This is a genomic window from Saccharothrix luteola (genome assembly GCF_020859565.1).
GTDB lineage: Bacteria > Actinomycetota > Actinomycetes > Mycobacteriales > Pseudonocardiaceae > Actinosynnema > Actinosynnema luteola.
The window spans coordinates 174,504-230,621 of the sequence record NZ_JAJHUO010000008.1 but is presented as its reverse complement, the minus strand read 5'-3'; the positions used below and the strand labels follow the sequence as shown (position 1 = coordinate 230,621).

The window sequence follows — 56,118 nt, the reverse complement described above, 5'->3', positions numbered from 1 at the left end:
CGGCCAGGGATTCGGCCAGCGGCAGGCGTAGAAGACGGCGCCGACGGTGTAGAGCAGGCCGCCCACCAGGAGCAGGACCAGGGCCGCCACGCCGACGTGGTGCAGCAGGTCCGGCAGGACGAAGATTGCCACCCAGCCCAGCGCGATGTAGATCGGCACCCCGAGCCACCTCGGGGCGTGCGGCCAGGCCAGTTTCAGCGTCACGCCGCCCAGGGCGCCGAGCCAGACCACGAGCAGCACGACGTTGCCGGTATTCGGCGGCATCGCCAGCAGCGCGAACGGGGTGTAGGTGCCGGCGATGAAGACGAAGATCATCGAGTGGTCGAGGCGCTTCATCCACGTCCGCGCCCGCACGCTGACCCAGTTCACGCGGTGGTACAGGGCGCTCACGCCGAACAGGCCGAGCACGGTCGCCCCGTACACGGACGTCGCCAGCGCCGCCTTCGCCGACACGGTGGCCGCGGCCAGGGCGATCAGCGTCGCGCCGGTCGCCACGGACACCACGAACGACCAGAGGTGCAGCCATCCCCGCAGACGAGGCCGCAGCGCGGCCTGCGGGCTAGGAGTCGACGTGGTCACGCCCTGAGGTTACGGGAGCGTAGGTGACCCGGTCAGCACACGACGGCGTGACCGCGCCCACCCGGCGTACGCTCTTCCAGCGTGGGTCTTCGCGAACAGGTCAAGAGCGTCCTGCTCAAGGGTTACGAGTTCCGCCTCAACCGATGGCTCGACGGCAAGCAGCGACCACGTCACGTCGGCGTCGTGCTCGACGGCAACCGCCGGTGGGCCAGGGAGGCGGGCTTCGACGACGTCGCGCACGGCCACCGGGCCGGCGCGCGCAAGATCCTCGAACTGCTGAGCTGGTGCCGCGAGGCCGAGGTCGAGGTGGTCACGCTGTGGATGCTGTCCACGGACAACCTCAACCGGCCGGCCGAGGAGCTGGACCCGTTGCTCGGCATCATCGCCGACATCGTCGACGAACTCGCCGAGCCCGGTAACCCCTGGCGCATCCGGCACGTCGGCGCGCTGGACATGCTGCCGACCGAGACCGCAGCCCGGCTGTCCGCGGCGGCACTGCGCACCAAGGGCCGCACCGGCCTGGAGGTCAACGTCGCGGTCGGCTACGGCGGCCGGCAGGAGATCGCCGACGCGGTCCGCAAGCTGCTGCAGAAGCACGCCGAGTCCGGCGGCACGATCGAGGAGCTCGCCGAGGTCCTGGACGTCGACCACATCGCCGAACACCTCTACACGTCCGGTCAGCCCGACCCCGACCTGCTCATCCGCACCTCGGGCGAGCAGCGGCTGTCCGGCTTCATGCTGTGGCAGTCGGCACACTCGGAGTTCTGGTTCACCGAGGCCTACTGGCCCGAGTTCCGCCGCACCGACTTCCTGCGCGCCCTGCGCGACTACGCCATCCGGCACCGCCGCTTCGGCTCCTAGGGCGGGCGACGCCTGGTCGCCGCCCGCGCACCCGAAGGGGAACGCCCGAGGGCGGCACCCCCCGACTGGGAAGTGCCGCCCTCGGGATCACCGGTGTGGGGCTCAGTCGTCGTACGAGTCGTTGTGCCCGGGGGCGTCCGACTCGTTGTGGTCGTTGTCCGTCGCGATGCAGACGCTCTCGTCGTTGTTCGAGAGGATCGGGATCGCCAGGACGTTGACCTCGACCTCGCAGATGTTGACCTGGCTCAGCAGGTCGGAGTCGTTGCCGAAGTTGATGAGACCGAACTGGTCGGCGTAGGTGCCGCCTTCCTCGTCGTCCTCGAAGTACTGCTGGTTGTGGTACTCGCCGATGGCGGTGTACTCGCCGTCGTCGTAGCCCCCTCCGTGCGGCGTCGCGAACGCGGGGGAGCCCAGCAGCATCAGACCGGCCGCAGCGGCGGCGACGGCACCTGCCTTCTTGAACATATAAACACACTCCTCTAGTGGGGAATTGATGTGACGCCCATAACCTTGCTCGCGCGATCCGAGCATTCGGGGAGTCTGCGGCTCAGGCGGTTTGCCCTCGCTCAGGTAATTTACTGGCTGGAGTTGTGGATTGCACCCGGATGAACACCATCGTGTGAATGATGTGTAATCGGTATGGCTCTCGGTTCGAAATCCGGACATCGCGACCACGTACTCGCGTCGTCATATCAACGGTATTGCGCGCCATCCGCTTATTCGGCCGCACGTCGTCGGTCGTCGCACGGTGACCTCGGCGGGCCCGTCGGCTCCGCAGCAGGTAGAGGGCTTCAGCTGCCGTCGTCGTCGGAGACGGCGCACAGGCTCTCGTCGTTGTTCGACAGGATCGGAACGCCGATGACGGCGTTGACCTCGATCTCGCAGACGTTCAGGCCGCTCGCGACGTCGGAGTCGTTGCCGAAGTTGAGCAGGCCGAACTGGTCGACCACGTGCCCGCTGCCGTCGTCGTCGTTCACGAGGGTGAAACCGTGCTCGGATTCGTGGCCGTGCCCCTCCTCGTGGGGTTCGCCGCCCACGGCGAACGCCGGGGCGCCGACCAGCATCAGTCCGGCCACGATCGCGGTGAGCGTACCTGCCTTCTTCAGCACTTCACACTCCTCTTTGCGGGTTTCCCCGGTCGATCCAGCGCTGTCCGGAAGCCGGACCGCTGCCTGATCGGCAAAACTACCGAACATCCGCCCCCGTGTGGATCTCGATAACACGATTGTGTGATCCGCCGAACGTGGGTGTCCCCCATTGTGGTGTCTTTTCGGGTCAGAATTCGTCGGCGCGGTTCGGCTGTGGTAAACCGGGCGGTCATCTCGTATGGTCTTCAGTCCGTGGACGGCGACCGGATCGTGCGTGAGTACCTGCTGCTCGGGCTGAGGCTCGACCGGCTGTCGCCGGGGTTGGTCGACTCGTTCACCGGTGACCGCGCGCTGCGCCGGGCGGTCGACGTCGAGCCGAGGCCGCACCCCGTGGCGTTGACCGAGCAGGCCGCGCTGCTGCGCCGCGAGCTGCCCGGCGCCGACCTGGAGCCGACGCGCAAGCGCTTCCTGGACGCCCACCTCGTGGCGGCCGAGACGATCGCGCGCAAGCTCGCCGGCGTGCGCGTCGGCTTCGTGGACGAGGTGCGGGCGTACTTCCAGGTCGACATCAGCCCGGGTCACCCGGACACCTACCGCCGCGCGCACGCCGCGCTGGACGAGCTGCTGCCCGGCCCCGGCTCGCTGGCCCAACGGCTCGCCGACCACCGCGCGCTCGACGAGGTGCCGCCGCGTCGCCTCAAGAACACCGTCCACGCGCTGTCCAGCGCGCTACGCGACCGCGTGCGGCAACGGTTCGAGCTGCCCGCGAACGAGGTGGTGGAGTACGAGGTCGTCACCGACAAGCCGTGGAGCGGCTTCAACTACTACCTGGGCGGCTTCCGGTCGCGCGTGGCGATCAACGCCGACCTCGGCCACCGGATGTCGAACCTGCCGCACCTGGTCGCCCACGAGTCCTACCCCGGCCACCACACCGAGCACTGCCGCAAGGAGGTGGGCCTGGTCGGCAAGCGCGGGCACGCCGAGCAGGCGTTGTTCCTGATCAACACGCCGCAGTGCCTGATGGCCGAGGGCATGGCCGAACTCGGCCTGCACGCCGTGGTCGGCGCCGGCTGGGGCCGCTGGGCCGAGGAGATCATGGCCGACCTGGGCCTGCGGATGGACGGCGAGCTGGCCGAACGCGTGGAGAACGCCCTCTCCGGGCTGCTCACCGTGCGTCAGGACGCCGCCCTGATGCTGCACGACCGGCGTGCCCATCCGGATGACGTGGTGGACTTCCTGTGCCGGTGGCTGCTGGTTCCCGAACGCCGTGCCCGCCACATGCTGCGATTCCTCGGTGACCCTCTGTGGCGGGCGTACACGACGACGTACGTCGAGGGGGTGCGACTGGTCCGCGCGTGGCTCGACCTGCGCGCCCGCACGGACACCTTGAGCGACCGGTATCTGAGACTTCTTGACGAACCACTGGTGCCGGCGGCGTTGGCGGAGGAAGTCGCGGCCGGGGTGCCCTGGTTGTCCCGCGACCCTGGGTGACGGACCGCGCCACGTCCGGCCGCACGTGCCCTGAGCTGCGTGGACGACGCCGGATTGCGCCGATGTGACGGCCCGGGGTCGTCCACGCGCACCCGCTGAGACCGTCTCCCGCCAGTTTGCGGCGGGGTGACGAATTGACGAATCACCTGTGTGGCTGCCTGCATAAGGGGGACCTGCGGAGGTAACTTCCGGTTGGCGGGACGCGTCCACTGCGGACCGCGCAGGGAGGCCCTGATCGTGGCTGTCGTCGTATCGCCGGTTCCGCCGGCGGTGATGAGCGCGAGGGGGCCGGCACCCGGCCCTCGTGACCGGCGCGCCTCCAGCTAGCGGAGGCGGTCCGGTCGATCGGGGTGGTGCCTGGCCCAGCGAGGAGCGGACGCGGGTGCCGCGTTCGTGAGGGAGTTGCCGTGAACGCACGACGACCCGCGAGCCGTTCCTCAGGCTCATCGCGCAGCACTTCCCGGCGCCGTGGCGCGCCGACGACCAACACGTACGTGGTGGACACGTCCGTGCTGCTCTCCGACCCCCTGGCCACCACGCGGTTCGCCGAGCACGAGGTCGTGCTGCCGCTCGTGGTGATCAGCGAGCTGGAGGGCAAGCGGCACCACCCGGAGCTCGGTTGGTTCGCCAGGGAGGCGTTGCGCCTGCTCGACGACCTGCGACTGCGGCACGGCCGGCTGGACCACCCGGTCCCGATCGGCGAGAGCGGCGGCACGCTGCGCGTGGAGCTCAACCACTCCGACCCGGAGGTGCTGCCCGCGGGTTTCCGCACGGACTCCAACGACGCCCGCATACTGGCCTGCGCGCTCAACCTCGCGGCCGAGGGCAACACCGTCACGCTGGTCACCAAGGACATGCCGCTGCGGGTCAAGGCGGGCGCGGTCGGCCTGGCCGCCGAGGAGTACCGGGCGCACGACGTCACGCTGTCCGGTTACTCCGGGATGTCCGACGTGGACGTCGACCAGACCGTGGTGGACGCGCTCTACCGCGACACCGTGATCGACCCGGCGCTGTTCGACCTGGCGCACGTGGCCGAGCTGCCGTGCCACAGCGGGTTGCGGCTGCTGGCGGGCACGTCGAGCGCGTTGGGTCGGGTCACGCCGGACAAGCAGCTGCGGCTGGTGCGCGGCGACCGCGAGGCGTTCGGGCTGCACGGTCGGTCGGCCGAGCAGCGCGTGGCGCTGGACCTGCTGCTGGACACCGAGGTCGGCATCGTCTCGCTGGGCGGACGGGCCGGCACCGGCAAGTCGGCGCTCGCGCTGTGCGCGGGCCTGGAAGCGGTCATGGAACGCCGGCAACACCGCAAGGTCGTGGTCTTCCGCCCGCTCTACGCGGTGGGCGGCCAGGAACTGGGCTACCTGCCCGGTTCCGAGAGCGAGAAGATGCAGCCGTGGGCGCAGGCGGTGTTCGACACCCTCGGCGCGCTGGTCAGCCAGGACGTCGTGGAGGAGATCATGGACCGCGGCATGCTGGAGGTCATGCCGCTGACCCACATCCGCGGCCGGTCCCTGCACGACTCGTTCGTGATCGTGGACGAGGCGCAGTCGCTGGAGCGCAACGTGCTGCTGACCGTGCTGTCGCGGTTGGGCGCCAACTCGCGGGTGGTGCTCACGCACGACGTGGCGCAGCGTGACAACCTGCGCGTAGGGCGGCACGACGGCGTGGCGGCGGTCATCGAGAAGCTGAAGGGCCACCCGCTGTTCGCGCACGTCACGTTGACGAGGTCGGAGCGCTCGCCGATCGCCGCGCTGGTCACCGAGATGCTGGAGGACTACGCCTCCTGACGGCTCGACGACGAGGCCGCCCCGGTCGCCGTGACCGGGGCGGCCTTCAGCTTGTGGTCGACGACCTTCGCGAGCCAGGCCAGCACCGCGGCGGCGAGCAGCACGAACAGGGCGTTGCGCAGGGCGGCGCCGAAGCCGAGCTCGGTGGCGTCGAGGAACGGGTACGGGTACCAGTCCGTGATCGCGCCGTGGGCGAACGTGTAGGCGATCCACACGACGGGCCAGATCAGCAGCGCCTTGGCGACGGTGGTGCGGTCGAAGCGCGGTCGGGGGCCGAACAGCAGCCAGCCGAGCACCGCCAGCACCGGGGACAGCTGGTGGAAGCCGAGGTTCACCCACCAGGCGATGCCGACGGGGTTCGTCAGCGGCGCGAGCACGAGGGCGAACACGATGCCGGTGATCGCGATGCCGAGCAGCGCGTCCAGGCGGGCCACCCGCCAGCCGCGGCCGTCCCGGGTGGGGTTCGACGCCAGCGTGATGGCGACGACGAGCACGAACAGGTTGCTCTGGATGGTGAAGTAGCTGAACAGGCGGACGAGGCGGACACCGAGCGTCACGTGGGTCGTGGTCTCGTCGGCGTTGACGTCCGTCCCACCGGTGAACAGCAACACCAGTTGGGTGATCAGGGACGCGGCGATCACGGCCGCGAGCACGCCGTGCCACACCCGTGAGCCGGTGTGCCAGGCGGTGGGGCGCGGTGCGGTGCTCATCGCCCGATCATCGGGTCGGGGCCGCGGTCCCGCTGGGCGAGCCGGCCGTGCTTCCCACCAGGGCCGTGCGGGGCCCTGGTGGTCAGCGTGGTCCGCGGTGGTCGTCCACGGTGGTAGTGGCCGACCCGTTCGGGTGAGGCGGGATCACCAGCCCGAGGGAAGCGGGCGGCCTTCGGCGAAACCGGCCGCGCTCTGCACGCCCACCGTCGCCTTGGCGTGGAACTCCTCCAGGGTCTGGGCGCCGGCGTAGGTGCAGGAGCTGCGGACGCCCGCCGTGATGGCGTCGAGCAGGTCCTCCACGCCGGGGCTGGTCGGGTCCAGGCGCATGCGCGAGGTGGAGATGCCCTCCTCGAACAGCCCCTTCTTGGCGCGGTCGAACGCGTTGTCGGTGCGGGTGCGGGCGGACACGGCGCGCTTGGACGCCATGCCGAACGACTCCTTGTAGAGGCGACCCTGCTCGTCGCGCTGGAGGTCGCCGGGCGACTCGTAGGTGCCGGCGAACCAGGAGCCGATCATGGCGCTGGACGCGCCGGCGGCGAGGGCGAGGGCGACGTCGCGCGGGTGGCGGACGCCGCCGTCGGCCCAGACGTGCTTGCCGAGCCTGCGTGCTTCGGCGGCGCACTCGGCGACGGCGGAGAACTGCGGGCGGCCGACGCCGGTCATCATGCGGGTGGTGCACATCGCGCCCGGGCCGACGCCGACCTTGACGATGTCCGCGCCCGCTTCGACCAGGTCGCGGACGCCTTCGGCGGTGACGACGTTGCCGGCGACGACCGGGACGGTGGGACGTGCCTCGCGGACGGCCTTGAGGGCGGCGAGCATCTTCTCCTGGTGGCCGTGGGCGGTGTCCACGACGAGGGTGTCGACGCCCGCCTGGAGGAGGTGCTCGGCCTTGGCGGTGACGTCGCCGTTCACGCCGATGGCGGCGGCGACGCGGAGCTTGTCGGCGTCGTCGAGGGCGGGTTGGTAGACGTCGGCGCGCAGGGCGCCCAGGCTGGTCATCACGCCGCGGAGGCGTCCGTCGGCGTCGACGCCGAGCGCGACCCGCTGGGTGCCGCCGTGGAGCCGGTCGAAAACTTCACGCGGACGGGTGTCCAACGGAAGGGTGACGATGCGGTCGTCGGCCACGTCGTGCAACCGGGTGAACCGGTCCACGCCCGCGCACGCGGCCTCGTCCACGACCCCGATGGGCCGGCCGTCGTCGTCGATCACGACGACCGCGCCGTGCGCCCGTTTGTGGAGGAGGTTGACCGCGTCGGCGACCGAGTCGCCGGGGTGCAACGTCAACGGGGTGTCCCACACGGTGTGCCGCGCCTTCACCCACTGCACGATCTCCGCGACCGCTTCCGGCGCGACGTCCTGCGGGAGGACCACCAGCCCGCCGCGTCGCGCCACGGTCTCCGCCATCCGGCGTCCCGCCACCGCGGTCATGTTCGCGACCACGATCGGGATCGTCGCCCCCGTTCCGTCGGAGGTCGACAAGTCGACGCCGAACCTCGAGTCGACGGCCGATCGGCCGGGCACGAGGAAGACGTCGTCATAGGTCAGGTCGTAGCTGGGCCGATGCCCTTCGATGAACCGCACGAGAACTTAACGGTACTCGCGTCGGGGGGAGTTCGCCCTGGTTGTCCGCACCATCGAGGGGATCGATACGGGGTCTGCGGTTGTAGCTTCCTCCAAGCCCGCAGTCCTGCGGCCGTCCGCCTCCTCCCGGCGGGTGTTCGGCCACCTGCCGGCGGGGACGGGACGGCTCCGCGGCCACTCGAACGGCGGCGATGCTCCCGACAGTGGGTCGCCAGCGCGTCACTGGGCCGGGACCAGCGCGAGCGTCCCGTCGCGTCGACCACCTCCACCCGCTATGGATCGCCCTCCCGTCAGGGCCGCACTCTCCCGTCAAGGGCCACCTCCGCCCGTCATGGGCCACCTCCGCCCGTCATGGGCCACCTCCGCCCGTCATGGGCCACCTCCGCCCGTCATGGGCCACCTCCTCCCGCTATGGGCACCTCCTCCCGCTATGGGCACCTCCTCCTTGCCGTGGACCACCGTCGCAGGCTCTGTGCGCCCCGGGCCGTCGGCGGCGGTGTGGGGCGAGGCTGGCCCGGCGGGTGTTGGTGGTGGTTGCGGCGCGTGCCGGGTTGGTTGGTTTCCTCCTCGTTTCAACCGAGGGCCGGTAACAGTGTTTCCGTACATTTTCGGCCCATGATCACTCGATCGTGTTCGGTGGGGGTGTCGGGCGCTGGGGCAGCAGGGCGCGAACGGCGTCGATCGTGTCCGCCTCGCCCGCGTCCTTGTCCGGCCGGTAGCGGAGCACGCGCGCGAAGCGCAGGGCCACGCCGCCCGGGTACCGGGGGCTCACCTGGACGCCGTCCAGCTCGATCTCGATCACCATCTCCGGCCGGACCATCACCACCCACTCGGTCTTCTCCGTCGCGATCGCCATCAACTCACGCGTCTGCCACGCCAGCAACTCGTCCGTCAGCCCCTTGAACGTCTTGCCGACCATGATCGGCGCGCCCCCGTCCGGATCACGCGCGCCCAAGTGCAGGTTCGACAGCAGCCCTCTCCGCCGACCGCTGCCCCACTCCACCCCGAGCACCACCAGGTCGAGCGTGTGCACCGGCTTCACCTTCTGCCAAGCCCGCCCGCGCCGCCCGGCCGCGTACACCGACCCGAGCGACTTCACCATCACGCCCTCGTGCCCGCCGGCCAACGCCTCGTCCAGCACCCGCGCCGCCACCTCCTCCGACGGAGGCGACACCACCCCCGGGATCACGTGCGACCCCGCCACCCGCCGCAACGCCTCCAGCCGCACGGTCAGCGGCTCGTCCAGCAGGTCCACCCCGTCCACGTGCAGGCAGTCGAAGAAGAACGGGCTGAGCAGCAGCTCCCGGACGTCCTGCGCCCCGAACCGGCTCATCGTCTCCTGGAACGGCCGGGGCTTGCCGTCGTCGTTCAGCGCCAGCGTCTCCCCGTCGAGCACCACCGATGTGCACGGCAGTGCCCGCACCAGCTCCACCAACTCCGGCACGGTGCCGGTGATCTCGCGCAACGTCCGCGTGAAGATCCGCACCTCGTCACCCGACCGGTGCACCTGGATCCGCGCGCCGTCCAGCTTGTGCTCCACCACGCACGACCCCAGCTCCGCCAACGCCGAGGACAGCGACTCCGCCGGCGACGCGAGCATCGGCCGCACCGGCCGCCCCACCTCCAGCCGGAACGCGGCCAGCGCCGCCGACGCCCCCTCACCGCTCATCGCCGCCACCGCGGTCTCCGGCAGCGACCCCGACAGCATGAACGCCCGCCGCACCACCTCGCCGGGCACGTCGCCCGCCCGCGCGATCGCGTCCACCATCACCCCTTCGAGGGCGCCTTGACGCAGCTCACCCGTCAGCAGCCGCCGCAGGAAGTCCTGCTCGGCCGCCGTGGCCCGGCCGAACAGCGAGGTCAGCGCCTCGACCCGCCGCGCGGCGGACCCCTTCCCGCCGATCGACGCGAACGCCCCCAACGCCTCGTCCACCTCGGACACCGTCAGCGACGGCGCCGCCGCGGGCGGGACGTCCAGGTCGAACACGGTGCGCCACCCCGCGCCGATCCGACCCTGGCTCGGCACGCCGACCAGGAACGACACCACCGCGGGCGTGCCCATCCGGCGCACCAGCTCCGCCAGGGCGGCGACCTTGGCCAAGCGGGAACGCGTCGCCGCCACCGCGGCGGACGTCTCGACGACTTCGGTGAACAACACGACGACCATGGTGCACCCGGGCACCGACAAAAACCGGTCAGACGGCCGCGCGCAGCTCCGCGACGGCCTCCCGCAGCCGGTCCGGCGTCAGCGCCGCGTACCCGAGCACCAGCCCCGGGAACGTCGGCGTGCGCGCGTAGTCGGCCAAGGCCGGCGCGTTCACCCCGCGCCGCGCCAGCCGCTCCCGCAACGCCACGTCGTCCGTCCCGGCGGGCAGCCGCACGACCACGTGCAGCCCGGCCGCCACCCCGATCGGCTCCCACTCCGGCAGCACGGCGCGCAGCGCGCCCAGCAACGCGTCCCGCCGCGCCCGGTACAGCTGGCGCGTGCGCCGCAGGTGCCGGTCGTACCCGCCGGAGCCCAGCAGCCGGGCGAGCGCCGCCTGGTGCAGCGTCCCCGTGCCCAGGTCGTCCAACCGCTTGCGGTCCACCACGACGTCGCGCAACGCGGGCGGCAGCACCAGCCACCCCAGCCGCAACGCGGGCGCGAGCACCTTGCTCGCACTGCCCTGGTACACCACCCGCGTCGGGTCGAGCGCCTGCATGGCGCCCAGGGCTGGCCGGTCGTAGCGGTGCTCGGCGTCGTAGTCGTCCTCCACCACCAACCCGTCGCACGCGCGCGCCCACGCCAGCAGCGCGCGCCGACGTTCGGGGTGCAGCACGACGCCCAACGGGAACTGGTGCGCCGCCGTGACGAACACCGCGCGACAGTCCGTTGTGGACAGCAGGTCGACGCGCAGCCCGTCCGAGTCGACGGGGACCGGCCGGATCGCCAGGCCGTGCGACGCCAGCATCTCCGAGGCCCCGAAGTGGCTGGGCTCCTCGACGGCGACGCTGCGGTGCCCGGCCGCGTGCAGAACCCGGCCCAGCAACGAGATCCCCTCCGCCGCGCCGTTGGTGACGACCACTTCGGACGGTCGGGCCGCCACCGCGCGCACCCGGCCGAGGTAGTCCGCCAGCTCACGCCGCAGCGGGCCGAAACCGGCCGGGTCGGGGTAGCCGAGGTCGTCGGTGGACAGGTCGGCCAACGCCGCCTTCTGCGCCTGCGACCACTCGTCGCGGGGGAACGCGCTCAACGCGGGCACGCCGGGCTTCAGGTCGTACCGGAACCTCGGCGCGGGCTCGGCTTCGGAGGCGGCGGCGCCCGGCCACGTGACGGTGGCCGTCACGGTGGTGCCGGAGCCGCGCCGCGCGGTCAGGTAGCCCTCGCCGATGAGCTGGGCGTACGCGGAGGTGACCGTGCCGCGGGCGACGCCGAGCTGGGCGGCCAGGTCGCGGCTGGACGGCAGGCGGGTGCCCGGCGCGAGCCGCCCGTCGCGCACGGCGCGGCGCAGCTCGGACTCCACCGCGCGCCTGCCGTTCGGGGCGGGGAGGAGGAGTTCACGGTAAGTGGTCCAGTCGGCGGCCATCGAAGTGGAGCTTAAGCCTGGACCACTGGTGCGTGAGAGTCCTGGGCATGAGAAAAGGTGGAACCGCGATCGCGGCCGGTGCGATGTCGTCGGTGATCGTGGGCGCGTCCGTGCCGGTGACGGGCATGCTCCAGGCGTATCCGCTGCTCACGGGGCAGGCGATGCGGTACGCGCTGGGCGGGGTGGCGTTGCTCGTGTGGATCCGGCTCCGCGGTGGGCGGCTGCCGGTGCCGGGGCGGCGGGACTGGCCGGCGCTGATCGGGCTGGTGGCGACGGGGATGCTCGGGTTCAACGCGTGCGTGCTGTACGCGCAGCGGTACGCCGAGCCGGGGTTCGTCGCGGCGGTGCTCGGGGCCAGTCCGCTGGTGCTGGCGCTGGTGGCGCCGTTGGTGGCGGGGCGGAAGCCGGCCGTGGCGGCGGTGGTGGGCGCGGTGGTCGTGGTCGGCGGGGTGGTGGTGCTGTCGGGCGGTGGGTCGTGGCACGGGCCGGGGTTGCTGCTGGCGTTGTTGACGATGGCGGGTGAGGCGTCGTTCACGCTGTTCGCGGTGGGTGTGGTGCGGCGGATGGGCGGGTTGGCAGTGGCGACGTGGTGCTGCCTGGTCGCGGCGGGGGTCGGCGCGGTGGTGGGGACGGTGTTGGGCGGGTGGCAGGTGCCGACGGTGCGTGAGGGCGTGGCGCTGGTGGTGCTGGGGGTCGTGCTGACGGCGGTGGCGTTCGGGCTCTGGTACTTCGCGGTGGCGCAGCTGGGCGCGGACCGGGCCGGTGTGCTGATCGGGCTGATGCCGGTGGCCGGGCTGGTGGCGTCGGTGGCGTTGGGCGCGCAGGCGTTGACCGCGGTGGCGTTGGCGGGTGCGGTCGCCGTGGCGGCGGGGTGCGCGATCGGGCTGCGGGGGCGGGCGGCCGAGGTCGACCACCCGCCCCTGGTCGAGCCGGTGACCCAGGTCGCGCGTGCTGAGCGTTGAACTCAGGGGTCCTGAACGTAGGACTCTCGCGACGCGAACGTAGGACTCTCGCGGGTTAGTGGGGGTTGGCCATGCGCAGGACGTCGAGGGCGCGGTCCAGGTCGGCTTCGGAGAGCTTCGAGGGGACGTGGCCGCGCTCCAGGACGACTTCGCGGATGGTCTTGCGCTCCTTCAGGGACTGCTTGGCGATCGAGGCGGCTTCCTCGTAGCCCAGGTAGCGGTTCAGGGGGGTGACGATGGAGGGCGAGGACTCGGCGTACTCGCGCATCCGGTCGATCTGCGGTTCGGCGCCGGTCAGGACCTTGTCGGCGAGCAGGCGGGCGACGGCGGCCAGCAGGCGGGACGATTCCAGGACGTTGCGGGCGATCACGGGCAGCATCACGTTGAGCTGGAAGTTGCCCTGCGACCCGGCGAACGCCACCGCCGCGTCGTTGCCGATCACCTGCGCGACCACCATCATCGTGGCCTCGGAGATCACCGGGTTCACCTTGCCCGGCATGATCGACGAGCCCGGCTGGAGGTCCGGCAGCGCCAGTTCGCCGAGCCCGGCGCGCGGGCCGGAGCCCAGCCACCGCAGGTCGTTCGCGATCTTGTAGAGCCCCACGGCGGTGGCCCGCAGCTGCCCGGAGATCTCCACCACGCCGTCCTGCGTGGCCTGTGCCTCGAAGTGGTCGCGGGCCTCGGTCAGCGGCAGCCCGGTGACGGCGGCCAGCTCCGCGGCGACGGCCGTGCCGAAGCCGGCGGGCGCGTTCAGGCCGCTGCCCACCGCCGTGCCGCCGATGGGCAGTTCCGCCAGGCGGGGCAGCGACGAGGTGAGGCGCTCGACGCCGTAGCGGACCTGGGTGGCCCACGCGCCCGCCTCCTGGCCCAGGGTGATCGGCACGGCGTCCATCAGGTGCGTCCGACCCGACTTGACCAGGGACGTCCAGTCGGCGGCACGGGCGTCCAGCACCGAGAGCAGGTGCTCCAGGGCCGGGACGACGTCGCGCGCCACCGCCTCGGTCGCCGCGACCCGCAACGTGGTCGGGAACGTGTCGTTGGACGACTGCGACGCGTTGACGTGGTCGTTCGGGTGCACCTCGCGGCCCAGCGCGCGGGTGGCCAGGGTGGCGATGACCTCGTTGGCGTTCATGTTCGACGACGTGCCGGAGCCGGTCTGGAACACGTCGACCGGGAAGTGCTCGTCGTGCTCGCCCGCCGCGACGGCGTCGGCGGCCGCGGCGATGGCCGCGGCGACTTCGGGTTCCAGCACCCCCAGCCGCTCGTTCACCCGCGCCGCGGCGGCCTTGAGCAGGCCGAGCGCGCGGATCTGGGCGCGCTCCAGGCCGCGCCCGGAGATCGGGAAGTTCTCCACCGCGCGCTGCGTCTGCGCACGCCACAGCGCGTCGACCGGCACCCTGACCTCGCCCATCGTGTCGTGCTCGACGCGGTACTCCTGTTCAGCCATACCACCGAGTTTGGACCGATCGCCGCGACAGGGCACAAGAGGAGTGGGAAGAGTGGCGTTGAACACCTATGGTCGGGGTATGGAGCTTGAGGTCGACCTGCTGATCGTCGGTGCGGGCCCCACGGGGCTCTTCGCGGCGTACTACGCGGGGTTCCGGGACCTGTCCGTCGCGCTGGTCGACGCGCTGCCGGAGGCGGGCGGCCAGATCACCGCGATGTACCCGGAGAAGATGATCTTCGACGTGGCCGGGTTCCCGGCGGTGCGCGGGCGTGAGCTGGTGACCGCGCTCGTGCAGCAGGCCGACCAGTGGCAGCCGACCTACCTGCTCGGCCGCCAGGCCCGCACGTTGTCCGATGTAGACGGTCGGCTGGAGGTCGGGCTGGCCGACGGCGGCGTGGTGCGCGCCGGCGCGGTGCTGATCACGGCGGGCATCGGCGAGTTCCGGCCGCGTCCGCTGCCCGCGGGCGACGGCTGGCTGGACCGGGGCGTGGTGCACTTCGTGCCCAAGCTCAACGTGCACACCGGCCAGGACGTGGTGGTCGTGGGCGGCGGCGACTCGGCGTTCGACTGGGCGCTCGCTCTGCACCCGATCGCGGCCAGCGTCACGCTGGTGCACCGCCGCGCGACGTTCCGGGCGCACCCGCCGACCGTGCGGCAGGTCCGCGAGCTCGGCGTGGAGATCATCACCGACGCCGAGGTGCTGGAGCTGCGCGGCGACCCGGACCTGGCCGAGGTGGAGCTGGGGCTCAAGGGCGGCGACCGCAAGGTGCTGCCCGCGCAGGCCGTCGTCGCGGCGCTGGGGTTCACGGCCGACCTGGGTCCGATCGAGTCGTGGGGCCTGGAGCTGGACCACCGGGCGGTGCTGGTGGACACCACCATGCGCACCGCCCGGGATCGCGTCTACGCGGCGGGCGACGTCGCCCAGTACCCCGGCAAGGTGAAGCTGATCGCCACCGGGTTCGGCGAGGCCGCCACCGCGGTCAACAACATCGCCGTGCTGCTCAACCCGGAGGCGCACCTGTTCCCCGGGCACTCCAGCAACGCGAGTTAAGGCACTACTTGGACTTGCTCACCCGGGAACAGGTTGTCGTAGAACACCAACGACTCCTGCGGGCCCAAGCGCACGCAGCCGTGCGATTGCGTGTTGGTGTCACCCTGGTGGAACGCGATGCCGTTCGCGGTGAAGTACACCGCGTTCGGCATCGGTCCGTTGTAGGGCACGCTCCAGTCGTCCTTCACCTTGCGCAGCACGGGATAGGTGCCGACCGGGGTCTGGTAGCCGGGCATCCCGTGCGACACCCGGACCGGCCCGTAGCCGGTGTTCCCGTTGTAGATCAGCCACGCCTGGTTGGTGGACAGCTGCACGCACGCGCCGTTCTGCACGGAGCACGGCGTGCCGGTCGAAGCGGAAGCGGGAGTCGCGAGGCCGAAGGTCAGGGCCGCCGCGGCTAACGCCGTCGTGCCGAGCGTCTTCCTCATCGCTATCACTCCTCGGTGTCAGGATTACCCACCGAGGAGTGATCCGACACACCGCGTTACGCCGTCACCTGGACCTGGTCACCCACTCGGAGGGTGTGGAAGTACTTCGCCGCCGCTTCGCGTGACAAGTGGATGCAGCCGTGGGACGGGTCCGTGAGGCTGCCCTCGTGGAACGCGATGCCGTTGCTGACGAAGTAGGTGGAGTACGGCATCTCGGCCATGCCGAAGTCGCGGCTGTAGTCGAGCTCGACCTTCCACAGCACCGAGTGGTAGCCGACGGGGGTCTCGTAGCCGGGCATCCCGGACGTCGTCGGCACCGGTCCGTAGCTGATCTTGCCCCCGCTGATCAGCCACGACTCGTTGGTCGACAGCCGCACGCACGCGCCCTCGGTGATGTCGCACGGCGTGCCGGGCACGGTCACCGGCGGGGGCGGCGGCGCGGGCTGCGGGTCCGGCGTCTTGGTGGTCGCGGTCGTCTCCGCGGTCTCCGTCGGCGCAACCGGTGACTCCGACGTCGGGGCGGCGGAGGAAGACGTCGAGGAGGAAGTCGAAGAAGACGGGGCCGCGACCGGGCCCGAGGCCTCGGGCGTCCCGCAAGCCGTTGCCAGGAAAGCGATTGCCACCAGTGCTGCTCTGCGCATCGCGCAAACCCCCCAGAGATCGTGCTGTGTGCTGATCCTGGAGACGCCGTCCCGGAGGCTGTGGTTGCAGGCCCCTCGGTAACGAATTGGGAAGGGCCGCCCCACCCGGAGGAGGGACGGCCCTTCGAACGCTAGGACGAGCGGTCTAGACCGCGCCCGCGTACTGCCCGATCCACGAGCGGAACGCCGGCACGTCCATGTAGATCGACGGGCCGGTGGCGCAGGTGGAGCTGTTGTTGCCCGCGCGGCTGGTGGCGCCGATCAGCTGCCACACGCCGTTCACGGACTTGACCTGCGGGCCGCCCGAGTCGCCGTAGCAGGCGCCCGAGTTGCCGTTCGGGTTGTTCGTGCAGATCTCGTACGTGCCGTAGATCCCCAGGCAGCGGCTGTCCGCCACGATCGACGTGTTCAGCTCCTGCAGGATCGTCGGCGCGCCGCAGCCACCGCGCGGGGCGCACGTCTGGCCCCACCCGATGATGCGGGTGGCCGTGCCGGTCGCGCCGGACGTCGACGCCACCGCGATCGGCGTCTGGCTCACCGACGTGGACAGGCGCACCAGCGCGATGTCGTACGACGAGTGGGTCACGACCTGGGCGCCGGTCGCGACCGTGCCGCCGCTGGTGCGGTTGGTCGTGCCGATGCGCGCCCGGATCGAGGACGCCGACCGGCCTTGCACGCAGTGCTTGGCCGTGACGACCCAGTTGGCCTTGATCAGCGAGCCGCCGCAGAAGTGGCTGCCCGTGGTGCTCTGCAGGGAGACCATCCACGAGTAGGTCTGCGTGGCGTTGCCGCCGCCCACGATGAACGGGGTGACGCCGCCGTCGGTCGCCGGGGCCGCCGCCGCCCCGGCCGCCGAGGCGAGTGCCGCGCCGACCGCCACCGCGAAGGCGGTGAACAGGGTACGAACCTTCATCGCTTCCTCTCCGTCCCCGGCGCAGGGTGCTCGGGGACGGATCGGAAACTAAAGATGAACGCGGCGTGATCACCACAGCCGATCGGCCGGTAACGCTGGGTTCACAGTTGACAGCGCTCGGTGGCAACCGGACCAGGGCCGGTCACGGGAGGGGCGGCAGGGCGTCCTCGCCGGTCGACGGGATGTCGAAGTCGACCGACGAGTACTCGCGCAGCTTGGTCAGCCGGTGGAAGCCGTCGATCATCCGCACCGTGCCGGACTTCGAGCGCATCACGATCGACTGGGTCGTGCAGCCGCCCGCCCGGTAGTGCACGCCGCGCACCAGGTCGCCGTCCGTGACGCCGGTCGCGCAGAAGAACACGTTGTCGCCGCGCACCAGGTCGTCGGTCAGCAGCACGCGGTCGAGGTCGTGGCCCGCGTCCAGCGCCTTGCGCCGCTCCTCGTCGTCCTTGGGCCACAGCTTGGCCTGGATCGCGCCGCCCATGCACTTCAGCGCCGCCGCCGCGATGATCCCCTCCGGCGTGCCGCCGATGCCGACCAGCAGGTCGATGCCGGTGTTCGGCCGGGCCGCCGAGATCGCGCCCGCCACGTCGCCGTCGGAGATGAAGTGGATCCGGGCGCCCGCCGCGCGCACCTCGCCGACCAGCGACTCGTGCCGCGGCCGGTCCAGGATGCACACCGTCACGTCGGAGACGTCGCTGTGCTTGGCCTTCGCCACCCGGCGGATGTTCTCCGCGATCGGCGCGGTGATGTCGATGACGTCCGCCGCCTCCGGCCCGGTGGCGAGCTTCTCCATGTAGAACACGGCCGACGGGTCGAACATCGCGCCCCGCTCGGCCACCGCGAGCACCGCGAGCGCGTTCGGCATGCCCTTGGCCATCAACGTGGTGCCGTCGATCGGGTCGACCGCCACGTCGCACTCGGGGCCGTTGCCGTCGCCGACCTCCTCGCCGTTGAACAGCATGGGCGCCTCGTCCTTCTCGCCCTCGCCGATCACCACCACGCCGCGCATGGACACGGTGCCGATCAGCTTGCGCATGGCGTCCACCGCCGCGCCGTCGCCGCCGTTCTTGTCGCCGCGGCCGACCCAGCGCCCGGCGGCCATCGCGGCCGCCTCGGTCACCCGGACGAGCTCCAGCGCGAGGTTCCGATCGGGTGCCTCGCGACGACGCTCGGACGGGCTGCTGGCTGTGACCATGAGGTTCCTCCTGCGACTGCGATTACCGGCCGGTAGACCAATCCTCGCACGTCATCACGCCTCGGCCACGTCCTCCTCGGTCACACTGAGTGCTTGATCGATCCGTTCCCGGGCACCCGCCAGCTGCCGCTCGCAGGTCTTCGCCAGGGCCTCGCCGCGTTCCCACAGCGCCAGCGACTCCTCCAGCGAGAGGCCGCCCGCCTCCAGCCTGCGGACCACCTCCACCAACTCGTCCCTGGCCTGCTCGTAGCCCGGCTCGCTCACGTGGACAACTTCCCCAATCGGTTCTGGACGTGCACCACGACGGTCGCGACCGCCTGGTCGTACCCGATGAACGCCTCGGCGAACTCCGCGCCGTCACCCTCGCGCACGGCGTCGTCGATGCGGTGCTCGGCGTCGGCGACGCGCCTGCGGTGCACCGAGCCGTGGCCCAGCCACCACCGCATCCCGGCGTAGCCGGAGGTCGCCTCGGACAGGTCGTGTAAGCGGTTGATCAACGTCTGCCTGCCCGACGTGCAGCCGGCCACCAGGGACAACCAGCAGTCGGCGGCGGCCTGGTCGGCCGACACGGCGCGGCTGCGCACGGCGCTCGCGCCCTCGTCGTCGGCCTCGCCGGCGGCAGCCACCGTCAAGGGCAGGAACGTGGGCTCACGTGCGGGGTTCGGCACCACCGCCTCCTTCCTGGGCCGCATTGCCGTCTCCGTCGGCGTGCGCCTCGGCGCCGTCCCCGTCAGGGGTGACGACCGCGTGCACGGCGCCGTCGGCCACGCGCACCCTCAGCAGGGTGCCCGCGGGAGCTTGGGAGGTCGAGCGGAGCACACCGTCGACCCCGTCGGGGGTGAGGAGCTGGACCACCGCATACCCCCGCGCCAGCGTGGCGGCAGGCCCGAGGGTCGTCAAGCGCGCCGTGGTGGCGATCAGCCCGGAGGTCTCCGAATCGAGGCGGTTGCGCACCGCGCGCCGGGCGCGTTCCCGCAGCCGGTCGACGTCCTCCGCGCGCCGGTCCAGCGGACCGTGCGGGTCGGCGAGCGCGGGCCGCGTGCGCAGCGCCGCGAGCAGCTTCCGCTCCCGGTCCACCCAGCCGTGCAGGGCGCGCCTGCTGCGGTCGCGCAGCTGGCGGATCCGCTCGCCCTCCTCCGCGACGTCCGGGACCACCCGCTTGCCCGCGTCGGTCGGCGTGGAGCACCGCACGTCCGCCACGTGGTCCACCAGCGGGGTGTCCGGCTCGTGCCCGATCGCGGACAGCACCGGCGTGCGGCACTGCGCCACCGCCCGGCACAGGGCCTCGTCGGAGAACGGCAGCAGGTCCTCCACGCTGCCGCCGCCGCGGGCCAGCACGATGACGTCCACTTCGGGGTCGCGGTCCAGAGTCGACAGTGCGGTGAGGATCTGCGGCACGGCCAAGGCCCCTTGCACCGCAACGGTGATCACCCGGAACCGGGCGCCCGGCCAGCGGGCGTGCGCGTTGGTCAGCACGTCGCGCTCGGCGGCCGACGCGCGCCCCGTGACGAGTCCGATCTTGTTCGGCAGGAACGGCGGCTTGCGCTTGCGCCGCGGGTCGAACAGGCCCTCGGCGCCCAGCAGCTTGCGCAGGCGTTCGATCCGGGCCAGCAGCTCGCCGATGCCGACCTGCCGGATCTCGTCCACGCGCAGGCTCAGCGTGCCGCGGTTGGGGAAGAAGTTGGGCTTGCCGTGCACCACGACCCGGCTGCCCTCGGACAGCTGCAGCTCGCGGACCATGGCCACGGGCGCGGTCAGCTGCATCGACATGTCCACGGATGGGTCGCGCAGCGTGAGGAACGCCGTCGCGGTGCCCGGACGGGCGCTCAACTGGGTGACCTGGCCCTCCACCCAGACGTCGCCGAGCCGGTTGATCCAGTCGAAGATCTTGCGCGCGACCGTGCGCACCGGCCACGGGTTCTCCGGGCTCGATCTGTCGCCCTGGGGCTTCGCGGTGCTCGTCTGCTCCGGGTTCACTGGTTGTGCAGGTTCGCGATGCGGCGGGTGAGCATGCCGGTGAACTCCGGGCGGGCGGCGTGCGTGCGCTCGTGCGCCAGAAGCTCCTCGAGGTCCTCCGCGGTCAGGGTGCGCAGACGCGCCCTGAGCTGCGCCAACGACAGCTCGTCGTAGTTCGGCAGCACGGCGGGCGGCTCGGCGGCCAAGGCCTGCTCCTCCACCGCCCACGGGTCGTCGGCATCGGTGTCGAGGTCGGTGTCGGCCGTGGTGGCGGGCGCGGCGACGCCCTCGTCCTCGTCGAACGTCGCCCACTCGGGTTCCTGCTCCACCGGCCGCAGCACGGACAGCACGTCGTCACCCTTGATTGCGAGTTCCGTCACCCGCTGCTGGAGCCGCATGGACAGCTGCAAGGCCTCACTGACCACGGTGACCGGGAGGCCCGCGAGTTGCCCCGGCAGCTTCCGGGCCTGCTCGACGGCGGTGACCGCCAGTCCCGCGGCGAGGCGGACGGTCAGGGGCAGTGGCTTCATGCCCTACAGCCTGCCGCAGTCGGCCGTCCGATGCCTACATCCGGCACGCCGTACCCTGGTCGTCATGGACAAGCGAGTGCTCCTGGCCAAGCCGCGTGGCTACTGCGCCGGCGTGGACCGTGCCGTCGTGACCGTGGAGAAGGCGCTGGAGCAGTACGGCGCGCCGGTCTACGTGCGCAAGGAGATCGTCCACAACAAGCACGTCGTGGAGACGCTGTCCCGGCGTGGCGCGATCTTCGTCGACGAGACCGACGAGGTGCCCGAGGGCGCGCTCGTGGTGTTCTCGGCGCACGGCGTGTCGCCCGCGGTGCACGAGGAGGCCGCTTCGCGGCAGCTTCGCACGATCGACGCCACCTGCCCGTTGGTGACGAAGGTCCACAACGAGGCCAAGCGGTTCGCCCGCGAGGACTACGACATCCTGCTCATCGGCCACGAAGGGCACGAGGAGGTCGAGGGCACGTACGGCGAGGCGCCCTCGCACATCCAGCTCGTGGACACCGCCGAGGACGTCGACAAGGTCGTGGTGCGCGATCCGTCCAAGGTGGTCTGGCTCTCGCAGACCACGCTGTCGGTGGACGAGACGATGGTGCGGGTGCGGCAGTTGCAGGACCGGTTCCCGGACCTGCAGGAGCCGCCGTCGGACGACATCTGCTACGCCACGTCCAACCGGCAGACCGCGGTGAAGACGATGGCGCCGGAGTGCGACCTCGTGCTGGTGGTCGGGTCGAAGAACTCGTCCAACTCGGTGCGGCTGGTCGAGGTGGCGTTGCAGGCCGGCGCGCGGGCGGCGTACCTGATCGACTACGCGCGCGAGGTCGACCCGGCGTGGCTTGAGGGCGTGACGACGGTCGGTGTGACCTCGGGCGCGTCGGTGCCGGACATCCTGGTGATGGAGCTGCTGGAGCACCTGGCGACGCAGGGCTACGGCGACGTCGAGGAGATCACCACGGCGAACGAGAAGATCGCCTTCGCCCTGCCGCGCGAACTGCGCAAGGACATGGTCCGCTAGGACGGTTCGTCTCGGCGGAAGCGCCCCACGCCGGTCACGGCGGGGGCGCTTCGTCGTTCCTCGTCACGCCGAACAAGACCGGGGTGCCGGTGCGCCTGCGCGGGAACCTCGACCGGACCCCGTTCCTGACCTTGGGGGACGCGATCGAGATCGTGCTGGGGCGGGAGCACGTGGAGGCGTTGCGGGAGCAGACCGCGACCACGTTGGGTGACATGACGCGGGCCGAAGCGGCGGAAGCGCTGGTGCACGACACCTTCGACGCCGGGGTGCGGGCACGAGCGGCGGGCCGGCGGGCGTTGGCGGGGGTGGAGGTCGCGCGGCGGGCGGGTGCCGACGAGCAGGCCGACCGGGCGCACCGGGCGGGCACGCCGCGATCGAGGCGGCGGAACGGGCCTCGCGGGCCGCACGAGCCGCGGGCGCGGCGCTCGACTGCGCTGACGAAGCCGCCGAGGAAGCCGCACGGGCGGCCGATGCGGCGGACGTCGCCGGAAGAGCGGGGAACCGGCGTTCACCTGAAGATCAAAGCGTCCGCCGGCATCCCACGGGCGGCGTCCGACAGGACCGTCGCCGCCATCGCGACAGCGGATGCTTCGCAAGGGTCCTCGGCCAGGGGACCCCTGTTCTTATTCTGCCGGCATGGTCTGACAATTTTGTTCCCCCGAAGCACTGAGCTGCGCTGACGGCGTAAGCGGTTGGCGCGGGGGTGAAGTTCGCGTTTCCTGGAACGATGAGCACCGTGCTGATCGGGGTGGAGAACGTCGCCACCCCCAAGTGGGCCCGTCGTCGCGGTGGGACGTCGGTGAGCTTGGGCAAGGCCCTCAAGAGCCTGCCGTCGGCGGTGGCGATGGTGGTTCGGCTCGCCTGGCGCACGTCGCCCCGGCTCACCGTGCTGGCGGGTGTGGTGCACGTGCTCTCCGGCTGCGTGACCGCGTTCGGGCTGCTCGCGACGGCCGACGTGTTCTCCGCGCTGCTCAGCGGCGGCCCGACGCCGCAGCGGGTGGTGGAGGCGCTGCCCGCGCTGGCGGTGGTGGTCGGGTCGTTCGTGGTCCGCGCGTTGCTCGACACGGCGGTCGCGGCGGTGGAGAGCTCGCTGCGGCCCAGGGTCACGCGTGAGGCGAACGACGAGGTGACGGCGGTCCTGGTCCGCGCCCAGCTCCTCGCGTTCGAGGACGCCGACTTCCGCGAGCTGGCCCGGCAGGGCGGCCGGCGTGGCGTCCGCTCGCTGGAGAGCAGCCTGCGCTACCTGGCGGACCTGCTCTCCGGCGCCATCTCGCTGACCGCGGCGGTGGTGACGGTCGGGTTCCTCAACCCGTGGCTGGCGCCGGCGCTGCTGCTGGCCGCGTTCGCGAACGCCTGGGCGTCGGCGCGGGCGTCCAAGCTGCGCTACGAGCACTTCCTCGACTCGGTGACCCGCAACACGCGCAAGGGCGTGGTGGAGGAGGTCGCCACCAACCGGGACTTCGCGCTGGAGCGGCACGCCCTGACGTTGCAGGAACGCCTGCTCGGCGAGCACCGGCGCATCGCGGAGAGCCTCATGGCCGACGAGATCCGGATGGCCCACCGCACGAACATGGTGCGGTTGACCGGGCGCGCGCTGGCCGGTGTCGGCACGGCCATCGCCTACGTCGTGCTCGGCTTCCTGCTGCACACCGGTGACATGGAGCTGGCGTTGGCGGGCACGGCGGTGCTGGCCATGCGCACCGGCTTCTCGTCGCTGGCGTCGACGACCCGCGCGGTCAACTCGCTGTACGAGGACTCGTTCTACATCGACTTCTACCGCAAGCTGCTGGTCGAAGGCGCGGAACGGGCCCAGGGCAGCTCGCCGGTGAAGGCGCCGGAGGACCCGGAGGAGATCACGCTCACGGACGTCTCGTTCACCTACCCGGGCGCGCCGAAGCCCGCGTTGCGGGAGGTGAACCTGACCGTGGCGCGGGGCGAGGTCATCGCGCTGGTGGGGGAGAACGGGTCGGGCAAGACGACCCTGGGCAAGGTGCTGACCGGCCTGTACCCCGCGTCCTCGGGCACGGTCGCGTGGGACGGCGTCGACCTGGCCGAGGCGGACCCGAACTCGGTGCACTCGGCCATCGCGGTGATCGCGCAGGACCCGGCGCAGTGGCCGATGACCGCCCGGCACAACGTGGCGGTCGGGCGGCTGGAGCGCGAGGACGACGAGGCGTGGCAGGAGGCGGTGGCGAAGTCGGGCGCGGACGAGGTGCTGGCGAGCCTGCCCGCCGGGCCGGACACCGTGCTGTCGCGGCAGTTCAACGACGGGCAGGACCTGTCCGGCGGGCAGTGGCAGCGGATGGGCATCGCGCGCGGCATGTACCGGGACGCGGCGGTGCTGGTGGCCGACGAGCCGACGGCCGCGCTGGACGCCAAGGCGGAGGCGAGGGTGTTCGAGGGCCTGCGCGAGGCGACCGCGCGGCGCACCACGATCCTGGTGACGCACCGGCTGGCGAACATCCGCAACGCCGACCGGATCGTCGTGCTCGACCAGGGCCGGGTCATCGAGCAGGGCACGCACGAGCAGCTGATGGCGTTGCGCGGGCACTACTTCGAGCTATTCGAGCTCCAGGCCTCCGCGTACCGGGGCGGGCTGCTCGCGTCCTAGCGCGGGACCGGGCGGCGGGTGGAGGGTGCCGCCCGGCGCCCGCCGCCCGGTCAGGTCGTGGCTGTGGCCCTCCCCCCAGCGAAGGTCACAGCCGGTGAACCGCGATCAAGCCTGGCGGACGCCGGTACAGCGCCGGTACAGCGGCGGTCCACGACCGGGCGCCGGTGGTGCGCTACCTTCGGTGCCGCCTCGGCCGTGGGGAGCCGTGGCGCAGGGAGTGTGCCGAGTGCTGTTCCGGGTCCTGGGCGCGGTCGACGTCGTGCGGTCCGACGGTGCGCCGGTTCCGGTCGACGCCCGGAAACCGCGGGTGCTGCTGGCCACGCTGCTGCTGCACGCGGGCGAGTGGGTGAGCGTCGAGCGGCTGGTCGAGGCCCTCTGGCCGGAGGGCGCGCCGCCGTCGGCGGAGAAGAACACCAAGACCTACGTCTGGCAGCTGCGCCGGCTGCTGGTCGGCGAGTGGATCGACGGCGGCCGGGCCGGCTACCGGGTCCGGGTGGCGGAGGACGAGCTCGACGCGCACCGGTTCGAGGACCTGGTCCGGGCCGGGCGGCGGCACGGGGACGCGGGCTCGCACCGGCAGGCGGTGGCGGCGTTCGCCGAGGCGTTGCGGCTGTGGCGCGGCGACCCGTTCCGCGACCTGGCGGGCCCGGACGCGGACGCCGTCAAGGCCCGGCTGGTCGAGCGCAGGCTCACGGCCCTGGAAGGGCACGCGGCGGCGTTGTCCGCCTTGGGGTCGCACGAGGAGGCGGTGGTCGCGCTGACCGGGTTGGTCGCGCAACACCCGTTCCGGGAACGGTTGCGCGGCGCGCTGATGACCGCGCTGTACCGGGCGGGCCGCCAAGCGGAGGCGCTGGACGTCTACGACGAGGGCCGCGTGCTGCTCGACCGGGAGCTGGGCCTGAGGCCGGGGGAGGAGCTGCGCCAGCTGCACCTCGACATCCTCAACCAGGACCCCACCCTGGAGGTCGGGCGGGAGGCGGCCCCGGCCCGGGTGTGCCCCGCGCAGGTGCCCGCGGCCGTCGCCGGGTTCACCGGACGTGCCGAGCACGTGGAGCGGCTCGACGGCCTCCTGCTGCGCGCGGACGACGGGCAGCCGCCGCCGGTCGCGGTCGTCACCGGCACGGGAGGGGTGGGCAAGACCGCTTTGGCGCTGCACTGGGCGCAGCGGGTGCGGAACCGGTTCCCCGACGGGCAGCTCTACGTCAACCTCCGCGGGTACGACCCGGACCTGCCGGTCGGCCCGGGTGACGCGCTGTCGGGCTTCCTGCGCGCGTTGGGCGTCGACTCCCGGGACATCCCGCAGGACCTGGCCGAGCGGTCCGCGGCGCTGCGGTCGCTGCTGGCGGGCAGGCGGGTGCTCGTGGTGCTCGACAACGCCCGCACGGCCGCCCAGGTCCGGCCGCTGCTGCCCGGGTCGCCGGGCTGCGTGGTGCTGGTGACCAGCCGCGACTCGATGCGGGGGCTGATCGCGAAGGACGGCGCGACCCGCGTCCGGCTCGACCTCCTGCCCGCCGACGAGGCCGGCGACCTGCTGCGCGCGTTGATCGGCGAGCGGGCGTCGGCGGACCCGCGTGCGGTGGACGTCCTGGTGGAGCTGTGCGCCAGGTTGCCGCTGGCCCTGCGCTTGGCCGCCGAGCTGGCCACCGGCCGCCCCGCGGCGTCGCTGGCCGACCTCGCCCGCGAGCTGACCCGGGAGCAGGACCGGCTGGACCGGCTGGACGACGACGCCGACCCGCACGCGGCGCTGCGGTCGGCGTTCTCGTGGTCCTACCGGCACCTCCCGCCCGCCGTCGCGCGGGTGTTCCGGCTGCTGGGCGCGCACCCGTGCCGGGAGCTCGGCATCCCCGCCGTCGCCGCGCTGACCGGCTCGGACGACGCGGCGGCCCGGCGGCACGTCGACGCCCTGGTCCAGTCGCACCTCGTGGAGCCCACGGCCGACGGCCGGTTCCAGATGCACGACCTGCTGCGCACCTACGCCCGCGGCCTCGCCGCCGAGGTGGACGGCGACGAGGGGCGGGACGCGGCGCTGCGCGCGCTGGCGGACCACTACGTGCGCGAGGCGGCGGTCGCGATGGGGCTGTTCGACCCCGTCGACCACGCCGGGCGGCCGGCCGCGCCGCCGTCGGCCCGCATGAGCACCCGTGTCGACGCGGTGGCGTGGCTGGAGTCCGAGCGGGCGAACCTCCTCGCGGTCGCCGAGCACGCGGCCCGGCACGGCGACGCGGAGCACGCCGAGGAGCTCACCGCCGCGCTGTGGCCCTACTTCCACGTCCGCGGCCACCACGACGAGTCCCTCGCCCTGCACACGCACGCCCTCGTGGCCGGCCGCCGGCGGGCGGACCGCGCGGCCGAGGGCGCCGCGCTCACCGGCTTCGGCGTGGCGTGCGAGCGGCTGGGGCGCTACGAGGAGGCGTTGCGCCACCACGAGCAGGCCCTCGCGGTCGGGCGGGAGACCGGTGACGTGAGCTTCACCGGCCGGGCGCTGAAGAACCTGGGTGTCGTGCTGCGCCGCCTCGGTCGGCACGAGGAGGCGGAGCGGAGCTTCCAGGAGGCGCTGGCCATCGCCAGGGCCATCGGCAACCGGCGCGGCGAGGCGGCCGTGCTGTGCAGCCTGGCGCTGGTGCACGAGGCGTCCGGGCGTCACGAGGAGGCGTTGCGGCACATGGAGCTGGCCCTGGCGGCCGTGCCGGACGTCGACAACGACCACGCGCTGGTGGGCCACCTGCAGGCGAACCTGGGGCTGGTCCAGCTCCGGCTCGGCCGGTGGGAGGTCGCCGCGAAGCACCTCGGCGAGGCGCTCGCGGGCGCACGGGCGACCGGCAACCGCGACCTGGAGGCCGAGGTGCTGGACACCCTGGGCGAGCTGGCGTCCGCCGGCGGCGACCCCGGGCGCGCCGTCGAGCACCACCACGAGGCGTTGGCGCTGACCCGTCGCACGGGCGACCGGCACGAGGAGGCACGCGCCCACGACGGCCTCGCCCGCGCCTACGCGGCCTGGGACCGGCCGGACGACGCCCGCCGGCACCGGCTGCTCGCGACGCGCCGTGCGCCCGGTGCACGTCCGGTCGACGGCTCCCCGGTGAAAGTCGATCGTCGGGGTTAAGGGCGAACGCCGACTCCCTTCCCCGGCGGGCGGGAAAGGGAGCGGTCTCATCCGTGACGGTCAGCGGTAATCAGTACCACGCTTTGTGGTAGACGTGGTTGTTCGTGCCCTCGACGAAGACGTCGATGCGGTTCGGCCCCCACGAGACGGCCGCCGGGTTGTGCAGGAAAACGCCGCCGAGGTTTTCCCAACCGGACCACGACGACCCGTTCCACCACTTGTGCCAGAGCTGGTTGTCGGTGCCCTTGGCGAACACGTCGAGCCGGTTGGCCGACCACGACGACACGGCCGGGCCCGCGGTGATGACGCCGCCGAGGTCCTCCCAGCCCGACCACCTGGTGCCGTTCCACCACTTGTGCCACAGGTGGTTGTTCAGGCCCTCGACGAAGACGTCGATGCGGTTCGCGCCCCACGACACGGCGGCCGGGTTGTCGATGAACACGCCGCCGAGGCTCTCCCAGCCGGACCACGAGCCGTTCCACCACTTGTGCCACAACGCGCCGTCCGAGCCCCTGACGAACACGTCCAGCCGGTTGGCCGACCACGACGACACGGCCGGACCTGCGGTGATGATGCCGCCGAGGTCTTCCCAGCCCGACCAGGACGACCCGTTCCACCACTTGTGCCACAGGTGGTTGTCCGTGCCGCGGCCGAACAGGTCGATGCGGTTGGGTCCCCACGAGACGGCGGCCGGGTTGTCGATGATGTTGCCGCCGAGGCTTTCCCAGCCCGACCACGAGGAACCGTTCCACCACCGGTGCCAGACGGCCGAGTCGGTGCCGCGGGCGAACACGTCGAGTCGGTTCTCGGACCACGACGACACGGCCGGCCCCGCGGTGACCACGCCGCCGAGATCGGTCCATCCCGACCATTGTCTGTCCGTCGCCCGCTCGGGTTCCGCGACGGCCGCGGTCGTACTCGTCGAGAACAGCGCCACCAGCACGACGATCAACAACCTGGTGAATGAGATATTCATCGGAAGATCTCCTCAGAGTTCGACGTTTAAAACTCCGAACACGAGGGAATCTAGCACGCACGGGTGGTTTCCCAATGGTTGAAAAACCGTTGGGCCACTACGGTCCGGGATCTCCGCAGAAATTGTGCTCCACTCGGCCGGGTGGTTACTTGACGTCAATTCTCCGGCACGCGTAATACTGTCGGGCGACCCTCGATGGTGAATCAGGCGGTGAGTTCCAGCGAGGAGCCCTCGCGGGCCTTGCGGACGCGCAGCCGGGTCGGGATGCGCTGCCGCAGCTCCTCCACGTGCGAGACGAGGCCGACGACCCGGCCGCCGGCGCGCAGTTCGTCCAGCGTCGTCATCACCAGCTCCAGGGTCTCGGCGTCGAGCGTGCCGAAGCCCTCGTCGATGAACAGCGTGTCCAGCACGGCGCCCGCCGCGACCACGTCGGCCAGGCCGAGGGCCAGGGACAGCGAGGCCAGGAACGACTCGCCGCCGGACAGCGTCTTCGCCGGCCGCTGCTGCCCCGAGTAGTCGTCCATGACGTCGAGGCCCAGCCCGCCCCTCGTGCCGCGCGGGCCTGCCTCGGTCGAGTGCACGAACCGGTAGCGGCCCTGGCTCATCCGCTCCAGCCGGGCACTGGCGGCCACCGCGACCTCCTCCAGCCGGGCGGCGAGCACGTACGTGCGCAGTGTCATGCTCCTGGTGTTCTGCCCCGACCCGTTGATCACGTCGGTCAACGCGTCCAGCTCGGCGAACTCGGCCTCCACCGGCTCCAGCCGCAGCCACGCGTCGCGGAGCCGCTCGGCCAGGTCGGCGGCGCGCGCGGCCCTCGTGCGGGCGTTCGTCAGCGCCGTGGCGGCCTCGGTCGCGGCGTCGCTCGCCGCCCGGAACCGCTCCTCCGCGCCCGCCACGTCGACCTCGGCGTCCGGGTCGGTGTCGGGCAGCTCGGCCAGCGTGCTCTCGGCCGCGGTCCTGGTCTTCTCGACGTCGCGGATCCGGGTCTCCAACTCGGCGACGGCGGTGGCCGGGCGTGCCGCGGCGAGCGCGTCGGCCACGTCGGCGAACCCGGCGAGCGAGGCCAGCCGCGCCACCTCCAGCCGCTGGTCGGCCAGGCGTTCCTCGTGCTCGGCCACGGCGGCGCGCCGTGCGGCCAGCTCGGTCAGCGCGTCGGCCAGGTCGGACAGGTGCGCCCGGCGCGTGACCACGTCCGGGAAGTCGCCGCGCGCCTCCTCCAACCGCGCCCCACGCTCCTCGACGGCTTCCGCCAGCTGCGCCCGCTGCGCGCCCGCCTCGGCCAGCTCACGTTCCAGCGCGCCACGCTGGTCGAGCGCGCGCTGGACCTTGGCCTCCAGCTCGGCCAGCGCGTTCTGCCTGCTCTCCCACTGCTCGGCGCACGCCGCCACGGACCGGTGCTCGCGTTCCAGCTCGGCCGGCGGCCGGTCGCCCAGCTGCTCGCGCAGCAACGCCAGCCGTTCGCCCAACCGGTGGGCCTCCTGCTCGGCCCGCTGCCGCCGGTCCAGGGCACGCTGGTCCTCGTCGGCGGCGCCGTCCTCGTCCAGGGCCGTCACCGCGTCCAGCATCGGCTGCGCGGGCGAGGGGTGCTCGGCCGACCCGCACACCGGGCACTCGTGGCCCGCGCGCAGCCGACCGGCCAGCTCGACCGCCATCCCGTCCAGCCGCTCCCGGCGGATCCGGAGCAGCTTCTCGCGGGCCTTCTGCTGCGCGTCCACCGCCTCCCGCCGCGCGTCGTCCGCCTCCCGGAACGCCCGCTCCACGCGCGGCAGCTCGGCCGCGGCGGCGGCCAGCCCCGACACCTGCGGCAGCCGGGCCGCGGCCTCCGCCGACTCCTCGACCGCGCCCTTCGCGGCGGCCAGCCGGTGCGGCACCTCGTCCAGCTGCGTGACCAGCGTGGCCAGCCGCTGGGACGTGGCGGCGACGTCGCGGTCCAGCTGCGCGATCCGCCGCTGGTCGGCGCGCTGCCGCTCGGCCTCGGCGGCCAGGCTCGTGAGCCCGCCCGCCTCCTCGCGCAGGCGTTCGCCGTCACCGCGCAGGTCGGCGCCTTCGTAGCCGAGGGCGGCCACGGCGACGGCCGCCGCCCGCTCCTGCGCGACGGCGGCGTCGAGCTCGCGCTCCAGCTTCACCGCGCGTTCGTGCGCGGGGGCCACGACCGCCGCCTGCCGGGCCGCGTCACGTTCGGCGACCCACGCCCGCAGGCTCGGCTCCACCTCGGCGTACCGGTCGAGGTGACGGCGCGCGTCGCGCACCCGGCGGACCCGCTCGTGCCGCGCCCGCGCCTCCTGCCAGTCCCGCTCGGCGACGGCGCGCCGCCCGGTGGCCTCGGCCGAGAGCCGCTCGGCGTCGCGCTCGTCCTCGTCCAGCCGCTTGAGCAGGGAGCTGAGCCACTCCTGGTCGCCACCGCCCTCGGGCAGCTCCTCCAACGCGACCTCGGCGACCTTCAGCACCAGGTCGCGGTGCTCCTGGCCGAGCTGCGCGACCTCGCGCCTGCGGTCCGCGCGGCGTTCCCGGAACCACTTCTCCACGTCCAGGAACCGCTCCGTGCCGAACAGCTTCTCCAGCAGCTTCTCCCGCTCGGCGGTCTCCGCGCGCAGGAACCGGGCGAACTCGCCCTGCGGCAGCAGCACCACCTGGAAGAACTGCTCGGCCGTCATCCCGAGCAGGCCCTCGACCTCGCGGGCCACGTCGTCGATGCGGCTGTGCCCCTCGCCGGTCCACCCGCTCACCCACGTCAACGACACCTGCGCCTGCTGGCGGGTGGCGCCGTCGCCGCGCTTCTTCGGCCGCTCGTACTCGGGGCTGCGCTTGATCCGGAACCGCCGGCCGCGCACGGTCAGCTCCAGCTCCACGTACGTGGGCGTGTCGCGGTCGGCGTAGTCGCAGCGCAGCCGCTTCACGTCGCCGCGCGCGCCGGGCACCTTGCCGAACAGCGCGAACGCCACCGCGTCGAGCAGCGTCGTCTTGCCCGCGCCCGTGTCGCCGTGCAGGAGGAACAGGCCGTCCGCGCCGAGCAGGTCGAAGTCGACCTCCTCGCGCCGCGCGTACGGGCCGAACCCGCTGACCGCCAACCGGTGCAGCTTCACGACTCGTCCTCCCGGGCAGCCGCGGCGAACGCCTCGCGCAGCAGGTCCAGCTCGCGCGGGCCGGGCCGGTCGCCGCGCACGTCCTCGACGAAGCAGCAGGCGATCTCCTCGTCGCTGCGACCGCGCACCCGTTCGGCGAACCGCAGCTCGCCGGTCCGCCCGCCCTCCGGCCGCCACTCCACGTGCACCGCGTGCGGGAACCGCCGTTGCAGGCGCCGCAACGCGTCCAGCGGGCGCACCCGGTCGGTCAGCGTGACGGAGAGGAAGTGGTCCTCGACCGGCTCGTGGTCCGGGTCGAGCAGCAGGTCGTCGAGCGAGCCGCTCACCGCCGACAGCGCGCGGGGCACCGGCAGGGAACGCCGTTGCACCCCGGCCAGCCCGCCCGCGTCCAGCTCGACCAGCCACACCGACTTGTGGTGCCGCGCCTCGGAGAACGAGTACGCGACCGGGCTGCCCGAGTACCGCAGGTGCTCCGCCAGCGTCTGCTGACCGTGCAGGTGGCCCAGCGCCACGTAGTCGACCCCGGCGAACACCGAGCCCGACACGTCCTGCACGCCGCCCACCGCGATGGTGCGCTCCGACTCGCACGGCTCGCCGCCGGTCACGAACGCGTGCGCCATGACCACCGACCGGGTGTTCTCGCGGGTCGCGAGGTCCAGCTTGATCCGCCGCATCGCCTCGGTGAGCACGCCGCCGTGGCCCTTGGCCTCCACGCCGAGCGCGTGCCGCGCCGTCTCGGGCTCCAGGAACGGGATCCCGTACACCGCCACCGGGCCGTGCTCGTCGGCGAACAGCACCGGGTCGTGCAGCTCGGCCACGCGCGTGCGCAGGTGCAGGCCGCCCGCCTCGGCGAACGCGCCGAGGAAGCCCAGCCGGGCCGCCGAGTCGTGGTTGCCGGGCGTGATCACGATCTTCGCGCCCGCCTCGCGGATGCGCTTGAGCACCCGGGAGCACACCGCGACGGCTTCCGCGTTCGGCACGGCCCGGTCGAACAGGTCTCCCGCCACGACGACCGCGTCGACCCGCTCGTCCGCGACGGTGTCGGCGAGGCCACCGAGCACCGATTCCTGCTCTTGCAGCAGGTCACGGCCGTGGAAGGTGCGCCCCACGTGCCAGTCGGACGTGTGCAGGATCAACACGTCGGCCACGCTAGGGCCGGCGGGCCGCCTGATCGTCCAACCCGCTCGGCGTGTCGCTCGAACGTGTGGTCGGACACGTGTGCGCGATGATCGTGGGATGACGGCGGTCCTCAGCACGGCGGCGGTGGTCGTGGCGCTCCTGCTCGCGGGTGCGTTGGTGTTCCTCTGGCGGCTCTACCAGGACAGCGTCCGGCGCACCGACGCCGCGCTGGCCGCGGTGCGGGCCGAACGGGAACGCGGCGACGCGCAGTGGGCGGCGTTGCAGCGCTACGAGGTGGCGTTCTCCTCGGTCAGCGGGCGCGGCGAGCTCGGCGAGAAGGTGCTGGTGGAGACGGCGCGGGTGCTCGGTCTGCGGGAGGGGATCCACTTTGAGTTGCAAGTGGACGTGGCCGGCGGCGGTTCGGTGCGGCCGGACCTGGTGCTCAACGTCGGCGGTGGGCGGCGGGTGCCCGTGGACGCGAAGATGAGCATGGCCACGTGGGCGGAGGCGGTGGAGACCGACGACGCGACCGAGCGCGTCGACGCCCTGCGCGTGCACGTCCGCAACATCCGGGCGCGGGCCGCGGAGCTGGCGGGCAAGGGCTACCAGCGGTGGGCCGACGCGATCTACGGGACGATCATGTTCGTGCCGAACGACGGCGCGGTGGTCGCGGCCCTGGACACCGACCCGGAGCTGCTGCGGTGGTTGCTCGACCGGCGCGTGTTCCTGTGCGGGCCGACCGGGTTCGCGGTGATCGCGTCGGCGGCGATGTTCGCGGTGACCGACCGCGCGCTGGCCGACGACGTCGAGCAGGTCAGGGCGGCGGCGTCGCGGGCGCACCGGGCGGCGGACGGCGCCATCGACGCGGTGAACCTGTCGAGCACGCACCTGCAGCGGTTCCTGTCGGCGCGGCGGCGCGAGCTGGACGCGTTGGAGGGATTCCGGGCGGCCGTCGAGCCGTTGAGCAACGCGTCGTCCGACGTCACACCCCTGCCGCTGGTGAGGCGGGCGGACGAGGCCGGCCTCGGTGCACCCTTGGACGCCCGGGAGGCGTAATAGAGTGTGCCGGGACTGAGCCGAACGAGGAGTGTGCGTGACCGCTGCAATGCGTGACGACTCGCGCAGCGAGCCGGAGGACGACGAGTTCGCCGCCGTCCGCTGGAACGACCGCGCCATGTTCGGCAGCTTCCGGGGTCTGCCCTGGTGGGCGGCCGTGCTCATCGCGTTCGTGGTGGCCATCGTCGGCACGTTCGTCGACGTGAACTCGGCCGCGAAGACCGTGGGCTGGGTGTTCGCCATCACGTTCTTCGTGGGCTGCGTCGGCGCGGTGGTGTTCGTCGAGCGGCGCTCGATGTTCGGCCCGATTGTCCAGCCGCCGCTGGTGCTGGCGATCGTGGTGCCGATCCTGGTTGTGCTGACGCAGGGCATGCCCGGCGGCGGGCTGGCGTCGGTCGGCCTGGCGCTGGGCAAGCCGCTGATCGACGGCTTCCCGGCGATGGCGATCACCACGGCGTGCACGGTGATCATCGGCATCGTCCGCGTGACGACGCAGAAGGACCCGAACCGGCTGACCAAGGACGAGATCCGCGAGGCCAAGCGCAAGCCGGACGCGCCGCGCCGCGCCGACCGCCCCGCCGACCGCCCGGACCGCGCCGAGAAGCCGCAGCCGGAGGACCGCCCCAAGAAGCGCCCCAGGTCGGACCGCGCCGACACCCCGGCCGACCGCCGGGCCGACGCGCCCGCCGACCGCCGCCGCCCGTCCCAACCGGCCGACGAGGACCGCCCCAAGCGCCCCCGTCCCCCGTCGGGCTCCCCGGACCGCCCCCGCCGCCCCGCCCCGCCCCGGGAAGGCGGCCGCCCGCGCCGCCCCCGTCCGCGCGACGAGGACTGATCCGTCCGTGCGGTGGACGACGGTCACGCGACCCGGGACTCGTGGTCCAGCAGCCACCGCTTCACGTCCGCGCCCCACCTGAAGTTGCCGATCGCGCCGCCCGTGCGGATCACCCGGTGGCACGGCACGAACAGGGTGGCCGCGTTGCGGGCGCACGCGGTGGCAGCGGCGCGGACCGCGGCCGGACGGCCGGCCAGCAGGGCGTAGTCCGCGTAGCTGACCGGTTTGCCCGCCGTGACGGTGCGGAGCGCCTCCCACGCCTGCTGCATGAACGCGCCCCCGCGTTGCCGGACCGGGACGTCGGCGATCGCGCCCAGGTCACCGGCGTGGTAGGCGCGGATCGCCCTGGTCACCGCGCCCAGGTCACGGCGGTGCGCGAGCGTCGTCGGGCGCAGCGACGGCGAGACCTGCGGCAGCAGCTCGTCCACGTCCGCGGTCCACCCGCTGGCCAGGACGGCGCCGTCCATGGCGACGACGGCGGTGAAGGGGCTGATCGGCGTGTCGATGGTCGACACGTGGCCGGTGCTCACGCGGTCCTCCTCAAGTGCATCGCGGCGTACGAGCGCCAGGGGCGCCACGCGATGTTGTCGCTGGTCAAAGGGATGTCAGGGGCGCCGAGCACGCGCATCACGACGTACGAGGCCACCTGCGGGCCGACGCCGGGGAACGCCGACAGCTCGGCGTGCAGCTCGTCCGCGTCACGGCCGACGTCGACCCGCAACGTGCCGTCGGCCAACGCCCGCGCCACCGGCGAGTCGATCGCCGACGGCGCCGGGTACAGGTGCGTCACCGGGCCGTCGGGCTGCTCCAACCGCTCGCCCGGCGCGTCGTGGCCGAGCGCCCGGAGCAGGGTTTCCGCGCCGTCGACGCTCCCCGGCAACCGCACGCCCGGCCGGGCGACGACCGACGGTCGCAACGCCGGGTCGGCGGACAGGAAGTCGTCCACGGCCACCGGGTCGGCGTCCAGGTCCAGCAGCCGCCGCACCCGGCTCACCGCGCTGCCCAGGTCACGCAGGTCGGTCAACCGCAACGTGCACGACACGTGCCCCGCCGCCGGCTCCAGCAGCACGGTCGCCTGGCCGTGCGGCAGGCGCAACGACCGCGCGTAGCTGTGGTCCGTCACGTGCTCCACGCCCGGGATCGCGTGCGCCCGGAAGTACGCCAGCAGCCCCGCCGCGTCGAACGGCGGCCGGTACGGCAGGCGCAGCGTGATGCGGCCCGCCGCGGTCGACGCGGCACGGGTCGAGCGCATCGCCGACGGCGTGGCCGCGAACACCGCCCGGATCGTGTCGTTGAACTGCCGCACGCTGGCGAAACCGGCCGCGAACGCGATGTCCGCGAACGACAGGTCCGTCGTCTCGATCAGCAACCTCGCGGAGTGCGCGCGGTGCGCCCGTGCCAGCGCCAGCGGTCCGGCGCCCAGTTCGGCGGTCAGCACGCGGGTCAGGTGGCGTTCCGAGTAGCCCAGCCGCGCCGCGAGCCCCGGCACGCCCTCCCGCTCCACCACGCCGTCGGAGATCAGGCGCATCGCGCGGGCGGCCATGTCGGCCCGCAGGTTCCACTCCGGCGAGCCGGGCACGGCGTCGGGCAGGCACCGCCGGCACGCCCGGTAGCCGGCGGACTGCGCCGCCGCCGCGGTCGGGTAGAACTCGGCGTTGCGGCGCTTCGGCGTCACCGCGGGGCAGGACGGCCGGCAGTAGATCCGGGTCGTGCGCACCGCGAGGATGAAGCACCCGTCGAAGCGGGCGTCGCGGGCGGCGACGGCCCGGTAGGCGCGTTCGTCGTCGAGGAGCATGCGACCTACTCTGCCAGCGGCGGGACGTGGGGTCTCGCGGGAATCGGACACGGCATCCGGGGCGCGTAGACTCACCCACCGTGAGTTTGACCCTCGGTATCGTCGGCCTGCCCAACGTCGGCAAGTCCACCCTGTTCAACGCCCTCACGCGCAACGACGTGCTGGCGGCGAACTACCCGTTCGCGACCATCGAGCCGAACGTCGGCGTGGTGCCGCTGCCGGACGCCCGCCTGACGACGTTGGCGGACATCTTCGGCTCGGAGCGCGAGGTGCCGGCGGTGGTGTCGTTCGTCGACATCGCGGGCATCGTGAAGGGGGCGTCCGAAGGCGCGGGGTTGGGGAACAAGTTCCTCGCCAACATCCGCGAGGCCAACGCGATCTGCCAGGTCATCCGGGTCTTCGACGACTCCGACGTGATCCACGTCGACGGTCGCGTCGACGCGGCGGCCGACATCGAGACGATCAACACCGAGCTGATCCTGGCCGACCTCCAGACGTTGGAGAAGGCCATCCCGAGGCTGGAGAAGGAAGCCCGCACGCAGAAGGACCGCCGTCCGGCGCTGGAAGCCGCGCAGAAGGCGCGCGAGGTGCTCGACGGCGGGCGCACGCTGTTCGCCGCGCAGTCCGAAGTGGACGGTGAGCTGCTGCGCGAGCTGAGCCTGCTGACCGCGAAGCCCTTCCTGTACGTGTTCAACGCCGACGAGGCCGTGCTCACCGACGAGGCGAAGCTCAAGGAGCTGCGCGAGCTGGTGGCGCCCGCGGACGCGGTGTTCCTCGACGCCAAGGTCGAGGCGGAGCTGCTGGAGCTGGACGAGGAGTCCGCCCGCGAGCTGCTGGAGTCGATCGGTCAGCACGAGCCGGGCCTGTACTCGTTGGCGCGGGCCGGCTTCCACACCCTGGGCCTGCAGACCTACCTGACCGCCGGCCCGAAGGAGTCGCGGGCGTGGACGATCCCCCGTGGCGCGACCGCGCCGCAGGCCGCCGGCGTGATCCACACGGACTTCGAGCGCGGCTTCATCAAGGCCGAGGTGGTCTCGTTCGAGGACTTGGTGGAGGCGGGCTCCATGGCCGCCGCGAAAGCCGCCGGCAAGGTCCGCATCGAGGGCAAGGACTACGTCATGGCCGACGGCGACGTGGTGGAGTTCCGCTTCAACGTCTGACCGGTTGATCGAAGGAGGTCGGACAGCTCATCCGGCCTCCTCGGCATGCCCCCACCGTCCTCCAGGGTGGTACGATATCCGGTACCAGAGAAGAGGGGGTGCCCGCCGTGTCCATCACCGCGAGCGAGGCCCGTAGAGACCTGTTTCCCCTGATCAAGAGGGTCAACGAGGACCACGACGCCGTCGAGATCGTGTCCAAGCACGGAAACGCCGTGCTGGTTTCCGCCGAGGACTACGCCGCCCTGCGCGAAGGCTCCTACCTGCTGCGCTCGCCCGCGAACGCTCGTCGGCTGCTCAAGGCCTACGAGAACGCGTTGAGCCGGATCAACCTCTCCGAGCGTGCGCTGATCGACCCGGATGCGGCAGACGCGGACAAGGGTGGCGAGTGAGGCTCGTCTTCGAAGAGCACGGCTGGGAGGACTACACGTCCTGGCTCAAGAACGACCGCAAGACGCTCGCCCGGATCAACAAGCTCATCGAGGACGTCCTCCGCGACCCGTTCACCGGGATCGGCAAGCCCGAACCCCTCAAGCACCACCTCCCGGGTGCTTGGTCGCGGCGGATCGATGACGAGCACCGGCTGGTCTACCTCGTCGTCAACGACGAGATCGTCATCCTCGCGGCCCGTTATCACTACTGATCGAGGGGGAGTCGCCCGGAGCCGGCGCACTCGGGAATTGCGGACCGGCTCGTGCTACCACATTGGTAGCATCACGGCATGGCGATGACGTTGCGGCTGTCCGACGAGCAGGAACGCGCGCTCGCACTGCTCGCCGAGGCGGACGGGGTGAGCAAGCACGAGGCCGTGGTGCGTGCCATCGCGGACGCCGCCGCACGCCGCGTCCGCCAGGACCGCGTCCGAGGCCTCTCCGCTGAGGGGCGAGCACGGTACGCGGGGCTGCTCGACCGGCTCGCGCAGTGACCGTGGAGTACCTGACCCTGGAGGACCTGCTGGCGCTCGCGGACGACTTGGGCGTGCCCCAGGTCCGCGACGTGGGCCTGCTGGACTCCGCCGCCCACCGGCCCCGGTCGTCGCTGATGGGGCAGGACGCGTACGAGGGCGTGCACGAGAAGGCCGCCGTGCTGCTGGAGTCGGTCCTGCGCAACCACCCGTTGATCGACGGGAACAAGCGGCTGGGGTGGATGTCGACGTTCGTCTTCTACGGCCTCAACGGCGTGGACCTGGACGCGCCGGAGGACGACGCCTACGACCTCGTCATCGCGCTGGCGACCAGTGAGATCCGCCACCCGGAGGCCGCCGCGCGCCTGGCCGGCTGGACCAAACCCGACACCACGCCCCCGCGTGACGCGCCGGAGTTCCGGCTCGACGGGTGATCACCGGCCCGGCAACAGCTTGGTCAGGTCGACGTCGATCTCGAATGGCACGGTGACGTGCAGCGAGTCGCTGAAGATGCCCGTCGGCGCGTAGGACTTGGCGTGGCGCGGCCACGCGGGGGACCGTCGGTACCGGAGCACAGGCCCCTGAACAGACCTCGGGGCGGGGGGGGGGGGGGGGGCGCCCCCCCCCCCGGGGTGTGGAGGGCTGCGAGCGGCCCCCGGGTGTGGGCCCGGGGGGGCCGGGGGGGGCCCCCCCCCCCGCCCCCCCCCCCCCGGGGGGGGGGGGGCCCCCGGGGCCCCCCCCCGCCCCGAGGTACTGTGCTGAAGGCGTCAGCGCACCTGGTTGCGGCTGTGGCGGGCCAGGGCGAAGACGCCCCCCGCGGTGGCGAGCATGGCCAGGGCAGAGACGGTGAACACGACGATGTCGGTGGTCATGCGATTTTTCCCCTTGCGTTGATCTCCCACTCGTCTTGACGTCCGGGTACCCGGTTTCGTGGCCCGACAGTCGTGTAATTCACACGATCGTGGAGGTAGATGCAGTGGGACTGCGTGCACTTGAGGGGCGGGTCCTCGCCCTCGCGCCGTGGATCCTGGCCGTGTCCCTGCTCGGGCACCTGGCGATGGTCGCGTTCCAGGCGAAGATGACCATGGTGGACCTGATGGTCTACCGGAACGCCTCACCCGAGCTGTTCACCGGTTTCCTCTACGACTGGCGGCTCAAGGAGTTCTCCGACCAGTTCGCCCTGCCGTTCACCTACCCGCCGTTCTCCGCGCTCGTCTTCGTGCCGCTGTCGTGGGTGCCGTGGGGCCTGGCCCGCTGGTTCTGGCAGCTCGCCTGCCTCGCCTGCCTGTGGTTCGTCACCCGCAAGTCCCTCCAGCTCGTCGGCAGCAACGACCCGCGCCGCGCGATGCTGTGGACCGGCCTGTTCGTCTGGGTCGAGCCGGTCCGCACGACCCTGAACTACGGCCAGATCAACCTGGTCCTGGCGGCCCTCCTGCTCGGCACGATGGTCAGCGCCCAGAGCTGGAAGCAGGGCGCGGGCGTCGGCATCGCGGCCGGGTTGAAGCTCACGCCCGCCATCTCCGGCCTGTACTTCCTGCTCAACCGCCGCTACCAGGCCGCCGTCTGGTCGATCGTCGCGTTCTTCGGCACGGTCGGGCTCGGCTACCTGATCTCGCCGCGCCTGTCGACCGAGTACTGGTTCCACCTGCTCGGCGACGCCTCCCGCGTCGGCCCGGTCGGCTCGGCGATCAACCAGTCGCTGCGCGGCGCGCTGTCCCGCACGGTCGGGTACGACATCGGCACGGGACCGATCTTCCTCGGCGCCGTCGTGGTCGCGGCCGTGCTCACGGGGTTCGCGCTGCACGCGTCGCTGAAGGCCAAGGACACGTTGGCGATGATCGTGTCGGTCCAGTTCCTCGGCCTGCTCGTGTCGCCGATCTCGTGGAGCCACCACTGGGTGTGGGCGGTGCCCGCGCTGATGTGGCTGGTCTACGCGGCCAAGCACCGGCTCGCCACGGTCACGGCCGTCGCGTGGGTCCTGGCGATCGGCAGCTACCTGATCTCGTTCCTGCTCAAGACGCAGCCGTCGATCTGGATCGTCTCGCGCCCCTGGTACTACTCGGCGCTGGGCTGGGTGTACCCGGCCGTGGGCGTGCTCACGCTCGTCACGGTCGCCGTGGTGCTCCGGCAGCGGACGTCGTCGACGTCACAGGAAGACGTCGAGCACCCCGTCGATCTCCTCCGCGAGTGACACGTCCAGCGCCGTGATCCCGCCGCTGGAGTGCGTGCCGCAGCGGAACGTGAGCGTGCGCCAGCGGATGTCGATGTCGGGGTGGTGGTTGTCGTTCTCCGCGATCTCCGCCACCCGGTTCACCACCTGCAGCGCCTGGGCGAAGCTCTCCAGCTCCACCGTGCGCACCAGCGAGGCGTCCTTCGCCTGCCACGAGGGCAGCGAGGTCAGCGCGGCGGTCACCTGGTCGTCGGTCAGCAGCTCGGCCATGGCCCTGATCGTCCCACCGAGCGGGGTAAGCTGCGCGTTCGCCACGGGAGTCCGGTGCTGCGCCGGGCTGAGAGGAAGGCGCGCGAGCCTTCGACCGTCCACACCTGATCCGGGTCATGCCGGTGTAGGGAGAGATGATGTTCCGACGAGTGCTGCCCATCGTGAGCGCGTTCGCGCTGCTCACGGCCTGCTCGGTGACCACGTCCAGCACACCTCCGCCGGGGGAGCGGGTCGTCACGCTGGTGACGCACGACTCGTTCGCGCTGAGCCCCGGGCTGCTGGAGCAGTTCAAGACCGACACCGGCATCACGATCAAGCCGCTGGCCAGTGGTGACGCCGGTGAGGTGACGAACAAGCTGGTCCTGACCAAGGACGCCCCGATCGGTGACGTCGCCTTCGGCGTGGACTCCACGTTCGCCTCCCGCGCCCTGAAGGAGGGGGTGTTCGCCGAGTACGCGAGCTCCGAGGCGCAGCACGGCGCGCAGCGCTACCAGCTCGACCCGCCGAACCGGCTGCACGCCGTCGACGTCGGCGACGTGTGCCTGAACATCGACGTCGCCGCGTTCAAGGACGTCGGCGAACCCAAGCAGTACGCCGACCTGGCCGACCCGAAGTACAAGGACATGCTGGTGGTCGAGGACCCGGCGACGTCCTCGCCGGGCCTGGCGTTCCTGCTCGGCACGATCGCCACGTTCGGCGAGCAGAACTGGCAGAACTACTGGGGTCAGCTGAAGGCCAACGGCGTGAAGGTCGTCAGCGGCTGGGAGGAGGCCTACACGCAGGACTTCTCCGGCTCCAGCGGCAAGGGGCCGCGGCCGATCGTGGTGTCCTACGCGTCGTCCCCGTCGGCGGAGATCGGTGACGACGGCGCGCCGCGCACCAAGGCGCTGCTGGACACGTGCTACCGCCAGGTCGAGTACGCGGGCGTGCTGAACGGCGCGAAGAACGCCGAGGACGCCAAGAAGGTCCTGGACTTCCTGCTCGGCGAGCAGGTGCAGGCCGACGTGCCGGGCCAGATGTACGTCTACCCGTCACGGGAGGGCGTCGCGCTGCCGGAGGCGTGGACGAAGGCCGCGCCGCTGCCCGCCTCCGCGCGGTCGCTGCCCGCCGCCGAGGTCGACGCGAACCGCGAGCGGTGGGTGCAGCAGTGGCGCACGTTGGTCCAAGGCTGACCTGGACGCTCGCCGCGCTCCTGCCGCTGGCGTTCCTGGGCGTGTTCTTCGCCTGGCCGGTGCTGGCGATCGTCGCGCTCGGCCTGGACGAGGGCGGCGTGCTGCCGGTCCTGGCCCGGGCCGACACGTGGGACCTGGTCGGGTTCACCCTCGGCCAGGCCGCCGCGGCGACGGCGTTGGCGCTGGTCACGGGCCTGCCGGTGGCGTTCTTGCTGGCCCGGTGCCGGGTGCGGGGCACGGGGTTGGCGCGCGCGGCGGTGATGGTGCCGTTCGTGCTGCCGACCGTGGTGGTGGGGCTGGCGTTCCGGGCGTTGTGGCCCGACGGCGGCGTGCTGCCGATCGTGCTGGCCAACGCGTTCTTCAACGTCGCCGTGGTCGCCCGCACGGTCGGCGGCTTGTGGGCGCGGGTCGACCGGCGGGCGGAGGACGCGGCACGGGCCCTGGGCGCGTCCCGCGTCCGCGCGTTCACCTCCGTCGTGCTGCCGTCGTTGGCGCCGGCGATCGGGTCGGCGGCGTCGGTGGTGTTCCTGTTCTGCGCCACCAGCTTCGGCGTGGTGCTGGTGCTCGGCGGCGCGCGTCACCGCACCTTGGAGACCGAGATCTACTTGCGCACGGTGGAGCTGTTCGACCTGTCGGGCGCCGCCGCGCTGTCGTTGATCCAGTTCGCCGCCGTGATCGCGGTGCTCGTGATCGGCGGCCTTGCCCGCCGCAAGCGCGAGAAGTCCCTGTCGCTCCGGATCGAGCCACCCCGCCGGCCCACCGGCGGCGAGTGGGGCGTGGTCGTCGCGGCGTGGCTGGTCGTGGCCGCACTCCTCGTGCCCGTCGTGGGCCTGGTCGCCAGGTCCCTGGCCACCGACGACGGCTGGAGCTTCGCCGGGTACGCGGCCCTGGCGGGCACGGGCGAGCGCGGCACGCTGGCGGTCTCCGGCCTGGACGCGGCGCTGAACTCGGTGCGCACGGCCACCGACGCCACCCTCCTCGCGCTGCTGGTCGGCGTGACGTCCGCGATCGTCCTGGTCGGGCTGCGGCGGCACGGGTCCTGGTTCGCGGAGACCCTGGACACCGCGCTGATGCTGCCGCTGGGAGTGTCCGCCGTGACCCTCGGCTTCGGCTACCTGATCACCATGGACGCGCTGCCCGGCGATTTCCGCACGTCACCGCTGCTGGTGCCGTTGGCGCAGGCGTTGGTGGTGACGCCGTTGATCGTGCGGATCGTGCTGCCGGTGCTGCGCGCGGTGGACGAGCGGCTGCGGCAGGCGGCGGCGACGTTGGGCGCGAGCCCGTGGCGGGTGTGGCGCGAGGTGGACCTCCCGCTGGCGTCGCGGTCGCTGCTGGCGGCGGCCGGGTTCGGGTTCGTGGTGGCGTTGGGCGAGTTCGGCGCGACGAGCTTCCTGGCCCGGCCGGACGCGCCGACGTTGCCGGTGGTGATCGCGCGGCTGATGTCCCGGCCGGGTGAGCTGAACAGCCAGATGGCTTACGCGGCGTGCGCGTTGCTGATGGTGGTGACCACGGTGGCCGTGCTGGTGATCGAGCGGCTGCGCGTGCCGAGCGGCGGGGAGTTCTGATGTCGTTGCGGGTCGACGGGGTGAGCGTGGCCTACGGTCCGGTGACCGCGGTGTCCGATGTGGACCTGTCCATCGCGGACGGCGAGGTGGTGGCGCTGCTCGGACCGTCCGGGTGCGGCAAGTCGACGTTGCTGCGCGCCGTGGCCGGGCTGGAACCGCCTGCCGCGGGCGTCGTGTCGTGGGACGGCGTCGACCTGGCCGGCACCCCCGTGCACCGGCGGGGTTTCGGGTTGGTGTTCCAGGACGGTCAGCTGTTCCCGCACCGCGACGTGGCGGGCAACGTGGCGTTCGGGCTGCGGATGCGCCGGGTGGAGCGGGAGGCGCGCGAGAAGCGGGTGGCCTCACTCCTGGACCTGGTCGGCTTGGCGGGCTACGCCGACCGCCGCGTCACCGAGCTCTCCGGCGGTGAGCAGCAACGCGTGGCCCTGGCCCGCGCCCTCGCACCGCGCCCCAAACTGCTCCTGCTCGACGAACCGCTCTCCGCCCTCGACCGGGCGTTGCGGGAGCAGCTGGCGGTGGACCTGGCGCGGCTGCTGCGCGACACGGGCGCGACGGCGCTGGTGGTGACCCACGACCACGACGAGGCGTTCACCCTGGCCGACCGCGTGGCCGTGATGCGGGCGGGCCGGATCGTGCAGGTCGGCGAACCGTCCACGGTGTGGCAACACCCGACCGACGTCGAAACCGCCCGCTTCCTGGGCTGCGGCAAGATCCTGCACCCCTCCGCCGCCGAACACCTCCTGGGCGTGCGTGCGAGGGTCGGCCTGCGTGCGACGGCACTTCGCGTCGACCCCTCCGGCACCATCGAGGCGGAAGTCCTGGAACGCGTCCACCGCCGCGACCACGTGCGGCTGCTCGTGCGGCTGGCGGGCGAGGACTTCGAGGCAGTCGCCCCAGTCGCCACCCCACCGTCCCCGGGCGACCGCGTCACGCTGACCGTGGACCACGACGGCATCGCCATCATCGACTGACTTGTCAGGTGAACGCGACCTGCGCCCTGAGGCGGGCCAAGGGCGCTCTGACACGAAACCCGGACCGACAACGGACCCGGCACATCCCCACCCACCGGCCGTCATCCTGCTGATCTGCCCGTCCGGCGAGGACTCTTTTGATCTTGACGCTTCCCGCCGTCACCACCACCGTCAGTGACCCAGGTCGAGCGCGTACTCCACATCCCCGTGCTCAGCACCCTCGATGTAATCCGGCCACTCCTCGTGGAACGTCCGCACGTACTGGAGCCCGACCTTCTCCAACACCCGCCGCGACCCGGCGTTTACCGCCATCGCGTACGCCACGATCCGCCTCAACCCCACCGCCCGCCCGTGCTCCACCAGCGCGGCAGCCCCCTCCGTCGCATAACCACACCCCCAGAAGTCGGGGTGCAGCCGATACCCCAACTCGGCCACACCACCGCCCACCTCACTCAACTCGAACCACCCGACAAACGCGCCCGCCCCCGACGCGCCCGCCCCCTTGAGACGGGCCGCCCACCACCCCCCACCCATCACCTTCGGCAGCACGACCCGCTCCACGTCCGCCCGCGACACCGGCTTGCCGTCCTCGATGTACCGCATCACCCGCGGCTCGCCGAGCAACCACGCCACCGCGTCCACATCGGACTCCACGACCTCGCGCAGCACCAACCGCCGGGTCTCCAACGACACCACGTCCATGCCGCCGATCCTCGGCTAGTTGTCCTTGGTAGCCAACCGCATTGCCGCCAACGACATCCCGATCAGGATGTAGCACCCCGCCAACGCCGTGCTGCGCCACAACCCCTCGGTCGGCAACGGGTCGCGCATCACGTCGATCAAGCCCTCCCACGCGGACGTGAGGAGGTACGGGTGCAGCCAGTCCAACGCGCTGAACACGCCCAGCACCGCGAACACGATCACACCGGCCATCGTCGCCGCCATCACCACCAACGGGTGCTCGGTGCACGCCGAGATCGCCATCGCGATCGCCGCCACACCCCACACCTGCACGGTGACCAGCAGGATCGTCAGCACGATCCGCCCGAGCGCCGCGCCGAACGACAGCGTGGACCCCGACAGCGTGAGCATCCCCTGGCCACCGAACAGCACCACACCGGTGATCGTGCCGACGAACGCGATCAACGTCACCGCGAACAAGGTCATCGTGGCCACGCCGAACGCCTTGATCCCCAGCAGCCGCAGCCGACCGACCGGCGAGATCATCAGCCCGCGCAACGTGCCGTGCTGCGCCTCACCGGCCAGCCCGTCCGCCGCCCAGATCGCCCCGACCAGCGGCAAGAGCAGCGGCAATGCCAGGAACAGCGTGAACACCGGCAGCACGAGCCCGTTGCCCGCGATGATGGCGGCCAGACCGGGTCCCGCCGCACCGTCGCCGTCCACCGCGAACCACAGCCCGATCCCGGCCAGGATCGGCACCAGGCACAGCGACGCCAGCCCGATCACCGTCCGCGGCCGGCGCACGATCCAGCGCAGCTCCGAGCGCAGTTGCCTGCCCAGCGGAGCGCGCGTGGCGACCAGCGCGCTCATCGGGCCCCCTCCTCGATCGTGTCCACGGCGGACAGGTTGTGCTCGGACTCCTCGGCCTCGGTGAGCCGGGCGAACAGATCTTCCAGACCGGTGCGGTGACGACGCGCCTCGTGCACCTCGACCCCCGCGTTCACCAGCGCCCGCACCACCACGGGCGCGGTCGTGCCGATCAGCTCGACCCGCACGCCCCCCTCGATCGGGCGCGCCGAGATCCGACCGGCGCGCAACGCGTTCAGCGCGTCGTCCACGTCCGGCGTGACGACCAGCAGCGAACTGCTGTCCGCGTGCAGCAACTCGGCCAGTTCCCCTTGCGCCACCACGGTTCCCCGGTGCAGCACGGCCACGTGCGTGCACGTCGCCTCGATCTCGCTGAGCAGGTGCGAGGACACGACGACCGTGCTGCCCGCCTCGTGCAGGTCCGCGATCACCTTGCGCACCTCGCGCGTGCCGGCCGGGTCGAGGCCGTTGGTCGGCTCGTCCAGCACGATCAGCTTCCGCCGCACCAGCAGCGCCGAGGCCAGCCCCAGCCGCTGCTTCATGCCCAGCGAGTACCCCCGGTAGCGCCGGTGCGCGGCCGCGGCGAGGCCGACCCGCTCCAACGCGTCCTCGACGGCCTGCCTGATGTCGCCCGAGGCGAGCAGCGGCTCGAAGGCCGCCGCCCGCCGCAGGTTCTCCCGCCCCGACAGGAACGGGTGGAAGCCCGGACCCTCGACCAGCGCGCCCACGTGCGGCAACGCCTCCGCGACGCCGTCGGGCAACGCCTTGCCGAGCAGCTCGACCTCACCCTCGGTCGGCCGCACGAGCCCCAGCAGCATGCGGATCGTGGTGGTCTTGCCCGACCCGTTGGGGCCGAGCATCCCGAGCACCGCCCCCCGCGGCACGTCCAGGTCCACCCGGTCCACCGCGACCGTCCGCCCGTACACCTTGCGCAGTCCCCGCGTCCGGGCCGCGAAGACCGGGGTGGAGCCGGCGGTCCCGGAAAGGGACGCCGACTCCACCCGCGCGCTGGTCGAGGAGGTCACTTGACCTGGCCGATCGCGTCCACGAGCACCTGCTCCGGCACCGCGCCCGCGGCCACCCGGCCGTCGTCGGCGATCAGCACGCCACCGACCCGCGTGGTGATGAGCGTGCCCGAGCCCCAGTCGCCGCTGACCTGCTTGCCCAGCTGCTTGATCAGCCCCTGCACGTCGACGTCACCGCCCTCGCCGCGCTCCTGCCAACGGCCCTCGCGCTGACCCTGCTCCCGCTGCGCGTCCGCGAGCCCGGTCAGGGCGTCGTCCGGTACGCGGGCGGCCAGCACGACGTCCCAGCCCTCGCCGATGACCTGCGGGTTCGCCTCGGTGAACGCCTGCTCGGCGGCGGCCTTGTCCTCGGCCGACGGCTCGTCGACCTCGGGCTCGGTCACCTTCGCGCCGGCGGGCGGCGTGAACGCGAACAGCGACGCGTCCTGCGGGCCGACGTTCAGCTCGGAGAACCCGACCTGCATGGCCGGCGCGTCCGTGCCGTTGGTCAGCACGGCCACCCGCAGCGGCACCCGCAGCTCCGAGTCGACCGCGACGCGCACCTCGCGCAGCACCGTCTTCTCGGTCGGCTTCGGCGTCAGCACCAGCTCGTACACCGGCCGGTTCGCCACGCGGGCGGTGCCGTCGACGGTGACGTCGCTGTACTCCTGGATCGCCGCCACCACCTGGCGCGACAGCGTCACCGGGTCCGTCGGCACGGCCTGCTGCTCGCCGCCGAGCTCCGGCTTGTGCTGCTCGAACGCGCCGTGCGGCATCTTCTTCACGGTCTGCTCGGCGGAGTCCCACAGCCACGCGGTCTGGCCGTCGTCGACGAACGTGCGCTCGGAGTCGCCGCCGGGCAGCTGCACCCGGAGCTTGCCCTGGCCGTCGGTCCAGACGCGCAGGTTGCTGGCGCCGTCCGACGCCTGCGGCACGCCGGCGATCGCCGGGATGCCCAAGTCGTTGTCCACGTCCACCGTGCCGCCGAACGCGGCCGGCTCGGCGTTCAGCACGGACTCCACCAGAGCCTCGGCGCTCACGTCCGGCAGCACCGGTGCGGGACCGGCGCCGGCGGGCATCGCGAGGAGCCCGAGCCCGGTCGCACCGGCGACCACGCCTGCCGCCGCCGCCACGACGGTCACCCTTCTCCGGTTCATGTGTCCCTCCTCCTACCGGGCAGCCCCTTGCGACCCGACAACCCAGACACTCCTCCGCGAGCCCTGAGATCGAGCTGAGAGCGGCCCGGACGCTGAGAGCGACCTGAGACTCCCGCGCCGATTGTCCTCCTCACGGGGCATGCTGTGGGACGTGAGACCACGGGTGCTGGTTGTGGACGACGAGATCGGCGTACGGCGCGCGTTGGAACGCGGCCTCTCGGCGGAGGGCATGGAGGTGGTCACCGCCGCCGACGGCCCCAACGCCCTGCGCGTGGCGTTGACCGGCGCGTTCGACGTGGTGCTGCTGGACATCATGCTGCCCGGCCTGTCCGGCTACCGGGTGTTGCAGCGGATGCGCGCCGAGGGGGTGCGCACGCCCGTGCTGATGGTGTCGGCCAAGGACGGCGAGGTCGACCAGGCCGACGGCCTCGACCTCGGCGCGGACGGCTACCTGGTGAAACCGTTCTCGTTCGTGGTCCTGGTGGCGCAGGTCCGGGCGTTGCTGCGGCGCAACTCCGCCGACCTGGCGCGGCGCAGGCTCAAGCTGGGCGAGCTGGTGGTGGACCGCGCCATGCGCGAGGTGAGCTGGGCCGGCGAGCCGGTGTCGCTGTCGCCGCGCGAGTACGCCGTGCTCGACGTGCTGGCCAGCCGCGCCGGATCCGTCGTGACCAAGGACGAGCTCCTGCGCACGGTGTGGGGCGACGAGCAGGCGGCCACCCGCAACGCGGTCGAGGTGTACGTCGGCTACCTGCGGCGCAAGCTCGACGCCATGGGCGCGGGCGAGGTCGTGCGCACCGTGCGCGGCCACGGCTACCTGGCGTCCACGCCCGACCTCGACGCGGCGCTGGGTGCGGCGGGGACCAGGCGCAGGTGAACCTGCGCCGGTGGTGGCCGCCGCGCCGGTGGTGGCTGCGGCGGACGCTGAGGTTCCGCATCACCGTCGTGGCGACCGGCGTGGCCCTGCTGTGCCTGCTCGCGTTCACCCTCCTGGCGCCTCAGCTCATCGGGTACGTGCAGGTCAACGCGGTGGACCGGGAACTGGCCAAGGCGGAGAACGTGCGCGTGCTCGACACCGCCGGCAACCCGCTGGACGGCGGGCCGAAACCCGACCTGACCGCGGCGGAGGTTCGCGCGCTCAAGGCGGGCGAACCCGTGCTGCGGATCGACGGCCCCAGCGCGCACCGGTGGATCGGCCGGGTGGAGTTCGCCCCGGACGGCACGCCCCGGCTGCACGTCGCCGGTGACACGCTGGTCGGCTACCGCGAGGCGAACCAGCTGGGCACGCGGTGGCTCGCGGTGGCCGCGGTGCTGGTCGCGGGCCTGGTCGGGATCGCGACCTGGCTGGCCGTGCGGTCGTCGTTGCGGCCCGTGGAGCGGATGCGGGTGGCCGCGGCGGAGCTGCCGCGCGGCCAACGACTGCCCGTGCCGGCCGCGCGGGACGAGCTGCAAGCGCTCGCCGAGGCGTTGAACGCCCTGCTGGCGCGTCGCGACGAGGCAACCGAACGGCTGCGCCGGTTCACCGGCGACGCCGCGCACGAGCTGCGGTCGCCCGTGACGTCCGTGCGGGCGCAGGCCGAGGTCGCGGTGGCGCACCCCGACCCGGACTTCTCCATCGAGGTGCTCGAATCGGTCGTCGAGGAGTCCGAACGGCTGTCCGCGCTGGTGGACGCGTTGCTGATCCTCGCGCGCGCGGACACCGGCGAGCTGCCCCGCGCCGAGCCCGTCGACGTGGTGCTTCAGGCGCAGGCCGCCGTCGACCGGCTGGGGGAGACGGAGCTGCTCGTGCAGCTGGCCGCGCCGATGAGCGCGTGCCTGATCTCCGCCGCGGGCACGGAGGTCGAGCTGGTGCTGGACAACCTGCTGCGCAACGCCGCCCGGTACGCCCGGACGTTCATCCGGATCTCCGTGCTGCCGGCCGTGCGCGAGGTGCGGTTGCTGGTGGACGACGACGGGCACGGCATCCCCGAGGAGCACCGGGACAAGGTGTTCGACCGCTTCTACCGGGTCGAATCGGACCGCGGACGGGCCACCGGCGGGTTCGGGCTGGGGCTGGCGCTCGTGGCGCACCTGGTGCGGCGGAGGCGCGGGACGATCCGGGCCGGCGAGTCGCCGGAGGGCGGCGCCCGGCTGGAGGTGCGCTGGCCGCTGTACCGGTGACGTCGGGGTGGCAGGATCGGCGACCGTGCCCGAGCTGAGAACCACCACCCTGGTCGACGCGCCGTTGCGGACCGTCGCCGCCGCGTTGCTGGACGCGCGACTGCTGGCGCGTGCCGTGCGAGGGCTGGGCGTGCGGATCACGGGTGGCGCGCCGGTGCTGTTCGTGGGTGCTTCGCTGGCCGGGTCCGTGGGGCCGGTGAACGGGACGCTGGTCGTGACGCGGGCCGACACCACGGGCGTGTCGGCGGAGCTGGTCGGTGGGCCGTTGCCGCGGTTCACGCTGGTCACGGACCTGCTGCACACCGGTGGGGGCACGATGGTGGTCGATTCCGTCGAGTGGTCCACGCCCGGCGGCCCGTTCGGGCGGCTGGCGGACGTCCTGGTGGGCCGCGGCCTGGCCCTGAAAGTCCTCGAAGCCCGTGCCGCCGCCGTGGCCGCCCGCAGCATCGACCTGCTGAGCGCGCGCGTAGTAGTAGGTGCGGCGATCATCCGTGACGGCCTGCTCCTGGCCCAGCAACGCAGCTACCCGCCCGAGGCGGCCGGCAAGTGGGAACTGCCGGGCGGACGCGTGGAGCCGGACGAGACCGACCACGCCGCCGTGATCCGCGAGTGCTCGGAGGAACTGGGCGTGACCGTCACCCCGGGCGACCAGGTGGGGCCCGACGTCCCCCTGCGCTCCGACCTGATCCTGCGCGCCTACACGGCCACCCTGACCTCGGGCACCCCGATCCCGACCGACCACCAGGCGATCCGCTGGCTGGCCTCCGCCGACCTGGACACCGTCGACTGGCTCCCCGCCGACCGCGTCCTCCTCCCCTCCCTCCACCCCCACCTCTCCTGACCCCCGCGCGGGTCGAACACTCAGGTCCCGCGTGTCGAACGCTCCGAACGACCGTGTCCTACGTTCAGGACCCCCGAGTTCAACGTTCCGGACGTTGAACTCGGGGGTCCTGAAGGTTCGACACGCGGGCCCTGGAGGTTCGACACGCGCGGGTGGGTGGGGAGTCAGCCCAGGCCGGACATGCGCAGGGCGGCGTCGAGGCGGTGGGTGCAGCGTTCACGCGAACGTTCCGCGCCGTGCGCCCGCGCCCGGTCCAGCTCGGCCGGGTCGTCGAGCAGCCCCTGCGTCACCTCGCGCACGGGCCGCAGCTCCTCGACCACCGCGTCCGCGGCGGCCTCCTTCAACTCCGAGTAGTCCTTCACCGAACCCGCCAGCTCCTGCGGGTCCTTCCCCGTGCACGCCGCCAGGATCTCCAGCAGGTTCGCCACGCCCGGCTGCTCCTCCGGCGCGTAGCGCACCTCGCCCCGGTCGTCGGTCACCGCACGCCGGATCTTGCGCCGCACCAGGTCCGGCGGGTCGAGCACGAACACCGTGCCCGCCGCGTCCTTCGCCGTCTTGGCCATCTTCCGCGACGGATCGGCCAGGTCACGGACCCGCGACGCGGTCGGCGGCACGACGGACCGCGGCATCACGAACACCTCGCCGTACGTGCCGTTGAACCGACGCGCCAGCACCCGCGCCAGCTCCACGTGCTGCCGCTGGTCGTCACCGACCGGCACCTCGTGCGCGCCCTGCAGCAGGATGTCGGCCGCCATCAGCACCGGGTACGTGAGCAGGCTCAACCGGACCGACGACCGGCCCGCCGACTTCTCCTTGAACTGGATCATCCGGGCCGCCTCGCCGTACGTGCAGGTGCACTCCAGCACCCACGTCAACGCGCCGAGCTCGCGGACCAGGTCGGACTGCACGGCCACCGACCGCGGGTCGACGCCGGCGGCGATGAGCACCGCCAACTGCTCCCGGGTCAGTGATCGCAGTCGTGACGGGTTGTGCGACGTCGTCATGGCGTGCAGGTCGCTGATGAAGTAGACGTCCTCTTCGGTGCCCTCGGCGGCCCACCGCCTGATCGCGCCGAGGTAGTTGCCCAGCTGGACGGGACCGGACGGGGTGATCGCGGACAGCCTGATCATGGTGATCCCTTCGGGGTGTGCCCGCTCGGCGTGGCCCCCCGAAAGCACGAAGGCCGCCCCAGCGGGCGGCCTGCGTTCGTCTGACGCGCAGTTCTCAGGGCCGCCGGAAGGCGGACCACCAGAACGGGTAAAGAGTGCGCATAGCCGCGATTCTAGCGTGTTACCCGGGTGTGTCACGGGTCTACATTTCTTCTATGTACGTCGTGCTGCTGGAGTACACCGCACCGCTGGACGAGGTCGACTACGCGCTCCCGGACCACACGGAGTGGCTGAAGAAGCAGTACGAGGCCGGGCACTTCCTGGCCTCGGGTCGTCAGGTGCCCCGCGTGGGCGGCGTGATCATCGCGCGGCCGATGGCGCGCGGGAAGCTGGACGCGCTGCTGGCGACCGACCCGTTCGCCTCCGCCAAGCTGGCGAAGTACCAGGTGGTGGAGTTCCAGGTCACCCGGACCGCGCCGGAGCTGGCCAGGATCAACGAGGCGGTGATGGGCTAGCCGGCGGGTGGCCCCGTCCCACCCGGCGTCGGCCGGGCGGTGGCCCTCACGCGGCCACCTTCTTCTTCCCGGCCTTCTTCCCGATCTTCTTGCCGTCCGCCTTCTCGGCCTTCTTGCGCTCCTTGCGCTCCTGCTTGGCCGCCTTCTTCGCGGCCTTCTCCCGCGCCTTGAGCATCACCACGACTGGACAGCTCTTGCACCTCGGCGTCGAACGGCAGCACTTCTTCTTCACCTTGACCTTGCCCACGTGGCGTGCTCCACTCATCCGGGTGTCCTCAGAGTAGGTGAGGCTGACCTCACCTGCCGTCCCTGTGTGGTAAGGGCGCTGCGCCCGGTAAGCTGTAGTCAGGCTGCGCGCGATCCAACGTCCGGCGCCTGGCTTCCCTCGCACAGACTGCTCTAGGAGTTCCGCGTGCCCACGGCCACCGCGTCGATCAAGGAAACGCTGGTCCGCAACGACCTGCGCAACGTCGCGATCGTCGCGCACGTTGACCACGGCAAGACGACCCTCGTCGACGCCATGCTCCGCCAGTCCGGGGCCTTCTCCGAACGAGCCGAGCTCGTCGACCGGGTCATGGACTCGGGCGAGCTGGAGCGTGAGAAGGGCATCACGATCCTGGCCAAGAACACCGCCGTGCGCCGCCACACGCCCGACGGTCCCGTCACCATCAACGTGGTCGACACCCCAGGTCACGCCGACTTCGGCGGCGAGGTCGAGCGCGGCCTCTCCATGGTCGACGGCGTCGTGCTGCTCGTCGACGCCTCCGAAGGCCCGCTCCCGCAGACCCGGTTCGTGCTGCGCAAGACGCTGGCCGCCGGTCTGCCGGTGATCCTGGTGGTGAACAAGGTCGACCGCCCCGACGCCCGGATCTCCGAGGTCGTCGAGGAAGCGCACGACCTGCTGCTCGACCTGGCCAGCGAGGTCGGCGCCGACGACTCGGTGCTCGACCTGCCGGTCGTCTACGCCTCGGCGCGCGCCGGCCGGGCGTCGCTCAACCAGCCCGAGGACGGCGGCCTGCCCGACACGGAGAACCTCGACGTGCTGTTCGAGGTCCTGTTCCGGCACATCCCGGCCCCGCTGGGCGACTCCGACGCGCCGCTGCGCGCGCTGGTGACGAACCTCGACGCGTCGTCGTTCCTCGGCCGCATCGCGCTGTGCCGGATCGAGGCGGGCACCATCCGCAAGGGTGAGACGGTGGCCTGGTGCCGTGAGGACGGCACGATCCAGAAGGTCCGCATCACCGAGCTGCTGATCACCGAGGCGCTGGACCGCGTGCCCGCCGAGCAGGCACGGGCGGGCGACCTGGTCGCCATCGCCGGCATCCCGGACATCACCATCGGCGACACGCTCGCCGACGTGGACAACCCCGAGCCGCTGCCGCGCATCACCGTGGACGAGCCGGCGATCTCGATGACCATCGGCGTCAACACCTCGCCGCTGGCCGGCCGCGGCGGTGGCACCAAGCTGACCGCGCGGGTGCTCAAGGCCCGGTTGGACTCGGAGCTGGTCGGCAACGTGTCGGTGCGCGTGCTGCCCACCGAGCGCCCGGACACGTGGGAGGTGCAGGGCCGCGGTGAGCTGGCGCTGGCCATCCTCGTCGAGCAGATGAAGCGGGAAGGCTTCGAGCTGACCGTCGGCAAGCCGCAGGTGGTCACCAAGACCGTCGACGGCAAGCTGCACGAGCCGTTCGAGCGGTTGACGATCGACGCGCCGGAGGAGCACCTGGGCGCCATCACCCAGCTGCTGGCCAACCGCAAGGGGCGGATGGAGAACATGTCCGGCCACGGTTCCGGGCGGATCAAGCTGGAGTACGTCGTGCCGTCGCGCGGCCTCATCGGCTTCCGCACCGAGTTCCTGACCGAGACGCGTGGCACCGGTATCGCGAACGCGGTGTCCGAGGGCTACGCGCCGTGGGCCGGCGAGATCCGGACCAGGCACAACGGCTCGCTCGTCGCCGACCGGTCGGGTCAGATCACCGCGTACGCGATGATCCAGCTGGCGGACCGGGGCACGTTCTTCGTCGAGCCCGGCGCCGAGGCGTACGAGGGCATGGTCGTCGGCGAGAACCCGCGTGCGGAGGACTTGGACGTCAACGTCTGCCGTGAGAAGAAGCTGACGAACATGCGCACGTCGACCGCCGACGTGATGGAGACCCTGGCCCGGCCGCGGAAGCTGTCGTTGGAGGAGGCGCTCGAGTTCTGCGCCCCCGACGAGTGCGTCGAGGTCGCGCCGGAGGTCGTGCGGGTGCGCAAGGTGATCCTGGACGCGAACCAGCGGGGCCGCGAGCGCAGCCGCAACAAGTTGCGGGGCTGACCGCTACTCCTTATATATAGGGTCTGCTGAACGGGCACCTCGGGCTTCGGCCGGAGGTGCCCGTTCGCTTTCCCACCGCGCACCCGTGACCGCCAAACACGATCGGGTGAACATAGGTCAAAAATGTACGGTAACACTGTTACCGCCCCTCGGTTGGAACATGAGGAAACCGACCGACCGCCCCGACCCCGACCACCTCACCACCCACCCCGCCTCCCACACCCACCGGCTTCCCCCACTGCCGCCTGCCACCCCCACGGCCCGCCCGCCACCGGGACCCGCCCGCCACCGGGACCCGCCGGCCCGCCGGGCCCGCGCCACCCGCCGGAGTGCCCCACTCGCCGGACCCGCCCAGCCCGCCTGACCGCTGGACCTGCCCAGCCCGCCTGACCGCCTGACCGCCTGACCGTCCGACCCCTGACCGCCCGGCCGCCCGGCCACCAGCCCAGGGGACACCGGCGGGGGAGTGGTGGGACTAGGGGAGTGGCGGGAGTAAGTGTCGTGGGAGTGGGGGAGGTCGCGGCGGGGAGTGGTGGGGTTGGGCGTCAACTGTCAGCGCCGTCTGGCACGCTCGTACCCATGGGGACGCGGACGGTTCTTGCGGTGTTGGCTGCGCTTGCGCTGGTCGCGGCGGGTTGCACGGCCACACCGCCGCCGCCGCTGGTGCCGTCGACGCCCGGCATGACGGTGGTCCCGAAGGAGAAGCAGAACGAGATCGTCGTCGGCGTGGACGACGTCAAGGGCGGCTACAACCCGCACACGCTGGCCGGTCAGAGCACCGTCACGACGGCGCTGGCCGCGTTGCTGCTGCCCTCGACCTTCCGCACCGACGCGGACGGCAGTCCGCGGCTCGACCTGGACCTCCTGGTGAGCGCCGAGGTGACCAGC

The 56,118-nt window shown here is 72.2% G+C and carries 55 protein-coding genes (2 of these 55 running past the window's edge); 26 read left to right on the top strand and 29 right to left on the bottom strand.

What is annotated here, in order from left to right; all coding sequences use genetic code 11:
• On the bottom strand, positions 1 to 579 hold the 5' portion of the coding sequence (trhA, locus tag LNK82_RS13865) for a PAQR family membrane homeostasis protein TrhA (RefSeq protein WP_230567367.1). It extends 93 nt beyond the left edge of the window; the window shows 579 of its 672 coding nt (coding positions 1-579); the start codon lies at positions 577 to 579; the stop codon falls past the left edge of the window.
• Between the two features lie 81 nt (positions 580 to 660).
• Between trhA and LNK82_RS13860 the strand changes: the two genes are divergently transcribed.
• Positions 661 to 1,440: an isoprenyl transferase gene (locus LNK82_RS13860; RefSeq protein ID WP_230567366.1), complete on the top strand. Its 780-nt coding sequence runs from the start codon at positions 661 to 663 to the stop codon at positions 1,438 to 1,440.
• A gap of 102 nt (positions 1,441 to 1,542) precedes the next feature.
• On the opposite strand, the gene LNK82_RS13855 is transcribed toward LNK82_RS13860, so the two are convergent.
• Both LNK82_RS13855 and LNK82_RS13850 read right to left on the bottom strand, forming a co-directional pair.
• Positions 1,543 to 1,905, bottom strand: coding sequence for a hypothetical protein (locus LNK82_RS13855; protein WP_230567365.1), 363 nt, complete (start codon positions 1,903 to 1,905; stop codon positions 1,543 to 1,545).
• Positions 1,906 to 2,231: 326 nt separating this feature from the next.
• Positions 2,232 to 2,549 (bottom strand): hypothetical protein, encoded by a 318-nt coding sequence (locus LNK82_RS13850; RefSeq protein ID WP_230567364.1) that lies wholly within the window; start codon positions 2,547 to 2,549, stop codon positions 2,232 to 2,234.
• A gap of 231 nt (positions 2,550 to 2,780) precedes the next feature.
• Here LNK82_RS13850 and LNK82_RS13845 point away from each other — a divergent pair, with 231 nt between their 5' ends.
• Together LNK82_RS13845 and phoH2 are read left to right on the top strand one after the other, a co-directional pair.
• Positions 2,781 to 4,019, top strand: a complete 1,239-nt coding sequence (locus LNK82_RS13845; protein ID WP_230567363.1) for a DUF885 domain-containing protein — start codon at positions 2,781 to 2,783, stop codon at positions 4,017 to 4,019.
• A 494-nt stretch (positions 4,020 to 4,513) separates the two neighbouring features.
• Complete coding sequence (phoH2, locus tag LNK82_RS13840; protein WP_230567362.1) at positions 4,514 to 5,803, top strand: RNA 5'-3' helicase PhoH2; 1,290 nt, start codon at positions 4,514 to 4,516, stop codon at positions 5,801 to 5,803.
• On the opposite strand, the gene LNK82_RS13835 is transcribed toward phoH2, so the two are convergent.
• The 4 genes from LNK82_RS13835 to pdxR all read right to left on the bottom strand — a co-directional run bounded on the left by LNK82_RS13835 (position 5,791) and on the right by pdxR (position 11,663).
• Positions 5,791 to 6,513 (bottom strand): Pr6Pr family membrane protein, encoded by a 723-nt coding sequence (locus LNK82_RS13835; RefSeq protein WP_230567361.1) that lies wholly within the window; start codon positions 6,511 to 6,513, stop codon positions 5,791 to 5,793. The genes phoH2 and LNK82_RS13835 overlap by 13 nt on opposite strands.
• Positions 6,514 to 6,657: 144 nt before the next feature.
• Positions 6,658 to 8,097, bottom strand: a complete 1,440-nt coding sequence (locus LNK82_RS13830) for a GuaB1 family IMP dehydrogenase-related protein (RefSeq protein ID WP_230567360.1) — start codon at positions 8,095 to 8,097, stop codon at positions 6,658 to 6,660.
• A gap of 619 nt (positions 8,098 to 8,716) precedes the next feature.
• Complete coding sequence (locus LNK82_RS13825; RefSeq protein WP_230567359.1) at positions 8,717 to 10,255, bottom strand: ATP-dependent DNA ligase; 1,539 nt, start codon at positions 10,253 to 10,255, stop codon at positions 8,717 to 8,719.
• A 37-nt stretch (positions 10,256 to 10,292) separates the two neighbouring features.
• Entirely contained in the window at positions 10,293 to 11,663 is a 1,371-nt protein-coding gene (pdxR, locus tag LNK82_RS13820; protein ID WP_230567358.1) for a MocR-like pyridoxine biosynthesis transcription factor PdxR, read from the bottom strand.
• 47 nt (positions 11,664 to 11,710) lie between these two features.
• Between pdxR and LNK82_RS13815 the strand changes: the two genes are divergently transcribed.
• Positions 11,711 to 12,625 (top strand): DMT family transporter, encoded by a 915-nt coding sequence (locus LNK82_RS13815; protein WP_230567357.1) that lies wholly within the window; start codon positions 11,711 to 11,713, stop codon positions 12,623 to 12,625.
• A gap of 55 nt (positions 12,626 to 12,680) precedes the next feature.
• On the opposite strand, the gene LNK82_RS13810 is transcribed toward LNK82_RS13815, so the two are convergent.
• Complete coding sequence (locus LNK82_RS13810) at positions 12,681 to 14,072, bottom strand: class II fumarate hydratase (protein ID WP_230567356.1); 1,392 nt, start codon at positions 14,070 to 14,072, stop codon at positions 12,681 to 12,683.
• A gap of 79 nt (positions 14,073 to 14,151) precedes the next feature.
• Here LNK82_RS13810 and LNK82_RS13805 point away from each other — a divergent pair, with 79 nt between their 5' ends.
• Complete coding sequence (locus LNK82_RS13805; RefSeq protein WP_230567355.1) at positions 14,152 to 15,123, top strand: NAD(P)/FAD-dependent oxidoreductase; 972 nt, start codon at positions 14,152 to 14,154, stop codon at positions 15,121 to 15,123.
• Here the strand turns inward: LNK82_RS13805 and LNK82_RS13800 are convergent.
• The 8 genes from LNK82_RS13800 to LNK82_RS13765 all read right to left on the bottom strand — a co-directional run bounded on the left by LNK82_RS13800 (position 15,120) and on the right by LNK82_RS13765 (position 20,789).
• Complete coding sequence (locus LNK82_RS13800; protein ID WP_230567354.1) at positions 15,120 to 15,551, bottom strand: L,D-transpeptidase; 432 nt, start codon at positions 15,549 to 15,551, stop codon at positions 15,120 to 15,122. The two genes, LNK82_RS13805 and LNK82_RS13800, sit on opposite strands and share 4 nt — an antisense overlap.
• Before the next feature lie 56 nt (positions 15,552 to 15,607).
• Positions 15,608 to 16,174: a L,D-transpeptidase gene (locus LNK82_RS13795; protein ID WP_230567353.1), complete on the bottom strand. Its 567-nt coding sequence runs from the start codon at positions 16,172 to 16,174 to the stop codon at positions 15,608 to 15,610.
• Positions 16,175 to 16,337: 163 nt separating this feature from the next.
• On the bottom strand, positions 16,338 to 17,105 hold the full coding sequence (locus LNK82_RS13790) for a S1 family peptidase (RefSeq protein ID WP_230567352.1): 768 nt from the start codon (positions 17,103 to 17,105) through the stop codon (positions 16,338 to 16,340).
• 142 nt (positions 17,106 to 17,247) lie between these two features.
• Positions 17,248 to 18,303 (bottom strand): class II fructose-bisphosphatase, encoded by a 1,056-nt coding sequence (gene glpX / locus LNK82_RS13785; protein ID WP_230567351.1) that lies wholly within the window; start codon positions 18,301 to 18,303, stop codon positions 17,248 to 17,250.
• A 54-nt stretch (positions 18,304 to 18,357) separates the two neighbouring features.
• Complete coding sequence (locus tag LNK82_RS13780) at positions 18,358 to 18,567, bottom strand: exodeoxyribonuclease VII small subunit (RefSeq protein WP_053719410.1); 210 nt, start codon at positions 18,565 to 18,567, stop codon at positions 18,358 to 18,360.
• On the bottom strand, positions 18,564 to 18,971 hold the full coding sequence (locus LNK82_RS13775) for a sugar ABC transporter substrate-binding protein (RefSeq protein ID WP_230567350.1): 408 nt from the start codon (positions 18,969 to 18,971) through the stop codon (positions 18,564 to 18,566). Before LNK82_RS13775 ends, LNK82_RS13780 begins: the two co-directional genes overlap by 4 nt.
• Positions 18,952 to 20,280, bottom strand: a complete 1,329-nt coding sequence (gene xseA / locus LNK82_RS13770) for an exodeoxyribonuclease VII large subunit (protein WP_230567349.1) — start codon at positions 20,278 to 20,280, stop codon at positions 18,952 to 18,954. The genes LNK82_RS13775 and xseA overlap by 20 nt, the downstream gene beginning before the upstream one ends.
• Positions 20,277 to 20,789, bottom strand: coding sequence for a lipid droplet-associated protein (locus tag LNK82_RS13765; RefSeq protein ID WP_230567348.1), 513 nt, complete (start codon positions 20,787 to 20,789; stop codon positions 20,277 to 20,279). The genes xseA and LNK82_RS13765 overlap by 4 nt, the downstream gene beginning before the upstream one ends.
• A 64-nt stretch (positions 20,790 to 20,853) precedes the next feature.
• Between LNK82_RS13765 and LNK82_RS13760 the strand changes: the two genes are divergently transcribed.
• The 4 genes from LNK82_RS13760 to LNK82_RS13745 all read left to right on the top strand — a co-directional run bounded on the left by LNK82_RS13760 (position 20,854) and on the right by LNK82_RS13745 (position 27,512).
• Positions 20,854 to 21,798, top strand: coding sequence for a 4-hydroxy-3-methylbut-2-enyl diphosphate reductase (locus tag LNK82_RS13760; protein ID WP_230567347.1), 945 nt, complete (start codon positions 20,854 to 20,856; stop codon positions 21,796 to 21,798).
• Between the two features lie 89 nt (positions 21,799 to 21,887).
• Complete coding sequence (locus tag LNK82_RS13755) at positions 21,888 to 22,478, top strand: hypothetical protein (protein ID WP_230567346.1); 591 nt, start codon at positions 21,888 to 21,890, stop codon at positions 22,476 to 22,478.
• A 47-nt stretch (positions 22,479 to 22,525) separates the two neighbouring features.
• The gene (locus tag LNK82_RS13750; RefSeq protein WP_230567345.1) at positions 22,526 to 24,409 is read left to right on the top strand and encodes an ABC transporter ATP-binding protein; all 1,884 of its coding nucleotides are present in this window, start codon (positions 22,526 to 22,528) and stop codon (positions 24,407 to 24,409) included.
• 226 nt (positions 24,410 to 24,635) lie between these two features.
• The gene (locus tag LNK82_RS13745) at positions 24,636 to 27,512 is read left to right on the top strand and encodes an AfsR/SARP family transcriptional regulator (protein ID WP_230567344.1); all 2,877 of its coding nucleotides are present in this window, start codon (positions 24,636 to 24,638) and stop codon (positions 27,510 to 27,512) included.
• A 70-nt stretch (positions 27,513 to 27,582) separates the two neighbouring features.
• Here the strand turns inward: LNK82_RS13745 and LNK82_RS13740 are convergent, their stop codons facing one another.
• The 3 genes from LNK82_RS13740 to LNK82_RS13730 all read right to left on the bottom strand — a co-directional run bounded on the left by LNK82_RS13740 (position 27,583) and on the right by LNK82_RS13730 (position 32,710).
• A complete protein-coding gene (locus tag LNK82_RS13740; protein WP_230567343.1) occupies positions 27,583 to 28,488 on the bottom strand; it encodes a PLL family lectin in 906 nt (301 codons plus the stop codon).
• Between the two features lie 203 nt (positions 28,489 to 28,691).
• Positions 28,692 to 31,571: an AAA family ATPase gene (locus LNK82_RS13735; RefSeq protein ID WP_230567342.1), complete on the bottom strand. Its 2,880-nt coding sequence runs from the start codon at positions 31,569 to 31,571 to the stop codon at positions 28,692 to 28,694.
• A complete protein-coding gene (locus LNK82_RS13730) occupies positions 31,568 to 32,710 on the bottom strand; it encodes a metallophosphoesterase family protein (RefSeq protein ID WP_230567341.1) in 1,143 nt (380 codons plus the stop codon). The genes LNK82_RS13735 and LNK82_RS13730 overlap by 4 nt, the downstream gene beginning before the upstream one ends.
• 97 nt (positions 32,711 to 32,807) lie before the next feature.
• On the opposite strand from LNK82_RS13730, the gene LNK82_RS13725 reads away from it, so the two are divergent.
• Positions 32,808 to 33,746 (top strand): DNA recombination protein RmuC, encoded by a 939-nt coding sequence (locus LNK82_RS13725; RefSeq protein ID WP_230567340.1) that lies wholly within the window; start codon positions 32,808 to 32,810, stop codon positions 33,744 to 33,746.
• A gap of 37 nt (positions 33,747 to 33,783) precedes the next feature.
• Positions 33,784 to 34,581, top strand: coding sequence for a DUF6542 domain-containing protein (locus LNK82_RS13720; RefSeq protein ID WP_230567339.1), 798 nt, complete (start codon positions 33,784 to 33,786; stop codon positions 34,579 to 34,581).
• A gap of 23 nt (positions 34,582 to 34,604) precedes the next feature.
• On the opposite strand, the gene LNK82_RS13715 is transcribed toward LNK82_RS13720, so the two are convergent.
• Both LNK82_RS13715 and LNK82_RS13710 read right to left on the bottom strand, forming a co-directional pair.
• Positions 34,605 to 35,048, bottom strand: a complete 444-nt coding sequence (locus tag LNK82_RS13715; RefSeq protein WP_268996380.1) for a methylated-DNA--[protein]-cysteine S-methyltransferase — start codon at positions 35,046 to 35,048, stop codon at positions 34,605 to 34,607.
• 59 nt (positions 35,049 to 35,107) lie between these two features.
• Entirely contained in the window at positions 35,108 to 36,376 is a 1,269-nt protein-coding gene (locus LNK82_RS13710) for a DNA-3-methyladenine glycosylase 2 family protein (protein WP_230567337.1), read from the bottom strand.
• Positions 36,377 to 36,456: 80 nt separating this feature from the next.
• On the opposite strand from LNK82_RS13710, the gene ychF reads away from it, so the two are divergent.
• The 5 genes from ychF to LNK82_RS13685 all read left to right on the top strand — a co-directional run bounded on the left by ychF (position 36,457) and on the right by LNK82_RS13685 (position 38,871).
• Entirely contained in the window at positions 36,457 to 37,536 is a 1,080-nt protein-coding gene (gene ychF, locus LNK82_RS13705; RefSeq protein WP_230567336.1) for a redox-regulated ATPase YchF, read from the top strand.
• Positions 37,537 to 37,643: 107 nt separating this feature from the next.
• On the top strand, positions 37,644 to 37,925 hold the full coding sequence (locus tag LNK82_RS13700) for a type II toxin-antitoxin system Phd/YefM family antitoxin (protein ID WP_308257208.1): 282 nt from the start codon (positions 37,644 to 37,646) through the stop codon (positions 37,923 to 37,925).
• On the top strand, positions 37,922 to 38,176 hold the full coding sequence (locus tag LNK82_RS13695; protein WP_230567335.1) for a Txe/YoeB family addiction module toxin: 255 nt from the start codon (positions 37,922 to 37,924) through the stop codon (positions 38,174 to 38,176). Before LNK82_RS13700 ends, LNK82_RS13695 begins: the two co-directional genes overlap by 4 nt.
• A gap of 78 nt (positions 38,177 to 38,254) precedes the next feature.
• Entirely contained in the window at positions 38,255 to 38,458 is a 204-nt protein-coding gene (locus LNK82_RS13690) for a CopG family transcriptional regulator (protein WP_230567334.1), read from the top strand.
• Positions 38,455 to 38,871, top strand: a complete 417-nt coding sequence (locus tag LNK82_RS13685) for a type II toxin-antitoxin system death-on-curing family toxin (RefSeq protein ID WP_230567333.1) — start codon at positions 38,455 to 38,457, stop codon at positions 38,869 to 38,871. Before LNK82_RS13690 ends, LNK82_RS13685 begins: the two co-directional genes overlap by 4 nt.
• Here LNK82_RS13685 and LNK82_RS13680 read toward each other — a convergent pair whose 3' ends face one another.
• The gene (locus LNK82_RS13680) at positions 38,872 to 39,012 is read right to left on the bottom strand and encodes a hypothetical protein (RefSeq protein WP_230567332.1); all 141 of its coding nucleotides are present in this window, start codon (positions 39,010 to 39,012) and stop codon (positions 38,872 to 38,874) included.
• 401 nt (positions 39,013 to 39,413) lie between these two features.
• Here LNK82_RS13680 and LNK82_RS13675 point away from each other — a divergent pair, with 401 nt between their 5' ends.
• On the top strand, positions 39,414 to 40,628 hold the full coding sequence (locus LNK82_RS13675; RefSeq protein WP_230567331.1) for a mannosyltransferase: 1,215 nt from the start codon (positions 39,414 to 39,416) through the stop codon (positions 40,626 to 40,628).
• Here the strand turns inward: LNK82_RS13675 and LNK82_RS13670 are convergent.
• A complete protein-coding gene (locus tag LNK82_RS13670; protein ID WP_230567330.1) occupies positions 40,584 to 40,877 on the bottom strand; it encodes a 4a-hydroxytetrahydrobiopterin dehydratase in 294 nt (97 codons plus the stop codon). The genes LNK82_RS13675 and LNK82_RS13670 overlap by 45 nt on opposite strands.
• Positions 40,878 to 41,014: 137 nt before the next feature.
• Between LNK82_RS13670 and LNK82_RS13665 the strand changes: the two genes are divergently transcribed.
• The 3 genes from LNK82_RS13665 to LNK82_RS13655 are packed head-to-tail and all read left to right on the top strand — an operon-like array spanning position 41,015 to position 44,585.
• Positions 41,015 to 42,049 (top strand): thiamine ABC transporter substrate-binding protein, encoded by a 1,035-nt coding sequence (locus LNK82_RS13665; RefSeq protein WP_230567460.1) that lies wholly within the window; start codon positions 41,015 to 41,017, stop codon positions 42,047 to 42,049.
• Entirely contained in the window at positions 42,025 to 43,614 is a 1,590-nt protein-coding gene (locus LNK82_RS13660) for an ABC transporter permease (protein WP_230567329.1), read from the top strand. The genes LNK82_RS13665 and LNK82_RS13660 overlap by 25 nt, the downstream gene beginning before the upstream one ends.
• On the top strand, positions 43,614 to 44,585 hold the full coding sequence (locus LNK82_RS13655; RefSeq protein WP_230567328.1) for an ABC transporter ATP-binding protein: 972 nt from the start codon (positions 43,614 to 43,616) through the stop codon (positions 44,583 to 44,585). The genes LNK82_RS13660 and LNK82_RS13655 overlap by 1 nt, the downstream gene beginning before the upstream one ends.
• 171 nt (positions 44,586 to 44,756) lie before the next feature.
• On the opposite strand, the gene LNK82_RS13650 is transcribed toward LNK82_RS13655, so the two are convergent.
• From LNK82_RS13650 to LNK82_RS13635, 4 genes are read right to left on the bottom strand one after another with little or no spacing between them, the layout of a single operon-like run.
• Entirely contained in the window at positions 44,757 to 45,287 is a 531-nt protein-coding gene (locus LNK82_RS13650; RefSeq protein WP_230567327.1) for a GNAT family N-acetyltransferase, read from the bottom strand.
• A gap of 15 nt (positions 45,288 to 45,302) precedes the next feature.
• On the bottom strand, positions 45,303 to 46,136 hold the full coding sequence (locus LNK82_RS13645; RefSeq protein ID WP_230567326.1) for an ABC transporter permease: 834 nt from the start codon (positions 46,134 to 46,136) through the stop codon (positions 45,303 to 45,305).
• Positions 46,133 to 47,158 (bottom strand): ABC transporter ATP-binding protein, encoded by a 1,026-nt coding sequence (locus LNK82_RS13640; protein ID WP_372470483.1) that lies wholly within the window; start codon positions 47,156 to 47,158, stop codon positions 46,133 to 46,135. Before LNK82_RS13640 ends, LNK82_RS13645 begins: the two co-directional genes overlap by 4 nt.
• Positions 47,155 to 48,294, bottom strand: a complete 1,140-nt coding sequence (locus tag LNK82_RS13635) for a LolA family protein (protein ID WP_230567325.1) — start codon at positions 48,292 to 48,294, stop codon at positions 47,155 to 47,157. Before LNK82_RS13635 ends, LNK82_RS13640 begins: the two co-directional genes overlap by 4 nt.
• 139 nt (positions 48,295 to 48,433) lie before the next feature.
• Between LNK82_RS13635 and LNK82_RS13630 the strand changes: the two genes are divergently transcribed.
• The 3 genes from LNK82_RS13630 to LNK82_RS47670 are packed head-to-tail and all read left to right on the top strand — an operon-like array spanning position 48,434 to position 51,292.
• A complete protein-coding gene (locus tag LNK82_RS13630) occupies positions 48,434 to 49,168 on the top strand; it encodes a response regulator transcription factor (RefSeq protein WP_230567324.1) in 735 nt (244 codons plus the stop codon).
• Positions 49,165 to 50,451 (top strand): sensor histidine kinase, encoded by a 1,287-nt coding sequence (locus tag LNK82_RS13625; protein WP_230567323.1) that lies wholly within the window; start codon positions 49,165 to 49,167, stop codon positions 50,449 to 50,451. Before LNK82_RS13630 ends, LNK82_RS13625 begins: the two co-directional genes overlap by 4 nt.
• A 25-nt stretch (positions 50,452 to 50,476) precedes the next feature.
• Positions 50,477 to 51,292, top strand: coding sequence for an NUDIX domain-containing protein (locus LNK82_RS47670; protein WP_308257207.1), 816 nt, complete (start codon positions 50,477 to 50,479; stop codon positions 51,290 to 51,292).
• 164 nt (positions 51,293 to 51,456) lie between these two features.
• Here the strand turns inward: LNK82_RS47670 and trpS are convergent, their stop codons facing one another.
• Entirely contained in the window at positions 51,457 to 52,422 is a 966-nt protein-coding gene (gene trpS, locus LNK82_RS13615) for a tryptophan--tRNA ligase (protein WP_230567322.1), read from the bottom strand.
• Between the two features lie 194 nt (positions 52,423 to 52,616).
• Here trpS and LNK82_RS13610 point away from each other — a divergent pair, with 194 nt between their 5' ends.
• Complete coding sequence (locus LNK82_RS13610; protein WP_230567321.1) at positions 52,617 to 52,916, top strand: YciI family protein; 300 nt, start codon at positions 52,617 to 52,619, stop codon at positions 52,914 to 52,916.
• A 46-nt stretch (positions 52,917 to 52,962) separates the two neighbouring features.
• Here the strand turns inward: LNK82_RS13610 and LNK82_RS13605 are convergent, their stop codons facing one another.
• Positions 52,963 to 53,181, bottom strand: coding sequence for a hypothetical protein (locus LNK82_RS13605; RefSeq protein ID WP_230567320.1), 219 nt, complete (start codon positions 53,179 to 53,181; stop codon positions 52,963 to 52,965).
• A 147-nt stretch (positions 53,182 to 53,328) separates the two neighbouring features.
• Here LNK82_RS13605 and typA point away from each other — a divergent pair, with 147 nt between their 5' ends.
• Both typA and LNK82_RS13595 read left to right on the top strand, forming a co-directional pair.
• The gene (gene typA / locus LNK82_RS13600) at positions 53,329 to 55,230 is read left to right on the top strand and encodes a translational GTPase TypA (protein WP_230567319.1); all 1,902 of its coding nucleotides are present in this window, start codon (positions 53,329 to 53,331) and stop codon (positions 55,228 to 55,230) included.
• 579 nt (positions 55,231 to 55,809) lie between these two features.
• Positions 55,810 to 56,118 carry the beginning of an ABC transporter family substrate-binding protein gene (locus tag LNK82_RS13595; RefSeq protein WP_230567457.1) on the top strand. It continues 1,368 nt past the right edge of the window, so 309 of the gene's 1,677 nt are visible here — the first part of the coding sequence; it begins with the start codon at positions 55,810 to 55,812; the stop codon falls past the right edge of the window.

What these genes read in the sequence shown, in the direction of transcription:
- LNK82_RS13855 (WP_230567365.1), bottom strand. Translation starts at nt 1,905, where the DNA reads ATGTTCAAGAAGGCAGGTGCCGTCGCCGCCGCTGCGGCCGGTCTGATG.
- LNK82_RS13835 (WP_230567361.1), bottom strand. Translation starts at nt 6,513, where the DNA reads ATGAGCACCGCACCGCGCCCCACCGCCTGGCACACCGGCTCACGGGTG.
- pdxR (WP_230567358.1), bottom strand. Translation starts at nt 11,663, where the DNA reads ATGGCCGCCGACTGGACCACTTACCGTGAACTCCTCCTCCCCGCCCCG.
- LNK82_RS13815 (WP_230567357.1), top strand. Translation starts at nt 11,711, where the DNA reads ATGAGAAAAGGTGGAACCGCGATCGCGGCCGGTGCGATGTCGTCGGTG.
- LNK82_RS13810 (WP_230567356.1), bottom strand. Translation starts at nt 14,072, where the DNA reads ATGGCTGAACAGGAGTACCGCGTCGAGCACGACACGATGGGCGAGGTC.
- LNK82_RS13805 (WP_230567355.1), top strand. Translation starts at nt 14,152, where the DNA reads ATGGAGCTTGAGGTCGACCTGCTGATCGTCGGTGCGGGCCCCACGGGG.
- LNK82_RS13800 (WP_230567354.1), bottom strand. Translation starts at nt 15,551, where the DNA reads ATGAGGAAGACGCTCGGCACGACGGCGTTAGCCGCGGCGGCCCTGACC.
- LNK82_RS13790 (WP_230567352.1), bottom strand. Translation starts at nt 17,105, where the DNA reads ATGAAGGTTCGTACCCTGTTCACCGCCTTCGCGGTGGCGGTCGGCGCG.
- glpX (WP_230567351.1), bottom strand. Translation starts at nt 18,303, where the DNA reads ATGGTCACAGCCAGCAGCCCGTCCGAGCGTCGTCGCGAGGCACCCGAT.
- LNK82_RS13765 (WP_230567348.1), bottom strand. Translation starts at nt 20,789, where the DNA reads ATGAAGCCACTGCCCCTGACCGTCCGCCTCGCCGCGGGACTGGCGGTC.
- LNK82_RS13760 (WP_230567347.1), top strand. Translation starts at nt 20,854, where the DNA reads ATGGACAAGCGAGTGCTCCTGGCCAAGCCGCGTGGCTACTGCGCCGGC.
- LNK82_RS13750 (WP_230567345.1), top strand. Translation starts at nt 22,526, where the DNA reads ATGAGCACCGTGCTGATCGGGGTGGAGAACGTCGCCACCCCCAAGTGG.
- LNK82_RS13740 (WP_230567343.1), bottom strand. Translation starts at nt 28,488, where the DNA reads ATGAATATCTCATTCACCAGGTTGTTGATCGTCGTGCTGGTGGCGCTG.
- LNK82_RS13725 (WP_230567340.1), top strand. Translation starts at nt 32,808, where the DNA reads ATGACGGCGGTCCTCAGCACGGCGGCGGTGGTCGTGGCGCTCCTGCTC.
- LNK82_RS13715 (WP_268996380.1), bottom strand. Translation starts at nt 35,048, where the DNA reads ATGGACGGCGCCGTCCTGGCCAGCGGGTGGACCGCGGACGTGGACGAG.
- LNK82_RS13710 (WP_230567337.1), bottom strand. Translation starts at nt 36,376, where the DNA reads ATGCTCCTCGACGACGAACGCGCCTACCGGGCCGTCGCCGCCCGCGAC.
- LNK82_RS13690 (WP_230567334.1), top strand. Translation starts at nt 38,255, where the DNA reads ATGGCGATGACGTTGCGGCTGTCCGACGAGCAGGAACGCGCGCTCGCA.
- LNK82_RS13670 (WP_230567330.1), bottom strand. Translation starts at nt 40,877, where the DNA reads ATGGCCGAGCTGCTGACCGACGACCAGGTGACCGCCGCGCTGACCTCG.
- LNK82_RS13665 (WP_230567460.1), top strand. Translation starts at nt 41,015, where the DNA reads ATGTTCCGACGAGTGCTGCCCATCGTGAGCGCGTTCGCGCTGCTCACG.
- LNK82_RS13655 (WP_230567328.1), top strand. Translation starts at nt 43,614, where the DNA reads ATGTCGTTGCGGGTCGACGGGGTGAGCGTGGCCTACGGTCCGGTGACC.
- LNK82_RS13650 (WP_230567327.1), bottom strand. Translation starts at nt 45,287, where the DNA reads ATGGACGTGGTGTCGTTGGAGACCCGGCGGTTGGTGCTGCGCGAGGTC.
- LNK82_RS13645 (WP_230567326.1), bottom strand. Translation starts at nt 46,136, where the DNA reads ATGAGCGCGCTGGTCGCCACGCGCGCTCCGCTGGGCAGGCAACTGCGC.
- LNK82_RS13635 (WP_230567325.1), bottom strand. Translation starts at nt 48,294, where the DNA reads ATGAACCGGAGAAGGGTGACCGTCGTGGCGGCGGCGGCAGGCGTGGTC.
- LNK82_RS13630 (WP_230567324.1), top strand. Translation starts at nt 48,434, where the DNA reads ATGCTGTGGGACGTGAGACCACGGGTGCTGGTTGTGGACGACGAGATC.
- trpS (WP_230567322.1), bottom strand. Translation starts at nt 52,422, where the DNA reads ATGATCAGGCTGTCCGCGATCACCCCGTCCGGTCCCGTCCAGCTGGGC.
- LNK82_RS13610 (WP_230567321.1), top strand. Translation starts at nt 52,617, where the DNA reads ATGTACGTCGTGCTGCTGGAGTACACCGCACCGCTGGACGAGGTCGAC.
- LNK82_RS13605 (WP_230567320.1), bottom strand. Translation starts at nt 53,181, where the DNA reads ATGAGTGGAGCACGCCACGTGGGCAAGGTCAAGGTGAAGAAGAAGTGC.